The sequence below is a fragment of the Paenarthrobacter sp. NPDC056912 genome, from assembly GCF_042786555.1.
Classification (GTDB): domain Bacteria; phylum Actinomycetota; class Actinomycetes; order Actinomycetales; family Micrococcaceae; genus Arthrobacter.
The window spans coordinates 55216-111050 of the sequence record NZ_JBHUCD010000001.1 but is presented as its reverse complement, the minus strand read 5'-3'; the positions used below and the strand labels follow the sequence as shown (position 1 = coordinate 111050).

At 63.4% G+C, this 55835-nt stretch carries 55 protein-coding genes (2 of these 55 only partly in view); 26 read left to right on the top strand and 29 right to left on the bottom strand.

Features of this window, described 5'->3' with window-relative positions:
• The 3 genes in view from ACFRJ9_RS00565 to ACFRJ9_RS00555 are tightly spaced (each overlapping or abutting the next) and all read right to left on the bottom strand, a layout consistent with a single transcriptional unit that may run on beyond the window.
• A protein-coding gene (locus ACFRJ9_RS00565; protein WP_377663284.1) for a glycosyltransferase family 2 protein crosses the window boundary here: on the bottom strand, positions 1-659 show its 5' end (the start). Its footprint begins 1300 nt before the window's first position; only the first 659 of its 1959 coding nucleotides appear in the window; the start codon lies at positions 657-659; its stop codon lies off the left edge, out of view.
• Entirely contained in the window at positions 656-2350 is a 1695-nt protein-coding gene (locus ACFRJ9_RS00560) for an ArnT family glycosyltransferase (protein WP_377663283.1), read from the bottom strand. Before ACFRJ9_RS00560 ends, ACFRJ9_RS00565 begins: the two co-directional genes overlap by 4 nt.
• Positions 2340-4328 (bottom strand): cellulose biosynthesis cyclic di-GMP-binding regulatory protein BcsB, encoded by a 1989-nt coding sequence (locus tag ACFRJ9_RS00555; protein WP_377663282.1) that lies wholly within the window; start codon positions 4326-4328, stop codon positions 2340-2342. Before ACFRJ9_RS00555 ends, ACFRJ9_RS00560 begins: the two co-directional genes overlap by 11 nt.
• A 163-nt stretch (positions 4329-4491) precedes the next feature.
• On the opposite strand from ACFRJ9_RS00555, the gene ACFRJ9_RS00550 reads away from it, so the two are divergent.
• Positions 4492-4785, top strand: a complete 294-nt coding sequence (locus tag ACFRJ9_RS00550) for a DUF503 domain-containing protein (RefSeq protein ID WP_377663281.1) — start codon at positions 4492-4494, stop codon at positions 4783-4785.
• On the opposite strand, the gene ACFRJ9_RS00545 is transcribed toward ACFRJ9_RS00550, so the two are convergent.
• Positions 4782-5423 carry a GntR family transcriptional regulator gene (locus ACFRJ9_RS00545; protein ID WP_377663280.1) on the bottom strand — a complete coding sequence of 214 codons (642 nt, stop codon included), beginning with the start codon at positions 5421-5423 and terminating at the stop codon, positions 4782-4784. The two genes, ACFRJ9_RS00550 and ACFRJ9_RS00545, sit on opposite strands and share 4 nt — an antisense overlap.
• 221 nt (positions 5424-5644) lie before the next feature.
• Here ACFRJ9_RS00545 and ACFRJ9_RS00540 point away from each other — a divergent pair, with 221 nt between their 5' ends.
• Genes ACFRJ9_RS00540 through ACFRJ9_RS00515 form a run of 6 tightly spaced genes read left to right on the top strand, consistent with a single transcriptional unit; the run spans position 5645 to position 10866 of the window.
• Positions 5645-6997 (top strand): MFS transporter, encoded by a 1353-nt coding sequence (locus ACFRJ9_RS00540; protein WP_377663279.1) that lies wholly within the window; start codon positions 5645-5647, stop codon positions 6995-6997.
• 9 nt (positions 6998-7006) lie between these two features.
• A complete protein-coding gene (locus ACFRJ9_RS00535) occupies positions 7007-7801 on the top strand; it encodes a carbon-nitrogen family hydrolase (protein WP_377663278.1) in 795 nt (264 codons plus the stop codon).
• Positions 7802-7810: 9 nt separating this feature from the next.
• Positions 7811-8497: a DUF2848 family protein gene (locus ACFRJ9_RS00530; protein WP_377663277.1), complete on the top strand. Its 687-nt coding sequence runs from the start codon at positions 7811-7813 to the stop codon at positions 8495-8497.
• The gene (locus ACFRJ9_RS00525) at positions 8494-9966 is read left to right on the top strand and encodes a 4-hydroxyphenylacetate 3-hydroxylase family protein (RefSeq protein ID WP_377663276.1); all 1473 of its coding nucleotides are present in this window, start codon (positions 8494-8496) and stop codon (positions 9964-9966) included. The genes ACFRJ9_RS00530 and ACFRJ9_RS00525 overlap by 4 nt, the downstream gene beginning before the upstream one ends.
• Before the next feature lie 2 nt (positions 9967-9968).
• Positions 9969-10340 carry a cupin domain-containing protein gene (locus ACFRJ9_RS00520; protein WP_377663275.1) on the top strand — a complete coding sequence of 124 codons (372 nt, stop codon included), beginning with the start codon at positions 9969-9971 and terminating at the stop codon, positions 10338-10340.
• Between the two features lies 1 nt (position 10341).
• The gene (locus ACFRJ9_RS00515; RefSeq protein WP_377663274.1) at positions 10342-10866 is read left to right on the top strand and encodes a flavin reductase family protein; all 525 of its coding nucleotides are present in this window, start codon (positions 10342-10344) and stop codon (positions 10864-10866) included.
• 75 nt (positions 10867-10941) lie between these two features.
• Here the strand turns inward: ACFRJ9_RS00515 and ACFRJ9_RS00510 are convergent, their stop codons facing one another.
• From ACFRJ9_RS00510 to ACFRJ9_RS00475, 8 genes are all read right to left on the bottom strand, one after another.
• The gene (locus ACFRJ9_RS00510) at positions 10942-11262 is read right to left on the bottom strand and encodes a putative quinol monooxygenase (protein WP_377663273.1); all 321 of its coding nucleotides are present in this window, start codon (positions 11260-11262) and stop codon (positions 10942-10944) included.
• A gap of 133 nt (positions 11263-11395) precedes the next feature.
• The gene (locus tag ACFRJ9_RS00505) at positions 11396-12289 is read right to left on the bottom strand and encodes a carbohydrate ABC transporter permease (protein WP_377663272.1); all 894 of its coding nucleotides are present in this window, start codon (positions 12287-12289) and stop codon (positions 11396-11398) included.
• The gene (locus ACFRJ9_RS00500; protein ID WP_377663271.1) at positions 12289-13314 is read right to left on the bottom strand and encodes a carbohydrate ABC transporter permease; all 1026 of its coding nucleotides are present in this window, start codon (positions 13312-13314) and stop codon (positions 12289-12291) included. The genes ACFRJ9_RS00505 and ACFRJ9_RS00500 overlap by 1 nt, the downstream gene beginning before the upstream one ends.
• Positions 13311-14720: an N-acetylglucosamine/diacetylchitobiose ABC transporter substrate-binding protein gene (gene ngcE / locus ACFRJ9_RS00495; RefSeq protein ID WP_377663270.1), complete on the bottom strand. Its 1410-nt coding sequence runs from the start codon at positions 14718-14720 to the stop codon at positions 13311-13313. Before ngcE ends, ACFRJ9_RS00500 begins: the two co-directional genes overlap by 4 nt.
• Positions 14721-14897: 177 nt before the next feature.
• Complete coding sequence (locus tag ACFRJ9_RS00490) at positions 14898-15524, bottom strand: hypothetical protein (RefSeq protein WP_377663269.1); 627 nt, start codon at positions 15522-15524, stop codon at positions 14898-14900.
• Between the two features lie 97 nt (positions 15525-15621).
• Positions 15622-16032, bottom strand: a complete 411-nt coding sequence (locus tag ACFRJ9_RS00485; protein ID WP_377663268.1) for an MmcQ/YjbR family DNA-binding protein — start codon at positions 16030-16032, stop codon at positions 15622-15624.
• A 23-nt stretch (positions 16033-16055) separates the two neighbouring features.
• The gene (locus tag ACFRJ9_RS00480; RefSeq protein WP_377663267.1) at positions 16056-16952 is read right to left on the bottom strand and encodes a polysaccharide deacetylase family protein; all 897 of its coding nucleotides are present in this window, start codon (positions 16950-16952) and stop codon (positions 16056-16058) included.
• 63 nt (positions 16953-17015) lie between these two features.
• Positions 17016-17441, bottom strand: a complete 426-nt coding sequence (locus ACFRJ9_RS00475; RefSeq protein WP_377663266.1) for a CoA-binding protein — start codon at positions 17439-17441, stop codon at positions 17016-17018.
• 220 nt (positions 17442-17661) lie between these two features.
• On the opposite strand from ACFRJ9_RS00475, the gene acs reads away from it, so the two are divergent.
• From acs to ACFRJ9_RS00455, 4 genes are read left to right on the top strand one after another with little or no spacing between them, the layout of a single operon-like run.
• The gene (acs, locus tag ACFRJ9_RS00470) at positions 17662-19782 is read left to right on the top strand and encodes an acetate--CoA ligase (RefSeq protein ID WP_377663265.1); all 2121 of its coding nucleotides are present in this window, start codon (positions 17662-17664) and stop codon (positions 19780-19782) included.
• Entirely contained in the window at positions 19779-20969 is a 1191-nt protein-coding gene (gene sfnG / locus ACFRJ9_RS00465; protein WP_377663264.1) for a dimethylsulfone monooxygenase SfnG, read from the top strand. Before acs ends, sfnG begins: the two co-directional genes overlap by 4 nt.
• Complete coding sequence (locus tag ACFRJ9_RS00460; protein WP_377663263.1) at positions 20969-22324, top strand: O-acetylhomoserine aminocarboxypropyltransferase/cysteine synthase family protein; 1356 nt, start codon at positions 20969-20971, stop codon at positions 22322-22324. Before sfnG ends, ACFRJ9_RS00460 begins: the two co-directional genes overlap by 1 nt.
• Entirely contained in the window at positions 22321-22815 is a 495-nt protein-coding gene (locus ACFRJ9_RS00455; RefSeq protein ID WP_377663262.1) for a CoA-binding protein, read from the top strand. The genes ACFRJ9_RS00460 and ACFRJ9_RS00455 overlap by 4 nt, the downstream gene beginning before the upstream one ends.
• Here ACFRJ9_RS00455 and ACFRJ9_RS00450 read toward each other — a convergent pair.
• The 4 genes from ACFRJ9_RS00450 to ACFRJ9_RS00435 form a co-directional block, all read right to left on the bottom strand.
• Positions 22812-23681, bottom strand: coding sequence for a hypothetical protein (locus tag ACFRJ9_RS00450; RefSeq protein WP_377663261.1), 870 nt, complete (start codon positions 23679-23681; stop codon positions 22812-22814). The two genes, ACFRJ9_RS00455 and ACFRJ9_RS00450, sit on opposite strands and share 4 nt — an antisense overlap.
• The gene (locus ACFRJ9_RS00445; protein WP_377663260.1) at positions 23678-24232 is read right to left on the bottom strand and encodes an RNA polymerase sigma factor; all 555 of its coding nucleotides are present in this window, start codon (positions 24230-24232) and stop codon (positions 23678-23680) included. The genes ACFRJ9_RS00450 and ACFRJ9_RS00445 overlap by 4 nt, the downstream gene beginning before the upstream one ends.
• Before the next feature lie 318 nt (positions 24233-24550).
• Entirely contained in the window at positions 24551-26035 is a 1485-nt protein-coding gene (locus tag ACFRJ9_RS00440; protein ID WP_377663259.1) for an HNH endonuclease, read from the bottom strand.
• A 103-nt stretch (positions 26036-26138) separates the two neighbouring features.
• Complete coding sequence (locus tag ACFRJ9_RS00435) at positions 26139-27395, bottom strand: alpha-L-fucosidase (RefSeq protein WP_377663258.1); 1257 nt, start codon at positions 27393-27395, stop codon at positions 26139-26141.
• A gap of 112 nt (positions 27396-27507) precedes the next feature.
• Here ACFRJ9_RS00435 and ACFRJ9_RS00430 point away from each other — a divergent pair, with 112 nt between their 5' ends.
• Positions 27508-27918 carry a hypothetical protein gene (locus ACFRJ9_RS00430; RefSeq protein ID WP_377663257.1) on the top strand — a complete coding sequence of 137 codons (411 nt, stop codon included), beginning with the start codon at positions 27508-27510 and terminating at the stop codon, positions 27916-27918.
• A 20-nt stretch (positions 27919-27938) separates the two neighbouring features.
• On the opposite strand, the gene ACFRJ9_RS00425 is transcribed toward ACFRJ9_RS00430, so the two are convergent.
• Entirely contained in the window at positions 27939-29657 is a 1719-nt protein-coding gene (locus tag ACFRJ9_RS00425) for a cation:proton antiporter (RefSeq protein WP_377663256.1), read from the bottom strand.
• Between the two features lie 126 nt (positions 29658-29783).
• Between ACFRJ9_RS00425 and ACFRJ9_RS00420 the strand changes: the two genes are divergently transcribed.
• Positions 29784-29972, top strand: a complete 189-nt coding sequence (locus tag ACFRJ9_RS00420) for a hypothetical protein (protein ID WP_377663255.1) — start codon at positions 29784-29786, stop codon at positions 29970-29972.
• 140 nt (positions 29973-30112) lie between these two features.
• Here the strand turns inward: ACFRJ9_RS00420 and ACFRJ9_RS00415 are convergent, their stop codons facing one another.
• Entirely contained in the window at positions 30113-30568 is a 456-nt protein-coding gene (locus ACFRJ9_RS00415) for an iron chaperone (RefSeq protein ID WP_377663254.1), read from the bottom strand.
• 263 nt (positions 30569-30831) lie between these two features.
• Here ACFRJ9_RS00415 and ACFRJ9_RS00410 point away from each other — a divergent pair, with 263 nt between their 5' ends.
• Together ACFRJ9_RS00410 and ACFRJ9_RS00405 are read left to right on the top strand one after the other, a co-directional pair.
• On the top strand, positions 30832-31437 hold the full coding sequence (locus tag ACFRJ9_RS00410; RefSeq protein WP_377663253.1) for a TasA family protein: 606 nt from the start codon (positions 30832-30834) through the stop codon (positions 31435-31437).
• A 106-nt stretch (positions 31438-31543) separates the two neighbouring features.
• Positions 31544-31978, top strand: coding sequence for a SipW-dependent-type signal peptide-containing protein (locus tag ACFRJ9_RS00405; RefSeq protein ID WP_377663252.1), 435 nt, complete (start codon positions 31544-31546; stop codon positions 31976-31978).
• Here the strand turns inward: ACFRJ9_RS00405 and ACFRJ9_RS00400 are convergent.
• The 3 genes from ACFRJ9_RS00400 to ACFRJ9_RS00390 are packed head-to-tail and all read right to left on the bottom strand — an operon-like array spanning position 31975 to position 33937.
• Positions 31975-32580, bottom strand: a complete 606-nt coding sequence (locus tag ACFRJ9_RS00400; RefSeq protein ID WP_377663251.1) for a TetR family transcriptional regulator — start codon at positions 32578-32580, stop codon at positions 31975-31977. The genes ACFRJ9_RS00405 and ACFRJ9_RS00400 overlap by 4 nt on opposite strands.
• A complete protein-coding gene (locus tag ACFRJ9_RS00395; protein WP_377663250.1) occupies positions 32577-33623 on the bottom strand; it encodes a saccharopine dehydrogenase family protein in 1047 nt (348 codons plus the stop codon). The genes ACFRJ9_RS00400 and ACFRJ9_RS00395 overlap by 4 nt, the downstream gene beginning before the upstream one ends.
• Positions 33624-33664: 41 nt before the next feature.
• Complete coding sequence (locus ACFRJ9_RS00390; RefSeq protein WP_377663249.1) at positions 33665-33937, bottom strand: hypothetical protein; 273 nt, start codon at positions 33935-33937, stop codon at positions 33665-33667.
• Between the two features lie 41 nt (positions 33938-33978).
• Between ACFRJ9_RS00390 and ACFRJ9_RS00385 the strand changes: the two genes are divergently transcribed.
• The 3 genes from ACFRJ9_RS00385 to ACFRJ9_RS00375 all read left to right on the top strand — a co-directional run bounded on the left by ACFRJ9_RS00385 (position 33979) and on the right by ACFRJ9_RS00375 (position 37800).
• On the top strand, positions 33979-34770 hold the full coding sequence (locus ACFRJ9_RS00385) for a CPBP family intramembrane glutamic endopeptidase (RefSeq protein WP_377663248.1): 792 nt from the start codon (positions 33979-33981) through the stop codon (positions 34768-34770).
• A 113-nt stretch (positions 34771-34883) separates the two neighbouring features.
• A complete protein-coding gene (locus tag ACFRJ9_RS00380; protein WP_377663247.1) occupies positions 34884-35924 on the top strand; it encodes a metallophosphoesterase family protein in 1041 nt (346 codons plus the stop codon).
• Positions 35925-36078: 154 nt separating this feature from the next.
• On the top strand, positions 36079-37800 hold the full coding sequence (locus ACFRJ9_RS00375) for a PHP domain-containing protein (RefSeq protein ID WP_377663246.1): 1722 nt from the start codon (positions 36079-36081) through the stop codon (positions 37798-37800).
• Between the two features lie 7 nt (positions 37801-37807).
• On the opposite strand, the gene ACFRJ9_RS00370 is transcribed toward ACFRJ9_RS00375, so the two are convergent.
• Complete coding sequence (locus tag ACFRJ9_RS00370) at positions 37808-38965, bottom strand: App1 family protein (protein ID WP_377663245.1); 1158 nt, start codon at positions 38963-38965, stop codon at positions 37808-37810.
• Positions 38966-39355: 390 nt separating this feature from the next.
• Positions 39356-39931, bottom strand: a complete 576-nt coding sequence (locus tag ACFRJ9_RS00365) for a TetR/AcrR family transcriptional regulator (RefSeq protein WP_377663244.1) — start codon at positions 39929-39931, stop codon at positions 39356-39358.
• Positions 39932-40027: 96 nt separating this feature from the next.
• Between ACFRJ9_RS00365 and ACFRJ9_RS00360 the strand changes: the two genes are divergently transcribed.
• Positions 40028-40861, top strand: a complete 834-nt coding sequence (locus ACFRJ9_RS00360) for an alpha/beta fold hydrolase (protein ID WP_377663243.1) — start codon at positions 40028-40030, stop codon at positions 40859-40861.
• Between the two features lie 238 nt (positions 40862-41099).
• On the top strand, positions 41100-42449 hold the full coding sequence (locus tag ACFRJ9_RS00355) for an MFS transporter (protein WP_377663242.1): 1350 nt from the start codon (positions 41100-41102) through the stop codon (positions 42447-42449).
• A 76-nt stretch (positions 42450-42525) separates the two neighbouring features.
• On the opposite strand, the gene ACFRJ9_RS00350 is transcribed toward ACFRJ9_RS00355, so the two are convergent.
• The 3 genes from ACFRJ9_RS00350 to ACFRJ9_RS00340 form a co-directional block, all read right to left on the bottom strand.
• The gene (locus tag ACFRJ9_RS00350; protein WP_377663241.1) at positions 42526-44031 is read right to left on the bottom strand and encodes an APC family permease; all 1506 of its coding nucleotides are present in this window, start codon (positions 44029-44031) and stop codon (positions 42526-42528) included.
• 142 nt (positions 44032-44173) lie between these two features.
• A complete protein-coding gene (locus ACFRJ9_RS00345; protein WP_377663240.1) occupies positions 44174-45670 on the bottom strand; it encodes an aldehyde dehydrogenase family protein in 1497 nt (498 codons plus the stop codon).
• Between the two features lie 29 nt (positions 45671-45699).
• A complete protein-coding gene (locus ACFRJ9_RS00340; protein ID WP_377663239.1) occupies positions 45700-46206 on the bottom strand; it encodes a hypothetical protein in 507 nt (168 codons plus the stop codon).
• A gap of 120 nt (positions 46207-46326) precedes the next feature.
• On the opposite strand from ACFRJ9_RS00340, the gene ACFRJ9_RS00335 reads away from it, so the two are divergent.
• Together ACFRJ9_RS00335 and ACFRJ9_RS00330 are read left to right on the top strand one after the other, a co-directional pair.
• Complete coding sequence (locus tag ACFRJ9_RS00335; protein ID WP_377663238.1) at positions 46327-48303, top strand: primary-amine oxidase; 1977 nt, start codon at positions 46327-46329, stop codon at positions 48301-48303.
• A 98-nt stretch (positions 48304-48401) separates the two neighbouring features.
• Positions 48402-49007 (top strand): TetR/AcrR family transcriptional regulator, encoded by a 606-nt coding sequence (locus ACFRJ9_RS00330; RefSeq protein ID WP_377663237.1) that lies wholly within the window; start codon positions 48402-48404, stop codon positions 49005-49007.
• A gap of 47 nt (positions 49008-49054) precedes the next feature.
• Here ACFRJ9_RS00330 and ACFRJ9_RS00325 read toward each other — a convergent pair whose 3' ends face one another.
• On the bottom strand, positions 49055-50437 hold the full coding sequence (locus ACFRJ9_RS00325) for an MFS transporter (protein WP_377663236.1): 1383 nt from the start codon (positions 50435-50437) through the stop codon (positions 49055-49057).
• A 204-nt stretch (positions 50438-50641) separates the two neighbouring features.
• Positions 50642-51556 (bottom strand): LysR substrate-binding domain-containing protein, encoded by a 915-nt coding sequence (locus ACFRJ9_RS00320; protein ID WP_377663235.1) that lies wholly within the window; start codon positions 51554-51556, stop codon positions 50642-50644.
• A gap of 135 nt (positions 51557-51691) precedes the next feature.
• Here ACFRJ9_RS00320 and ACFRJ9_RS00315 point away from each other — a divergent pair, with 135 nt between their 5' ends.
• The 4 genes from ACFRJ9_RS00315 to ACFRJ9_RS00300 are packed head-to-tail and all read left to right on the top strand — an operon-like array spanning position 51692 to position 55377.
• Positions 51692-52114: a RidA family protein gene (locus ACFRJ9_RS00315; protein WP_377663234.1), complete on the top strand. Its 423-nt coding sequence runs from the start codon at positions 51692-51694 to the stop codon at positions 52112-52114.
• Positions 52111-52782: a DUF1028 domain-containing protein gene (locus ACFRJ9_RS00310; protein WP_377663233.1), complete on the top strand. Its 672-nt coding sequence runs from the start codon at positions 52111-52113 to the stop codon at positions 52780-52782. Before ACFRJ9_RS00315 ends, ACFRJ9_RS00310 begins: the two co-directional genes overlap by 4 nt.
• Positions 52772-53929 carry a M20 family metallopeptidase gene (locus ACFRJ9_RS00305; protein ID WP_377663232.1) on the top strand — a complete coding sequence of 386 codons (1158 nt, stop codon included), beginning with the start codon at positions 52772-52774 and terminating at the stop codon, positions 53927-53929. Before ACFRJ9_RS00310 ends, ACFRJ9_RS00305 begins: the two co-directional genes overlap by 11 nt.
• 23 nt (positions 53930-53952) lie before the next feature.
• Positions 53953-55377 carry an aspartate ammonia-lyase gene (locus tag ACFRJ9_RS00300; RefSeq protein WP_377663231.1) on the top strand — a complete coding sequence of 475 codons (1425 nt, stop codon included), beginning with the start codon at positions 53953-53955 and terminating at the stop codon, positions 55375-55377.
• Positions 55378-55531: 154 nt separating this feature from the next.
• Here ACFRJ9_RS00300 and ACFRJ9_RS00295 read toward each other — a convergent pair whose 3' ends face one another.
• Positions 55532-55835, bottom strand: the final stretch of a protein-coding gene (locus tag ACFRJ9_RS00295; RefSeq protein ID WP_377663230.1) for a flavin-containing monooxygenase. 974 nt of this gene lie beyond the right edge of the window; 304 of the gene's 1278 nt are visible here — the last part of the coding sequence; its start codon lies off the right edge, out of view; it ends in the stop codon at positions 55532-55534.

The following is a 55835-nucleotide window of genomic DNA, read 5'->3' as shown; positions in this document are numbered from 1 at the left end:
CCGATGCTCACCAGGAACACGATGTTTGCTGCGGCCAGCAGCACAATGATCGCCGTCAGCGGTGAGAGCACGAAGGCGGCCGCAATTCCCAGGACCAGGACCACCGGAAGATAACGCTGCCACTGCGTCAGGGCGGTGCGGGCAGACTCCCCCGGCCGCTCCTCGGCCAGGCGTTCGGCGGATTCGTACAGGAGGTGCCGGCGGAAGGAACGTTGGATGGACTGGTTGATGTCCCAGTCCGTGGTGGTGCGGAAGACGACGTCGCTGGCTCCGAACGTCAGTGCGGCTTCATGCGCAATGGCCGCTGACGGAGCCACCGCCGTAGCCACAGTCAGGACGTCGCCGTCCATCCGCCATGGCAGCCAGCGAGGCTCTCCCAGCTCGCTGTAACCGAGCAGCTCCATCAGCCGGTCGTCCACCGGTTCGGCAACCAGGTCAACCAGCGGTGCTTCCCAATGCTGCGCCAGGACCTCATAAATCCGACGCCGGTCCAGGCCGGCTTCCAGCATGAGGTGCCGGCCCAGCAGTCCGCCCTCGCTCGCGGCACGGTCCAAGGCGCGCTGGAGCTGTTCGGGCGTGACCAGTCCGGCGGCAAGAAGCGTCTGGCCGATGGACTGCCGGTTCAGCTGCGGTTCCGCAGTCAGGGAGGTGGGCGTCATGAGTCGGAGGACCTTTCATAGATCCGGTGGGTTTGCGTGGAGAAAGCCAAGGAATAGCGGACGTTGAAGGAACGGTTCTTCACCATGGCCTGGTACACGAGGTCCGTGGGTCCGGAGTCCTTTGCCCCCGTTCCGGCTTCAACGTTGACGAACACCCATTTGGCGTACTTTGCGGGGTCTTCCAGCGCGGGGTCGAAGTAGTCGCCGGAGGCACGGTTGTAGATCTCCCTAAGCGGGATTCCCATGACTGCGAGCACTGCGTTTCCGCGGGCGCTCTCGTCCATCAGGATTCCGCCTGACTGGTAGTGCTCATTGAGCCAGCGGGCGGCCGCGGTGGAGTTCGTGGTGGATTCGGCGGACATCCGTCCTTCGGCCAGCACGGCGAGGCGGCCAGTCGGGTCTTCATTCCACCAGGCGTTTTGCACCAGCAATGCCGCCAGCAGGGTTCCGATCAGCCAAGGCCGGAGCCGCGCGGGCCGGGTGATTTCCTGGACGAATACTGCCACCAGAATGGCAACCAGGGGCAGGGCGGTCAGGGCGAAGCGGTTGTTCCACCACGTCGTGGGCAGCGAATGGTCGTTGTTGATGGCGGTTTGGCCCAGGAACAGGCTCAGCAGCGCGAACGCATAGGCGCTGCCGGTCACCGCTACGAGCAACGTCGTGTTGGCGAAGCCTCGCCGGAAGACCAGCACGACGGCGCCGCAAGCCGCCAGGGCGAGGACCACCGCGCCGGCGGTCTCCAGTAGCGACCAATGGAAAGTAGACAGCGTGAGCCCGAGGTTTCCCTTGGTAGGCAAGAGGCCGCCGTCGGTGATGTTTTTCTGCTGCGCGTAGGCGGAGTATTGCCCGAACATGAATTCCAGCGGGTTGCCGTAGAGGGCCCAGTTGTAGGAAATCCACCACAGCACCGCTGCAGCCGGGACCATCACGTAGCCACCGGCCATGATCGAGGCTTCGCGCCATTCACCGGTGCGGCGCTTGGCGACGATCAGCACGAACAACGTCCCGGTCATCACCAGGGCCCAGCCCTCGTAGCGGGAGAGCACAGCGGCAGCGGACGGAATGCCCGCAAAGACCGCCAACTCCCCCGCGCTCATTCGACGACGACTGGTGGCCCAGTGCGCCAGTCCTGCCATTCCGCCCACGATGCACATGATGAGCACCGGCTCGGTGAGGGCCGTGGTGTACACGTACAGCACCGCGGGATTGGCCAGGACCACCAACGTGGTGGCGAGGCGCCCGGCCCTGCCCAACCCCAGGCGGGCTGCGATCAGGTAGAGGCCGGTGGCAGTCGCGGACAACGCAAGGATGCCCAACAACCCGGCCGCCCAGCCGGTGCTGAACAACCACATGTCGAGCACGAACGGCGCCAGCAGCAGGTGCGGCATGGGCAGCCATACCGTGCCCAGCTGCTCGAAGCCGGGGGCCTTGCTGTCGAAGATACGGCGGGCAATGGTCAGGTGGCTTTGGGCGTCGGAGTAGTCCAGGTTGGTGCCGTGGCCGATCGTGTACAGGCAAGCGATGTATCCCACCACTGCGGCCAGAACAGCAACGATCCTGGTGCCGGGAACCTTCCGCCCAACCACCGGCGCGCCGAGGCTCTTCCAGCCACGTTTCACGAGGCTAAGGGCCACGGGCCGCGCCGACCTACGGTGGACGGCCCGGTGGCGCGTTGCGACGCTAGTTGCCATGACCCTGATCTGCGGGTTCTGTCGCCATTTCCTCGGCATCCACATACGTCTGTGCTTCCTTGGCACGCCGCCTCATGATCCACGTGCGCAACCCGAAGGCGAGGCCCAGCGCCACCACGGCTGCGGCGATCCACCAAGCGTAAGGACGGTAGTCGTCTGTCACGGCCTTCTGCGGCACCACAGTGTTGCTTTCCAGCAGCACTGGCGTTCCGGAGGGCTGCGTGACCAAGAGGTTCCGGGACAGCGACGCCCACCCTCCCTCGGCACCACTGACGTGCGCGGCCAGCGAGGCCTGAAGAGCAGAGGCCGCGGCCGTGTCGCTTTCGGGGGCCCAGGCGCCGAGAAGCAGCAAGTCCCGGCCGCCCTGTTCGAAGGCCTCCAGCACGCCGTACGGCGCCGAGGTGCCCACCCCGTATTCGACGGCGTCCGGCGAGATAGTACGGAACTCCGCCAACCGAAGGGGAGCTGAAAGCTTGTTGGCGACTTCAGTGGTGGCACCCACCACCAGCCCGGAGTCAGTGGAAACAGCCAGCGAGTCAAGGCCCACCAGTCGGGTATCCAGTAACGTTGCACTGTCGTGCTGCAGGGAGGCAACCAGCGTGGCAGCGTTCACGGTGTTTGCCTGGGCATTGCCGTCACCGAAGGCAACGGGCAGGCTCTGGCCCAATGCTTGGGGGAAGCGCGCGAAGCCGGCTTTGGTGGAGCCGCCTCGAACGGCCGAGATGGTGCTGCCGGCGGTGTCCAGCGTTACTTCCATGGGCATGACGCCGGCCGGTCCGGAGCAGTCGCCGCCGGCCGGGAGTGCAGCCAGGCGGATCCGCAGGCCGTTCCTTGCCTGAAGCTGGCCGGCTGGAACTTCCGCGTCAACGGTGAAGGTGTCGCCGCCGTCGAGGTTCTTGGAGCTGAGCAGGTAGTCGTTCCAGAAGACGGAAAGCTGGGCCTGGGCGTTCTCGGGGACGGCCGTGTGAGTGCCCTTGAGCTGGACCTTCACCGACGAAACCGGGCCGCCGAACTGCGACTGGGTGACGCCGACGAACGATTCCGGGGTGCCGTAGCCCGAGAGCTTGAGGGTGGTGTTGCCCAGGTCTTTGAGGCTCTGCGTCAGCCCGGGTGCCGCAGGCAGGGACGAGGTCAGGCCGGTGACGGACGAGGTGACGGCGAGCGCGGTCTTGTCGCTGGCCAGCGCCCTGGCTGCGGTGCGGAGTTGCTCGTCGTGGCCGCTGACGATGAGTTGCGGTAGTCCGGCTGCGGTGGCGAGCGCGGTGCTGGTGTCGCCTTGGTCCTGGACCACGCTGAGGACGCGGCTGCCGGCGGGAAGCGTGGCCGCCCGCGCCGGCAGTTCGGTCTCCGGAACCACGCTGACTGTGGCGTCGGGATAACGCTGAGACATGGCGGCGGCAGCGGCCATGATGGCTGCTGAAACGTCCGAGCCGGGATCAGCGGGGACGGGGAGCACGACGGCGGGCACGGCCGCCGGGAAGAACTCGCCTACGGTGGTGGGTGCTTTGGCGGTTCCGCTGAACTCGACTGCCAGGTTGTTCAGGGTGGCCGTCGTGCCGGCGACGACGCACATTGTTTGGGTTGGCGGGATGAACTGCAGCCCTACAGTCAGTTGCTGGCCCGCCACGTCCGCGCCCGTGACTGCCGCGTCCAGGGGAATACTGGCGGCCGCAGGGGCTTCGAGGATGACGCGCCCGTTGATGGTTGCCCGGACTGTGCCTTCCGTTTTCCCGGACACCGTGATGGCCCCTTTTATCCTTGTGGGTTCCAGACCGGCAGTGACCGGCACAACCAGCGTCTGCTCGGTCTGGCCGGCGATCGCCGAGACACTGGAGGAGGTTTGGAGGGCGGATCCCTGCGTGGGTGCGGCGTGGGCCCCGGGAGCAGTGACTGCGGAGAATGCCAGGGTTGCGGCACAGGCGAGGAGGATGCCCGCGGCAAGGGGTCGGGAGCGGGTTCGGGCAGGGGTGTGGTGCAAGATGTCTGTCCTGAGTAACTAGCAGCGAATGAGTCTGTCAGCCACTGTGGGCCAACCTTCATAGACATTGCCGGGCCGAACTCAAGACGGCTTGTTGAGTTGGGTCAAGATTCGATCAAGACCATGGCGCTTCCAAGGCCTTGACCTGCGGTGATAATGAACCATGTGGATTGGTTGGATTGAATTCGACGTCCTTTTGGGCGACGTCCATAGCCTGAAGGAGAAGCGCTCTCTCGTGCGGCCGTTGGTGGCTGAGCTCAAGAGGCGCTTTGATGTTTCTGCCGCCGAGACCGGGCTGCAGGACCAGCACCGCCGCGCCTTGTTGGGTGCGGCGCTGGTGGCGCCGGATCACGCCCACCTTCAGCAAGTGCTCGACGCCGTTGAACGGTTCGTGGCTGCACGGCCGGAGTTTGAGCTGCTGAGCGCCCGGCAACGGGAACTGCACAGCGAGGATTAGTAGCCGATCACGGCCAGCCGGGTGGAGTCCAGGTGGGCATCGATTGCCTGGTGCGCGGCCTCGAGGCTGCGGCTGCGGAGCGCGTCCACGATCAACTGGTGCTCGCGTAGGACGTCCCCTGCACGGTCCGTCCCCTGGGTTACTGCACGGACGCCGATCCTGAGTTGCCGTTGGCGCAGCGAGGCGTAGAAATCGGCCAGGATAGGGTTCCCTCCTCCGCGGACCATGAGGGTGTGGAACTCTGTGTCGAGTTCGATGAACCGGGCGGGATCGTCCTTGGCTTCCTCTTGCTGGCGGATGACGTTTTGGAAGGCGTCGATCTGGGCGTCGAGCATGGTCTCTACCGTTGAGACAGCCCACTTCTCCACTACGGCGCGGGCTTGGAGGATGGCCCGGACGTCCGGGTCTGAAATCGGCGGAACGTAGGCCCCTTTGTGGGGAATCCGCTTGACGAAGCCCTCTGCTTCCAGCCGGAGGAGGGCCTCGCGCACGGGGGTGCGGGACGTGCCGGTGGTCTTGGCCAGGACGGCCTCGTTGAGGAAGGTTTCCTCGTCCCGCGGCAGGGCTGCGATGTAGCTTTTCATCCACTGGTAGGCCACTTCAGGCTGTGACTGGGCGGTGGGATTCATCTGGATCATGGAGAGCCTTTCTCGCGCTAGCCCAGTATACGAGTTGCATTCAGGATGTCCCGGATGCTTCCAGGAAACCTTCTGTTCAAATGTAGACAGGTTGTATACAACCAGTCTACAGTGTTGTTCAGTGACTCCGCTCACGCATTGGAACCCCTCAATTTCTTGGGAGACCGGCCACCTGACCCGTCAGAAGCGCCGAGTGTCCCAATCGCAAAAGGATCCCCACAATGACCGATTTGAAGAAAGCCGAACTGAGGCAGCAGAAACACTCCAGCCTGCCCGTGGTCGCTGCTTCGAGCCTCGCCGGCACCGCCGTCGAATGGTACGACTTCTTTCTCTACGGCACGGCCGCTGCGCTGGTTTTCAACAAGCTCTACTTCCCCACGGATGATCCGATGGTGGGCACGATGCTGGCGCTGGGCACCTTTGCTGCCGGCTTCCTGGCACGCCCGCTCGGCGCAATCGTCCTGGGACACCTTGGCGACAAGCATGGCCGCCGAGCCACGCTGGTTGCCAGCCTCATGCTCATGGGAGTCGCAACCGCCCTGATCGCGTTCATCCCCGGTTACGCGGCAATCGGCATCGCAGCACCGTTGCTGCTCCTGCTGCTTCGCCTGATTCAGGGCTTTGCCTTGGGCGGTGAATGGGGAGGCGCCGTACTCCTTGTCTCCGAGCACAGCAACGACAGTTCACGCCGGGCCTTCTGGGCTTCCTGGCCCAACATGGGACCGCCCTTGGGCAACCTCATGGCAGCAGGTGTCCTCGCCATCCTGGCCGCCACCATGCCGGAGAGCGAATTCCTCGCCTGGGGCTGGCGGATCGCTTTCGGACTGTCCGCCTTGCTGGTAGTCATCGGCCTGGTCCTGCGCCTGTACGTCCAGGAGACCCCGCTGTTCAAGGAAGCACAGCGCAGGCGCGAAGCCGAAGATTCCCAGCAACAGAAGATGCCCCTGGCCATCCTGTTCCGCCGCAACTGGCGCGAAATCCTCATCGCCACCGGCAGCCGAATGGGCGAAAACGCCGGTTTCTACATCTACTCGCTGTTCATCATCACGTACGTCACCCAGATCATGGGACTGCAGCGGCAGACCGGCCTCACCGCCGTCATGATCGGACAAGGAGTAGCCGTCATCGCCATTCCCATCCTGGCGCTGTACGCAGACAGGGTCGGCCGGAAACCGATCATGATCGGAGCTTCTGTCGCCACCATCATCTGGGCCTTCGCGTTCTTCGCCCTGCTGAACACCGGGCAGACCTGGGGCATCATCGCAGCTGCCGTGGGCGGCCTGCTGATCTTCGCCGCCTACAGCTCCGTGATCGGCGCCTTCTTCTCCGAGCTTTTCCCCACCGACGTCCGCTACACGGGAACCTCCGTTGCCTACAACCTGGCCTCGCTCATTGCCGGTTCGCTGTCCCCCATCATCGCCCTGGCTCTCTACAGCGCATTCGGCACCGGCTACGCAATCGGCATCTACCTGGCAGGCATGGGCCTGATCTCCATGGTCTCGGTGATGTTCGCAAAGGAGACCAAGGGCCTGCGCCTTAGCGACCTGGACGAGCTACCCACCACCGAAAAGTAAGGAACAACCATGAAAGTCGCACTCGTCCAGGTGGCCAGCCCGGACTCCGAAACCCGCCAGGACCGCCTTGACCGCGTGGAAGCGATCCTGCGGGGAATCACCGGCGCCGAACTGATCGTCCTGCCCGAGCTGTGGAGCGCCGGCTACTTCCACTTCGATGAATACGAAGCCCTGGCGGAAACCCTCACCGGGCCCACCGTGTCCATGTGCTCACGGGTGGCTGCAGACCTGGGCGTCCACCTGCACCTGGGCAGCATCATCGAAGCCGGTGAGGACGGACAGCTCAGCAACACCTCCATCCTGCTGGGACCGGACGGCAGCGTGGTCCACACTTACCGGAAAATCCACGTCTTCGGTTACAAATCCAAGGAGGCCAGCCTCCTCACGGCAGGGTCTTCCTTGCCCGTGGTGCGCTTGCCGTTCGGGGCCCTGGCCGGCATCACCTGCTACGACCTCCGCTTCCCCGGACTGTGGATGGAACTGAGCACCCGCGGCGCCGAAATCGTGATCGTCCCTGCGGCCTGGCCTGCGGCGCGAAGGGAACACTGGCGGCTGCTGACCACCGCCCGCGCCCTGGAACACCAGATCTTCGTGATCGCCTGCAACGCGGCCGGCACCCAGGAAGGGGTGGAACTCGGCGGACACAGCAGGGTTGTGGACCCGGCCGGCAACGTACTTGCCGAAGCCGACGCCGGGGAATCCGTGCTCCTGGTGGACATCGATCCACTGCAAGTAAACGCAGTACGCACCGAATTCCCCGTCATCAATGACCGCCTCGCGGAATACAACACTTTGACCGTCTAAGGAGACCCAATGCTGACACAAAGGCAAGACCCGCTGACCTTCACGGTAGTGGGCACGGACAAGACCATAGTGGTCTCGGACTTCCACGGGGTGGTGGCCGGCTATACAGGCCGGGATCCGAAGGCGGTCCAGCACCACATCGATGAGCTCGCGGCCATCGGAGTGGCACCACCACCGGAAGTTCCCATGTTCTACCGGATGGACTCGGAGCTGTTCCAGACCAGCGGCGAACACGACGCCACCGAGAACCTGACCTCCGGAGAGATCGAGCCCTTGTACATCCGCCACGACGGCAAGTACTACCTGGGCATTGGCTCCGACCATACGGACCGGGATCTTGAAGCCCAAGACATCGGCGATTCCAAGCGGGCCTGCCCCAAGCCCGTCTCCAATGAGGTCATCGCTGTCGAATCCCTGGACGAGCTGAGCCTCGATGAGTGCACCGCGCGCTCCTGGGTGGACGGAGAGCTGTACCAGGAAGGTTCGCTGAGCGGCCTGCGCACCCCGGCCGACGTCGTCGGGCGTCTCTTGGCGCGAACGGACATCGGTGACGCCGACTTCATGTGCCTCGGCGGCACCCTGCCGCTGCTGAACGGGAAGTTCGTGGACGGAAGTACCTGGAAGTTGGAGCTCTCCTTCCCGAATGGGACCACAATCGAACATAACTACAAAATCAAGAAAGGCTCACTTCGATGAGAACCGGTAAGCAGTATTTGAAGTCCCTGAACGACGGCCGGACGGTGATCCTCGATGGCGAGGTGGTCGGCAACGTCCTGGAACACCCGGCTTTCGCCAAGGTTGCCCAGACCATGTCCGAGCTGTTCGACATCGCAGCCGATCCCGGCAATGGCATGCAGTTCCACTCGGAAGAGATCGACGGGCCCGCCAACCGCACCTTCGCCGCGCCCCGCACGCAGGAGGAACTCGTCCTCCGCCGCCAGGCAATCGAAACCTGGGCGAAGCACACCCACGGCTGGGTGGGCCGCAGCCCTGACCACGTGGGAACGTTCTTTGCCGCGTTCGGATCGCACGCGGACGTCTTCAAGAACGACGAGCGGGACTTTGCCGGCAACGTGGAGCGGTACTACAAGAAGATCCTGTCCGAGAACCTGTACCTTTCCTACGCGATCATTCCCCCGCAGGTATCCCGCGCAACCACAGCGTCAGGGTGGGAAGGCGAATACCTGCAGGTCGGCGTCGTGCGTGAAACCGAGGAGGGCATCATTGTCCGCGGCTCGCAGATGCTCGCCACCGGTGCCGCAATCGCCGACGAAGTCTTCGTCACCTGCATCAAACCGCTGGGACCGGACGATGTTGACTTCGCCATCAGCTTCGCAATCCCGGTGGCCACCGACGGCCTGAAGCTCTACTGCCGCCGTCCCTTCGCACCCGCCGCCACCAGCGACTTCGACTACCCGCTCACCAGTCACTACGACGAGCCGGACGCCTTGGTGGTGTTCGACGACGTCCTCATTCCGTGGGACCGCGTGTTCATCAACCGGAACATCGACACCCTGCGCCGCCAGTTCTTCGACACCGGCGCCCACGCCCTGGGCAACTGGCAGGCCCAGATCCGGTTCTCCACCAAGCTGAAGTTCATCGCCTCCGTTGCCCGCAAGGTCACCCTGGTGAACGGCACGGACAAGATCCCGGGAGTCCAGGAGAAGCTCGGCGAGCTGGCCGCGATCGTCCAGTCCGTTGAATCGGCCGTCCTCGCTGCCGAATACACGGCAACAACGGACGACGCCGGCATGGTGGTTCCCGGGAAGAGCGCACTTTACGGGGCTATGGGCCTGCAGTCGGAGACCTACCCGCGCGTGATTTCCATCCTCCGCGACCTGGTGGGAGGCGGCGTTCTGCAGTTGCCCTCCAGCATCGCCGACATGACCAGCAGCGTGACCCGGCCGGACATGGAACGCTACGTCCAGTCCCCCGGCGTCGCCAGCGAGGAACGGGTGAAGCTGTTCAAGTTGGCCTGGGACATCATCGGTTCCGAGTTCGCCGGCCGCCACCAGCAATACGAAATGTTCTACGCGGGCGCCCCTTTCGTGGTCCGCGGGGCCTACACCTACAGGAACTACGGCTACGACGCCCTGGTGGCGGAGCTGGACACCTTCCTGGGCTCGTACAGCATCAACAGCAGCACTGAATCGGAGGGAATCTGACCATGGCAAAGCCCGAATTCGAGTTCACGCCGGCCTCGTCGGTGGACTTCGCACCCTGCAACCCGCACATCGAGGGCCTGTCCGAGGCCATTCTCGCCCGGGATTCGGACAACGACAGCGTCACGCGCATCCTCAATTTCGAGCCCGGCACCGACACCTCCCCCAACGGTGTCCTGACGCACGATTTCTGGGAAGAGGTCTTCATCTTCGAGGGCTCGTTCGTGGACCAGCGCCTGGGCCGGACGTTCAAAGCCGGCGACTGGGCAACCCGCCCTCCCGGCATGGAACACGGTCCGTGGGTTTCCGAGAACGGTGCCAAGATGTTCGAGGTCCGGTACTACACGCGTCCGGTACCAGCTGAGCGGAGCAACTGACATGAGCCTCGCACCGCTATTCACCGTCCCCGATGCCATGGGCATGCGCCGGGCCATGGGCCGCTTCCTCACCGGAGTGGCCGTGGTGACCACCCAGCACGAGGACGAGCAGTACGGGATGACCATCAGCTCGCTGACCTCCATCAGCCTGGAGCCGCCCATCCTCATGATCTCGCTGAACTTCGGCACCCGGACCGGTGAGGCCCTGATGGAGAGCGGCAAGTTCGCTGTGTCCATCCTGGGCGCGAAGCAGGAATCGGTGGCACGGCGGTTCGCGGTGCGAGGCGGCGACCGCTTCGGTGACGGCGATTTCGACGTCACCGAGAACGGCCTCCCCGTCATCAAGGGCGCCTTGGCCCAGGCGGACTGCACCGTTGTGCAGCAGTACGACGTCGGAGATCACCAGGTCTTCTTCGGCCAGGTCACCACGTGCCGGGACCGGGACGGCGAGGTGCTCGCCTTCAAGGCGGGCCGCTTCGGCTCGTTCTCCGACTTCGGCCACGCGGAAATCCCTTGGATGTTCTGAGCAGGACTTAAAAAGGTGGTGCCCGGCTCATTTGAGCCGGGGCCCACCATTTTACATATGGCTGGCTTGTTACCCCTAGTCGAGGGGGAGTTGGCCCAAGAGGTCCCCCCCGCAGCCATAGAAAAGGCGGCTGATGATGCGGGGAGTCTCCACCAGCGCCTGCGGCATGTCCGCCATGGCCTTCTTGAAGTGCTCGCTGTTGACGTGGGCCTCAGCAGCATCGTCCTGGAAAGCTTCCACCAGGACGAACTCGTTGGCGTTGTCCACGCTGCGGGACCAGTCGAACCACAGGTTGCCCGGCTCCGCACGGGTTGCCTCGGTGAAGTCGGCAACCAGGTCCAGCCACCGCTCGGACCAGTCGGGCTTGACGTTGAACTTGACCACAATAAAGATCACGGGCTGTTGCCTTTCGTTGCACTACAGATCCGTTCCATCCTTGCAGAGTTAACGTTCGACGGCGGCCCCACCGTCAGGTGCGGACCGCCGTCGAACGCTGTTTTAGCTCGGTTGTACTACTTGCCCGGCTGTATTACTTAGAGGTGCCCTGCGACACCGAACCCTGCAGCTGGCGCTGGAAGATGATGTACACGATCAACACAGGAACCACGGTTACGGTGACCGCGGCAAACAGCGCGCCGAAGTCCACGGCATAGCCCATCTGGCCGGCGAAGGCCGCGAGGCCTTGGGACAGGACGCGGGGTCCTGCGGCGTTGATGGACACGGGAATCAGGAACTGGTTCCAGAGACCCAGGAAGTTGAAGATGGCAACCGAGGCGAGTCCCGGCTTGGCCATCGGCAACATGACCTGGAAGAACGTCCGCCACTCCCCTGCACCGTCAAGGGCTGCTGCTTCAGTTATTTCGTGGGGCAGCGACTTAAAGAAGGAGAAGAGGAAAAACACCGTGAACGGAAGGGCGAAGCCGACGTACACCATGATCAACCCCGGCAAGGTGTTCAGGAGGCCGAGGTTCTTCATGATGAAGAACAGCGGCACCATAGCCAGGAAGATCGGGAAAGTGAGACCGGCGAGCATGAGGTAGTAAATCGCTTTGCTACCCGGGAAGGTGTAGCGCGCCAGGATGTAGGCACACATGGCACCGAGCACCATGACGATCACCAACGCCGCACCTACAACGATCACAGAGTTGATGAAGTACGTACCGATACCGGCCTCGGACCACGCCTTGACGTAGTTATCGAAACGCCATTGCGAAGGCAACGAGAACGGCGAGGCGAAAATCTCGCTGGACGTCTTGAACGAGGACATAAACGTCCAGAGGAGCGGCAGGATCACAATGAGTGACCAGATGGTCAACGCTGTGTGCGATATAGCGCCCACCACTTTGTCTCCAGCCGTGGTGGCAGGAGTGCGGGGTTGGAAGTGCAGGGACTTCCTTTCCGGGGTTGCGACTTTAGTCGTCATTAGATACTCACATCCTTGTCGCCGCCAGTGAGCCGGTTAACCACGAACACCAAGCCGGAGAAGATCAGTGTGGTAACTGCCAGCACCACGCCCATGGCGCTTGCCAAGCCAAACTGACCCTTGCTGAAGGCTGTGAAGAACAGTTGCTGTGCCATCACGAGGGTTGAGTTATCCGGACCGCCGCCTGAGTTCAGCGCCGCCATGTAGACGAACGCATCGAGCGCCAGGATACCCATGTAGATGTAGGCGGTCTGGATGTTGTCCCGGATCAGCGGGATGGTGATGGACACTGCGGTCCGGAAGCGACCCGCGCCGTCGATCCTGGCGGCTTCGAAAAGCTCGGCGGGAATGCCCTTGATACCCGCCACGAAGAGGACCATGTAGAAGCCTACGAATCCCCACACGATCACGAACATGGTGGCGATCATGGCCGTGTCCTTATTACCGAGCCACGCGAAGTCCTTGAACTGGTCAAATCCCAAGCCGGTCAGGATGCCGTTGAGCAAGCCTCCCGAGGGATCGTAGATCTGGCCCCACATGATGCCGATGGCAATGGCCGGGATGGTGTACGGAAAGAACGAAACCACGCGGTAGAAGCTGGAATTCCGGAGGCCCTTGATCTGGCCCTTGCTGCTTCCGCCCACTGTCACCAACGTGGCGAGCACCAGACTCAGAATGATGGTGATGATAGGCAGGAAGATCACCAGGATGATGTTGTTTCCCATGGCCTTCATGAAAATATCGTCCGTGAAGATCTTTTGGTAGTTCTCGAACCCCGTGAAGTTCATGGTGGGCGAGAAGCCTGACCAGTCAGTCATGGAGTAATAGAACGCCTGCGCGAACGGCGAAATCACAAAAATAAGGTAAATCGCCAGCGGCAGTCCGAGGAATACCGCGAAGAAACTGACCTTGTCCCAGGTCAACGGCTTACGCCGCCGCTTTACCACTTGCTGTGGAGCCATTGCCGGAACGACGGCGGCCAGGCCGTCGTCGTTCCGGCTCTGCTGAGTTTTCACTGAGGTCACTTCACTTCGATCTTCTTGACCGAGCTGTCGTTACGGACCTTGTCGGTGATGTTCTGCAGGGCGGAGGTCAGGGTTGCGACGTCCGACTTGCCATCAAGGAAGGTATTCCAGACCACCAGCTGGTCCTTGTTGGTGCCGTACAGGTCAATGAAGTTCCAGGTGAAGATGTCCTCGCCGGCATCGGCCAGAAGCTTGGTCTGCGAAACCAACGCGGTGGAACCGAAGCCATCAGCCGGAACGGTGTCCTTGACGATGGTGGGAGCCAGCTTGGTCTTGGCGAAGTTGGTTGCAGCTTCCTTGGACAGCATGATGCGCAGCAGTTCCTTGCCGCCAGCGGCGTTCTTGCCCTGCGATGGGACGATGAACGGCTCGCCTGCAGCGCTGTGGAGCGCGGTGTACGGCATCTTGGGGCTGGCAGTTGCCGTGGGCACCGGAGCACCCATCATGTTGAAGCCCGCCTTGGTCTGGTCCTTCATTTCGTTTTCGATCCACGAACCGGACGGGTAGAACACAGCCTCCTGGGCGTTGGTCCACTGCGCCTGTGCAGCGGTGAACTGTGTGCCCGATCCACCCGGCTTGAAGAAGCCGGCTTTCACGATCTTGTCCAGGGCGGTGAAGACGGACTGGATGGCCGGGTGGGACCAAGAGTCGGCCTTGAGGTTTTCCAACCCGAGGCGTACTTCGTCGCCGCCTTCCTTGATAGCGGAGGCGATCGCCATTTCCTGGTAGTACGTGGCGGCTTCCTTGCCCCAGACAAACAGGTACTTGCCCTTAGCTTTGGCCTGCTCGCCCAGCGCGTACATCTCATCCCAGGTCTTGGGCAGGGTCCAGCCGTTTTCCTTGAGCAGGGAATCCGAGTACCACATGGCGTAGACGGTCAGCACGTAGTTCAGGGCGGCAAGCTTGCCGTCGAACGTACCTGGAGCAAGGACGCCGGTGTAGAGGGTGTCCTTGATGACCTTGCCCTCAAGGTTCTTGGCCTCCACAAGCGGGGTGAGGTCCTCAAGCTGGGCAAGAATGGTGCTGAAGCCGATTGCCTTGGCGCCGGAGTTGTCGATCAGGTCCGGCGGGTTGCCACCGACGAAGCGCGGCTGGAGCTCCTGGGCGATGTCCGTGGACGGCGAAATCTTGGCAGTGGAGCCTTCGTGGTTCTTTTCGAAGATCTTGCCCGCGAACTCGACGTAGTCGATGCCGTAGCCACCCTTGAAGATCACGGCGTCGAGGGTGGCCTTGTCCGCCATACCGAACGGGTTGGCGTCGGAGACGGTGCCCGTGGGACCGGCGGTAGTGGTGCCGCCGCCCGCGGCGCAGGATGCAATGGTTCCCCCCATGGGCACGAGTACTGCTGCAGCGAGTGCTCCACGCAGGAATCCACGGCGACCAACGGACTGGTGCTGAACGTTCATTTCTAAACCCTCCAGTGACTCGTAGTGTCGACTGTTTCGGCAAATCAGCCGTTCAGTCAGACAGTCTGGGTTGGCGCTCTGGCAGCACCAACCTTCGTGTGACATACTTCACCACGAATGATCGAAAATCAATATTTCGTGGCAGTTTCGATCAACATTTGTCAAAGCGTGATCTTTCTACGGACCCTCCGCAAGCGCCTTTCCGCACTCCGTGATGGCTTCCCTGGCCAGGGCCCTTTGCCGCTCAGTTCCCAGTCGTTCCGCCCATTGTTCGGCTAATTGGAACTCAACCATGGCCTCCGTGAGCCGCTTTTTACCCTGCAGAAACGAGCCGAGGCTTGCGTGCAAAGCAATCATCCAACGCCTGGTTCGCTCATCATGGGCCGTGGACGCATATTCCAGGGCGCTGCGCGTCCACACTTCGGCATTCGCGGCATCCGCGATCGAGAGCATGTGCAGTGAGTCCACGGCCAGGAATTCCTCACCAAGATGGTCCGCCAACTCGGCCGCCTGCTCCAGCAAAGGCACCGCCATCGCGGCCCGCCCGCCTGCGTTCAAAACCCTCCCGCGCTCCAGGAGGATGCGGACGCCCACGGTGGGTTCGTCGTCGTCGATTCCGTCGAGGAGCGCATCGGCTTCCTCGAAGCGGCCCTGCAAACCGATGGCCCGCCCCACTTGGGTTGCCAGCTCAGCCCGCTCGTCGGCGTCGTAAGTGTCCTCGATCATCGCGGCACGGAAGGCGGCCTCCGAAGCTGCCGGATCGCGGAAGTTCCATAGATGGTCCAGTGTCTTCTGATCCAGCATCAAACCGCTCCTGACCAGCCGGTAGCTGTGGTCTTTTAGGTATGCAGTATCAATCTAGTCCCATGTCAGCGGCGTGGGGAGGGTGTTCGCAGGCGTGTCAGCTGCCCTTTGGCTGCGCCAGCCTGGCCCAGCCGAGTTGCTCTTGTTGTTTCCGGCTGAGCGTGGCCACCACCAGGTCGTACGAGTCCTCCACCATGTCCCGGATCATGCCATCCGGGAGGGCGCCATCAAGGCGAACGCCGTTCCAATGCGTCTTGTTCATATGCCAGGCGCCCGTGATCTCAGGATGGGCATTCCGGAGTTGCTCGGCCAAGGCAGGCTCGCACTTCAGGCTCACCGACCAGTTGTCCGGGTCCATGGCGGAAAGCGCGAACATCTTGGCCTCGTGGCGGGCACCACCAGCGACGGCGGCACGGACCTTGAAGACGGACGTCTCGGGTCCGAACGGGAAATCCTCGAAGGTGCCGGGAAAGCCGAGGCAAATCTTGCGCAGTTGGGAAACGTCCATGGAGCGAGCCTAGTGCTCTCGGCCTACGCCACGCCCAGGAAGTCTTCCAACAGCACCACTTCGAGCCCGGCGGCCAACTGTGCCGCCCGGAAAGCCGCGAGGTCCGCGGCGAACTCGGCACGGAAATGCATCAGCACGATGTCTCCTGGACGCAAGGAATTTCCCACCTGGTAGTCCATCTTCCCGGCGTTCGCCTTGGCTTCCCAAGTGACGATTGCCTTCATGCCGGCCGCGGCAACAGCCTGGCGCATCGCATTGGAATAAGCGCCACCCGGCGGGCGGAACAGCGTGGGCCGCCGGCCATAATGCTGGAAGGCGAACTCCTGCATGCCCACCATGTCGTTCAACTGCTGCTGGTATCCCCATTGCCGCACCATGTTGATGTTGTGCGTAACCGTGTGGTTCTCCACCAGGCTGCCCTGGGCATGGAATGCCTTGAAGAACGCAGGGTTGTCCGCGATGGTGTCCTTGGTCAGGAACAGGGACGCCGGGTAGTCGTACTCCTCCATGAGCTTGACCGATTCGGGTGTCTTGATGTTTCCGTCATCAATTGTCAGGAAGACCACGGGGTGCTGGGTGGGGATCTTGGTGATCACTGGCGCGAGCCCACCGACGATCGGCGGCAACTGATAGTCAGGGATGAAGGTCCGCCGGATGCGCTTGGTGGCGGTGGGCGAGGGGCTCGCCGTGGCGGCGGACGACGGCGGGACCTCGCCTCCCACGGCCAACGAACCGTTCGATCCCGGAACCCCCGGCGACTCTGCCGCGGAACCGGGCGTCAGCTCCGGCGTCGAGCGTTCCGGAGTAGTTTCAGGAGCCGCGCAGGCGGTCAGCCCGGCAAAAACTGAAGCGCCGAGGACGCCGAAGACGGCCCGTCTGCTGGGTGCGGAAAAAGACGCTGCAGAATGGTCGCCGCACATGGCTGTCCCCCAAGACTCAAACAATGATTCAGCTGAAATCTAGCAGAGGATTCAGCCGCGAAATCACAAGCCGTAATGCCAGCCCTCGCGCGCGGGGCAAGCATTCACCACGACGTCGAGCCCCGCGTCCTTGGCCCGCTGCGCGGCGGCGTCATCGAATACGCCAAGTTGCAGCCAGACGGCCTTGGCGCCGATCGCAATTGCTTGGTCTATGACGGCGCCCACCCGCTGGGAGTTGACGAAGCAGTCCACCACGTCAATGGGGTGCTTGGCCTCGGGGATGTCCGCCAGGGTTTTGTAGCCCTTCTCACCGTGCACGTCCTCGCCTTTGAGGTTCACGGGAATGATCTCCATGCCCATCTTGTCCCGGACATAGAGCGAGACGTCATACGCGGAACGCCATTCATTGGTGCTGAGCCCCACCACGGCCCACGTGCCTTTTGTTCGCATCAACCGCTCCACGACGGCCGGATCGTTGACATGCATCATGACCCAAGCCTACTCCCACGCCCCTTGGCACCCATTGGCCGAATATTCTGCAGATTTACCGCTCGAATCCGACTAACAGCGAATATTACGCATGACGACCGCCTGATTTTGAGTCAAATGAACGGTCCGCTTTAGTTGGTAGCGACCATCCCAGCGATACAAAGGGCGACCATCCCTCTGTCCGCACTGCGCCTGTAATTTCCAGGCATGGAGATTCTGTATGCCATCTGCCGTACCCGCACCACAAATTTCACACACCACTTCGGACGCGACGGCCTCTGAAGCAGGGCTGCTTGACGCGCCCGGCTCCCTTCAGGGCTCTTCGGGATGGTCCTCGATCGAGCCCACGGACAGCGCTGTGCACGGCGCTGATTTCAGCGAGCGGGCGCGTCACAGCGGTTTTGATGAGAACGGCTCAGCCGTTGGCTTTTGGGAACAGCAAGCCCGCCGCCTGCACTGGGCCGAGCCGTGGCACACAGCCCACAGCTGGACACCCACCGATGTGGAAGCGGGCCGCGGGCCGGACATTAGATGGTTCGACGGCGGCAAGCTGAACGTTGCGTACAACTGCGTGGACCGGCATGTGCTTGCCGGAAGGGGTGACAAAGTGGCCCTGTATTTCGAAGGTGAGCCCGGTGACCGCCGCGCGATCAGCTACGCAGAATTGCAGCGCGAAGTCTCCAAAGCTGCCAACGCGCTGCTTTCACTGGGTATCACCAAGGGCGACCGCGTGGTCATCTATCTTCCAGTCATTCCCGAGACCGTCATTGTCACGCTTGCTGTGGCCCGCATCGGCGCGATCCACTCGCTGGTTTTCGGAGGGTTCTCCGCCGAAGCGTTGCGTTTCAGGGTGGAAGATACCCAAGCGAAACTCCTGGTCACCACGGACGGACAGTTCCGTCGCGGGGCAGCTGTGCCCGTCAAGGAGAACGCGGACGCCGCCGTCTCGGGTGACAACGCCATCGAGCGAGTACTGGTGATCAACCGGACCACTCCCGCCGAGGACCTTGCTGCCGTCCCCATGAAGGAAGGCCGCGACGTCTGGTGGCACGATGTGGTGGAAACTGCCTCGGACGTACACCATCCGGAGGCCTTCGACGCCGAGACTCCCCTGTTCATCATGTACACCTCCGGGACCACTGGTAAGCCGAAGGGGCTGGTCCACACCACGGGCGGCTACCTCACGCAAGCTTCGTGGAGTTTCGAGTACCTGTTCAGTAACCCGGACCCGTCGTTGCGGGAATCAGACGTTCACTGGTGCACCGCTGACCTCGCCTGGGTCACCGCCCACACCTACGAGATCTACGGACCGCTCTCCAACGGCGTCACGCAGGTGATCTTCGAGGGCACACCCAACACCCCGCATCCGGGCCGGCACTTCGAGATCATCGAGCGCTACAAGGTCACCCAGTACTACACCGCACCCACGTTGGTCCGCTCCCTCATGGGCTGGTTCCCCGACGGCGTTCCGGACAGCTACGACTTTTCCTCCATCCGTCTTTTGGGCACAGTGGGCGAAGCCGTGAACCCCGAAGCCTGGCGCTGGCTGCGCGAGAACCTCGGCGGCGGCACCGCTCCGGTGGTGGATACATGGTGGCAGTCTGAAACCGGCGCCACCATCATGTCGCCCGCTCCGACCGATACCGAGTTCAAGCCAGGTTGCGCCGCACGGCCGCTCCCCGGCGTGAGCACGCGTGTGGTGGACGAGTCCGGCGCTCTTTCGGAACCCGGTGTGCAGGGCTTCATCGTTGTGGACCGGCCCGGACCGGCCATTGCCCGCACCGTGTGGGGCAACCCGCGCCGTTACTTCGACTCCTATTGGAGCCAGTACGCCGAGCAGGGCTGGTTCCTTGCCGGTGACGGCGCCAAATACGATTCCGACGGCGACATCTGGATCCTTGGGCGGGTGGACGACACCCTCAATGTCTCAGGCCATTTGCTGTCCACCATCGAGATCGAGTCCGCCCTGGTCTCCCATCCGGACGTGGTGGAGGCCGGAGTCTGTCCCGTGGCCGATCCCACCACCGGGCACGCCGTGGTCGCGTTCGTCGTCCTTCGCGGTGACACGGGTGGTGCCGCGAAGGGCGACACTCCCACGCAAGTGACCAACAACCTGCGCAACCACGTTGCCAAGGAGATCGGCCCCATCGCCAAGCCGCGCGACGTCGTCGTAGTGGCTGACGTACCCAAGACCCGCAGTGGCAAGATCATGCGCCGGCTGCTGACCCAACTTTTTGAGGGAACCGCCCTGGGCGACACCACCTCACTCCAAAACGAACCGGCAATTGCCGGCATCCAGGACGTCCTGCGCGAGCGGGCCTTAGTAAAGGAACATTCATGACCGAGATCAGCAACGTCGCACGGCTCTCCGAACCGCTCAAGTTTGCCTATTGGGTGCCCAACGTCTCCGGCGGCCTGGTGGTGTCCACCATCGAGCAGCGCACCGGCTGGGATTTCGACTACAACAAGAAGCTCGCGCAGATCGCGGAAAACTCCGGCTTCGAATACGCACTCACCCAGACCCGCTACGCCGCCTCCTACGGCGCGGACAAGCAGCACGAGGCAACGTCCTTCAGCCTCGCGCTCCTTGCTGCCACCGAGCGCCTCAAGGTCATCGCCGCCGTCCACCCGGGCATGTGGCACCCTGGCGTGTTGGCGAAGTACATCATCACGGCAGACCACATCTCCAACGGCCGCGCCGCGGTCAACATCGTCTCCGGCTGGCTCAAGAGCGAGTTCACCAACTTCGGCCTCGAATGGCTGGAGCACGACGAACGCTACGTCCGCACCGAGGAATTCATCAAGGTGCTCCGCGGCCTGTGGACCGAGCAGGGTTACAGCCAGGACGGCAAGTACTACAACATCACCGACTTCACGCTGAACCCGGCGCCCGTTGACGTGCCCGGCCGCCCGCATCCGGAAATCTTCTTCGGTGGAAACTCGACGGCGGCACAGGCCACCGCTGGCCGCGTGGCCGACTGGTACTTCTCCAACGGCAAGGACCTTGAGGGCTTCAAGGAGAACATCGCCGGGGTTGTTGCTGCGTCCGGCGAAACGAACCGCGGCACTGAAGGCGCACTTGCTGCCCCGCGCTTTGGGCTGAACGGCTTCGTCATTGCCCGCGACTCCGAGAAGGAAGCCCGCGATACCCTGCGCGAAATCGTCGAGAAGGCACACAAGCCCGCCGTCCAGGGCTTCCGCGACGCCGTGCAGGAAGCCGGACCGTCCACCAAGGACGGCAAGGGCATGTGGGCCGACTCCACGTTCGAGGACCTGATCCAGTACAACGACGGTTTCAAGACCCAGCTGATTGGAACTCCGGAGCAGATCGCCGAGCGCATCGTGGAGTACAAGAAGATCGGCGTGAACCTGTTCCTCACCGGCTACCTGCACTTCCAGGAAGAAGTCGCCGCGTTCGGCCAGGACATCCTCCCGATCGTCCGCGAACTCGAGGCAGACCTGGCCCGCAAGAACGGCACCGAGCTGGACCTCTCCTCCACACCTGTTGCCGAGTCGGTGGCCGTCTAATGGCTGATCGCACTTTCGGTTTCCGCACCCGCGCCTTGCACGCCGGCGGCACCCCCGACGCCGAGCATGGCGCCCGTGCGGTGCCGATCTACCAGACCACATCCTTCGTGTTCAAAGACACCAACGACGCCGCCAACCTCTTCGCACTGCAGAAGTACGGCAACATCTACTCCCGCATCGGCAACCCCACAGTCGCGGCATTCGAGGAACGCATCGCGTCCCTCGAAGGCGGCATCGGGGCGGTAGCGACGTCGTCGGGCATGGCCGCCGAGTTCATCACATTCGCCGCGCTGACCCAGTCCGGTGACCACATCGTGGCGGCGTCCCAGCTTTACGGCGGCACGGTCACGCAGCTGGATGTCTCGCTGCGCCGCTTCGGCGTGGACACCACCTTCGTGCCCGGAACCGACCCGGCCGACTACGCCGCAGCCATCCAGGAGAACACCAAGGCGCTGTTCGTCGAGGTGGTGGCCAACCCGTCGTCGGAAGTCCAGGATCTCGCGGGGCTGGCTGCGGTAGCCCACGACGCCGGTATCCCCCTGGTGGTCGATGCCACCCTGAGCACGCCTTACCTGGTGCGGCCGTTCGAGCACGGCGCCGACATCGTGATCCACTCAGCCACCAAGTTCCTCGGCGGCCATGGCACCACCCTTGGCGGCGTGATCGTGGAGAGCGGCCGGTTCAACTGGGGCAACGGCAAGTTCCCCATGATGACCGAACCCGTCCCCTCCTACGGGAACGTGTCCTGGTGGGGCAACTTTGGCGAGTACGGCTTCCTTACCAAGCTGCGCTGTGAACACCTGCGCGACATCGGTCCGGCACTCTCTCCGCTGTCCGCTTTCCAGCTGCTGCAGGGTGTTGAGACACTCCCCCAGCGCCTGGATGAGCACCTGAAGAACGCACAGGCCGTGGCGGAATGGCTCGACGCCGATCCCCGCGTTGCGTACGTGAACTACTCCGGTTTGCCGTCCCACCCGCACTTCGAACGCGCACGGAAGTACCTGTCCAAGGGGCCGGGTTCGGTGTTCTCGTTTGGAGTAGCCGGCGGGCGTGCAGCTGGGCAGAAGTTCATCGAGTCGCTGCAGCTGGCGTCCCATCTGGCCAATGTGGGTGATTCGCGGACCCTCGTCATTCACCCGGGTTCCACCACACATCAGCAGCTCAGCGCCTCACAGCTTGAGTCGGCCGGCGTGCCGGAGGACCTGGTCCGCATTTCCGTAGGCCTGGAAGACCTGGAGGACATCCTCTGGGACCTCGACCAGGCGCTGACGGAGGCACAGTCCGCCGTGTTGCTCGAAGGAGAACCGGTGGAAGCCTGCACTGTGGGCGCTCCGGCAGCAGGAGGACGAGCATGAGCACCGCAGAACGCACGTGGGAAGGCCCAACGGCACCCGAACGCCTCGCTCTCCTACGCCAGGCAAAGTCCATCGCAATCGTTGGCGCCTCGGACAAGCCGTCCCGCGCCAGCTACTTCGTGGCCACATACCTGCAGTCGTCCACTCGCTACAAGGTGTACTTCGTGAACCCCGTGGTCAAGGAAATCCTGGGCCAGCCAACCTACGCTTCGCTGGCGGATTTGCCCGAGTCCCCGGACATCGTGGACGTCTTCCGCAAGCACGACGACCTCCCCGGAGTCCTGGATGAAGCCGTTGCTTCCGGTGCCAAAACACTGTGGCTGCAGCTTGGTTCGTGGCATGAAGAGGTTGCCCGGGACGCTGAGACCGCGGGCCTCAACGTGGTGATGGACCGATGCGTGAAGATCGAGCACGCCCGTTTCCACGGCGGACTCCATCTCGCCGGCTTCGACACCGGCGTGATTTCCTCCAAGCGGCAAGTCCTCGCCTAGCGGTCCCCGCGCTTCATCCACTGCTTGAGCCTGTCCAGGAAAGACTGCAGTTCCTTCTCGGACTTCTTCTCTGCCAAGGAGGGGAAGGTCTGGCCAGGCTTCTTGATGTCGGCGCCAGGCTTTGAATCTGCTGCAGGTGCGGTGGGCTCCGGCTTTGGCTTGACCGTTGCAGGGCGCTCCGGAGTGGGATTGGCTGGCTTGCCCTGGGCAGCACCATTCGAGGCGCCGTTAGGGGCTGCTGCAGGAGGAACAACCACCGCTTGCGGCGCAGCGTCCGGGCCGTTACCGGCAGCCGGAGATTTTCCGGCATCCGGGCCGTTTCCGGTGGCCGGAGCTTTCCCGGCATCCGGGGCCGCCGCGGGTGCTGAATCCTGAGCGGGAGCCCCAGGTAGGACGGGTGTTGTGGCCTCTTCGCTCGCAAGCGGCTGGGCTGTAGGCGGAACTGCGGCGGGGTCAACCACTGGTGCCGGTTCGGTGCTGATTTTCGGGGCGTCCGGCGCGGGCAACACCGGAGGGGCCGCGGACCATTGGGGAGCGAAATTACCCAGCAGTTCATCGATGAAAGTCGGCGTGCGGGTGAACCCGGAACTCGCTGCAGCAACGCCGCTCACACCCAGGCCCATAGCTGCCACAACAGCCACGCTGACTACCGCAGTGCGGTGCTTGTGCCGCCAGCGGCGCTTGGTGACCTCATCGTGCGGGCCGGCCAGCATGGCCGCCAATTCTGCGTTCGGGGCAGGCGCAGTCATGTGCGCGTAGGAACCCAATGAGAGGAGCGTCTGCCGGACGTCGGGCGCGCTGAGGAGATCGGCGTCGAGCAAAAGCTCGTCCACGATCGCTTCGCGTTCACTATCCCTGCATGTCATGGCGACACATATTCCTTTACTGCCGAATGCTCACGGAGCGTCATTAGGGCCCGCCGTTGCAGCTGCTTCACCGCACCGGCGCTTTTCCCCATAATGCTGGCCACCTGTTCCACCGTCAGGCCCGCGACGATCCTGAGTGTCAGGACCTCCCTCTGGTCATCACCCAGATAGTCCAGAAGCTTCATGACTTCATGTGGCGCCAGGAGCCCCATTGCCTCCGACTCGGCAGACCCCGACTCGCGGGTATCGCGATCAGGCTCGAACTCGTGGTGTTCGGGTGTCCGGCTCTGTTTCCGATGCTCATCCACCATGCGGGCATGCGCCACCGAGAACACGAACGTCCGGAGGCCGCTGACCCCGCCGCTGATGGTCTCCAGCCGAGGCAGGACAGCGAGGAACACGTCCTGGGTGATGGCCTCCGGATCTGACACACCTTTGGCCGCCAAGTAGCCGAGAACCGGGCCAGCGTACGCCTGGTACACGGCGCTGAACAGATCGGCGTTATTGCCCTTGAGTGCGTGGAGCGCTTCATCGGTCAATGCGTCGGTCACAGAAGAGACTTTCGATCGGCAGCAGGTCCGGGGCTTGAACCAGGTCATCCGCCTTTGCTCGACGGGCAACCCACCTAGGGTATCTGCTCTGCCGTGTCGTCCCAAGGACAGCCTGGCATGTCAGTTCAAAAACTCATCAGGACAAAAAGGAAGAGCCGAGCTGGAACATGATGGGGGACAAATTCCAGCTCGGCCCTTTCAAAGAGGTAATCGTCGGAGGACGCCAAAGGGTTACGCGGGGTACAAACTTTTTTGAGAATTTTTTGAAGGTCACCGTCCCGGGCGTGATTCAGCGTCGCATGACTGTGTTCTGGAGGGCTATGTTCTGGAGGGCCGATGCCCCGGCAGTAGCGGCGATTTCGATTGGTAGCTGTGTCCGGTGGGTGTGCTGATTTCGAGGGTATGGACGTCCGCGGGCGTGGTTTTGGCGGTCCAGCCGGGCTTTTCTTTGGTGTGGTTGCAGGCTTCGCAGAGTCCGGCGCCGTTGGCCACCGTGGTGGTTCCGCCTGCGTGCCAGGGCACGACGTGGTCGATGTGCCTGATCGGCGCGTCGCAGTAAGGCGTGCGGCAGGTATCGTCCCGGGTTTCGATGAAACGTCTGAGCCGTGGTGGGAAGAGCCTTGCTTTGGAGTCCATGGTCAACAGCTCACCGGTGGCCGGTGCGGTGTAGAGGCGGCGGAGCCACACTTTGAACTGATCATCCTGCTCTAGGGTGGGACCTTTGCCTGTTGCGGACGGGTGGGTAGCGCTGGGGGCATGCCTGGTCATGGTCTGAGGGCCGCTATCGGGTTTCTGCCGTTTGGTGCGGGCCTCGTTCGAGGCAGTTCTTCCCGTGCCAACAAGGGTCCTGGCCCATTCCGACGGGACGATTCCGTAGCCTTTGAGGCGGGCTGGTTCGCTGTCGCCCTGGAACAGGGTTCGGTCGGTCATGACCAGGTCGAGGTTGATCCCGCTGACACCGCCCGGGGTTCCGGCGAGTCGCTCCACCAGGGTGTCGGCCATGACCTGGCCTCGGGTCCGAGAATCCCCGCTGGAACGGGCGGAGTCTGCGGCCCGGGTAAGGGCGGCGTAGGCGGCCACACCCTGGGCGACGGGCAGCAGGGCGGTCAGATAGGTCATGGTGTCAGGGGCCGGGCGCAGGCTCACCGTCCGCTCGCCCGCGGCGTGACTGGCACGCTGGGCCACCGAGCGCGGATCCCGGCGATACGCCGCAGCTTTCGCGGCGGCGATGATGGCCCGGTCACCCTTCCCCTCGAACGTCCCGGTATCGGCGGCGAGTTCCTCGTCCACGGCAGACCGGTCTTCCACAGACAGGCAGGCGGTCTCTTTCACCAGTAGGGTGGCGCGCCACTCATTGAGCTGGCCCGACTCCAACGCGGCCATGGTGCGCGGCATCTCCGTCACCAACGCCTTCGCGAGTCCAAGCAACCGTGATCCCCGGTTCGGGGACTCCCGCCGGGCCAACGCCACCTGCGCCCCGACACCCTGGCCCTGCTCAGAAGCGGGCACACCGGCCGCCTCCTGCTCGCCGCGCTGCGCCAGTTCGAAGGCCACCGCGGCACGCGCCTGCAACCCGGTGATGGCGGACTTCAAGTCTTCCAGCCCACGGATCTGATCGATCAGCTCGCCGCTCCCGGCACCAAGACGGACGGCGCCCAAGAGTGCGAGGAGATCAGACACCCGGGGCGCCGAGCCACCGGAGAGGGCCACGGAGCCACCCGACCGAGCCGCGGAGCCACGAGCACGCGTGGCGACTGCCGGCGCAACCACTGCGCCCGTCTGCCCGCCTCGAATCTGCTCCATGACTCAACTCTTCCAGCCAGCACGCAGCAGCATCAGCCCGCAACCGCCCTATGTGGAAAAAGACCGTATGTGAAAACCGGGAGAGCCCGCAGGGCCTGAAGAACTAGTCAGGCGCGTCCGTCGGCGCTTCGTAGCCCGCGGGAATAACCGGCACACTGGCTTCCAGCGCCCCGGTAAAGACGCGGGCAGAACTCAACCTGCCGCCGATGCCGGATAGTTTCACGTGCAACCTCTTGGCGGTGACAACGGGGAATTGGTGGAGTCGCCTGTTGCCCACCGTCATGCCCTCAACGAGGGCCCCCTCATCAGTGGAGACGGCGTAGCGCGTAATCCGCTGCCCCGAACTCAAGTCCTCCACAAGTTCCAGGTGATTGAACGTGACCTCAGCCGGGAAGGTCAAGGTGGCTCCGCCGTCGTGATGTTCGACCCTGGCCTCCATCTCGCCCGAAAGCCGGGCGTCCAACTCGGCCTTCCATTCAAGGAGGATCGCTTGGTCTTCATCGGGAATGAGGCCCCTGGTGTCCGGCGGAAGATTCAGGAGGAGGTTGGCGCCCATTCCGACCGAGCGATAGTAGATGGCCAGCAGATGTTCTGTGGTCTTCGGCTGGTCGTCCGGATGCCAGAACCAGCCGCGGCGAAGGGAAACATCGCACTCAGGCGGCAGGTATCCCGCGTACCCGAGCTGCGAGTTCGAATCGGTGTATTGGGTGTCGGCTGTCCGGTCCACCACGTAGTTAACGGGATCCGAGGCCAGTCCGTTCTCGTTGCCCACCCAGCGGATGGTGGGCTGGCCCATGTTGAAGATCATGGCGTCGGGCTGGTGTTCCCTGACCACGGCGATGATCCGGTCCCAGTTGTATTCGCGGCCCACTGAGCCAGCGCCGTCGAACCACAGTTCCATGAGCGGCCCATAGCCAGTGCAGAGCTCAGTGAGTTGCTGAACATAGAAGTCGTCGTAGGCAACAGGGTCGCTGTAGCACTCTGCATTCCGGTCCCAGGGTGACAGGTAGAGCCCCAGGCCGATCCCCTGTTCCTGGCAGGCTTCCGCCACTTCCCGCACCACGTCCCCTTGACCGCCGCGCCATGGCGAGGAGGCCACTGAGTACCCAGTGGTGGCCGTGGGCCACAGACAGAAGCCGTCGTGATGCTTGGCGGTGAGGACCAAGTACCTGGCACCCGCGTCCTTGGCCACGCGGACCCAGCTGCCGGCGTCGAGCTCTGTCGGATTGAAACCGGCAGCCGGAAGCGTTCCATCGCTCCATTCCTTGCCCGCGAAAGTGTTGATGCCAAAGTGGATGAACACGCCGAACTCGAGCTGCTGCCAGCGGAGCTGGGCGGCGGTAGGGACAAGGTGGGTCACAGCGGCACTCCTGGCGGTTGGGCGTGATCGGTTGGGCGTGATGGGCTCGGGTGTTGAAACATCAGATGTATCTGGCTTCGGAGTCATGCTATCCGGAAGCCATACTTAGCTCGTGACTAACTCAGGCAAAATGACGCCGGCCGTGTCCCACAGTGATGGCGTCTGGCGCCTGCGGGACTCGGTTCTTGCGGCAGTGAACGGGACGATGGCCGCACTCGCCGGGGTTGGCGGTGTCATTTCAGCCATGGAGGTTATTGCCGGGGCAGACGCGGAAGGACGGGCGGCCGCGGGCTACTTTGCAGTGCGTGCCGTGGTCATCGCCCTGGCCGTGCTGATCTTGGCGATCAAGGCAATCGCCTCCCGCAGGCCTGGTCCGCTGCCGGTTGTGTTGCTGGGCGCTGCGGCGGTCCAATTCGCCGATGTGCCGATCAGCATCCTGGCAGGAAATTCGGCAGTAGCCATCGCTGCCTTCGTGCTGGGCGCCGTTCACCTGACCACCGCCTGGCTGCTTCGACGTCGTTGAGCCATCGAAAGTAGCGCGGCCTACCCGACGATGCCCCGCTGCGCCATCCGTGCGGCGTCAGCGTCGATGACCATCTGGCCAAGTTCGAGCGTGTGCGAGGAGTACCGGCCGCTGGCGCGCGCATCCAGCAGCGCGGCTTGCTCAGCATCGATCATGATGCGGAACAGGGCCCCGCGCTGTAGTTGTTCTTCGTTCTGCACGGCGGCGAACTGCGCGGTGTAGGCATCCGCAAGTCGCCGCCGATTGCTGGTGGTTTCGGCAATCAACTTGGCCGAGTATGGCTTCCCCTCCGGGGTTGTCAGTTCAGGCGAGGAAAGCTGCTGGGCGCCCGCTGCGACGATCTGTTCCACGAGTTCACTGATTTCGACTTGGAGTGCGTCGCGATCGTCGGCGCGCACCCCGAGCAGCCTGATCACCAGCGGCAGCGTCATCCCGTGCAGCAGCAGGGTGACAACGGCAACGGTGAAGGCGATCAGGATCAGCTCTGATCGGAACGGCACATCCAACGGCAACGACTGGGCGGCGGCAAGCGTGACTACGCCTCGCATGCCGGACCACGTGAGGACAGCACCGCCCCGCCAGCCAAGGCCGTCCCGGGACAGCATCTGCCAGTCGGCACGTCGCTTGTCGAGGTGGCGCCGGGCGAGGTCCGTGCGCCGGGCGTCTGCGTTTCCGCTCTTTTCAACTTCCTCGATCCGGATGAGGGCGTCATCCGCGCGGGCAATCATCCGGGTAGCCCTGCGTTGCTGCCGTCGGAGGGAGAAGATCAACGGCACCATGAACACCCCGCGGATGACCAGCAATGCCACCACGACGAGTAGCCCGACGCCCACAGCACCCCACACGCTGAGGTGGTCCTTTTCGACCCCCTCGATAACCCGGGTCATCTGGTACCCCATCACCAGGAAAACGCCGTTCTCCAGCAGGAGTTGGATGGTGCGCCAGTTCATCCTCTCGCTGATCCGGTCCTGGGCGGTGAGGTGCCGGGCCGATTTGAAGCCGGTGACCAGTCCCGCCACGACAACTGCCAGGACACCGGACGCATGCACAGCTTCCGCCGGGAGGAACGCCAAGAACGGGACAACGAAGGAGATCGCTGTGGTCAGGGTGGGCTGGCCGATGCGTCCGCGCGCCCAGACCGTCGCAACGCCCACTACCAACCCAATGCCGACGCCGAGTGCCACCGCCAGGACGAATCCGCCGGCAACGCTTCCCAACGTGACGGTTCCGCCTATTGCCGCAATGGCGGCGCGCATGATGACAAGGGCTGTTGCATCGTTGAGCAGCCCCTCTCCCTCCAGCACTGTGACCAGCCGGGACGGAAGACCCAGGCGTTTACCGATGGAGGTGGCGGCAACCGCGTCAGGTGGTGAGACAACAGCGCCCAGTGCTATGCCGGCAGCGAGGGGCAGGCCTGGGATCAGCCACGTGAGCAGGAATCCAACCGCGACGGCGGACAGCGCCACCAGCGTGACTGACAGCCCGCTGATAGCCCGGAAATTGCGCTTGAAGTCGGTGATCGGAACGTTGACCGCCGCGGCATAGAGGATGGGTGGCAGGACCACCGCGAGGATCCACTCCGGCTCGATCTCCAGGGGCTCTTGGCCGGGAATGATGCTGCAGCCGATCCCCACCAGAACAAGGATGATCGGCGCCGCAACTCCGATGCGCGGGGCGATCCAGCTGCCGCCAATAACCAGCAGCACGCCAATGACGAACAGGAGCGCGATGGATTCCATTTCTGCAGGGTAATACGGATGGCTCCCAAGCGGAGGTGCTGTCCTCTGTAGCCCGCCCGGAGCGGGGAGTAGGCTGCAAACTACCAGCCTTTGGATTCATAGATCTCTGTTCATAAAGGAGAGACGATGACCCTTCCTCCACACCACGAACCTGAGCCGTTTCCACCAGAACCCGGTCCCGTCCAGCCACCGCCGGACCCCACAACGCCGTTCCCGCCGAGTCCCATTCCGGACCCGAATCCGGCGCCTGGCCCCTTGCCGGTTCCCGATCCCGGACCGGTGCCTCCGCACCCGAACCCTGACCCCACGTACTGACGTCTTTGAATGGATAACGACGGCGGCTGGTCGCCTGGGTGGGCGACCCCTCCCCCCCTGTATTTAGTTTTTTATTTTTATACGCGGGGGGGGGGGGGGGGGGGGGGGCCCCCCCCCCGCCGTCGTGTGTTCCGGGGGCTTCAGGCGACGGCGCGCTTGATGAGTTCCACGATCCTCGCTTCAATCTCAGGCGTGATTTCGGTGAGGGCGAAGGACGTGGGCCACATGGCACCGTCGTCGAGGTTGGCGTTCTCCTCGAAGCCGAGCGTGGCGTAGCGGGCCTTGAACTTGTGTGAGCTCTGGAAGAAAACGATGTTCTTCCCATTCCTGGCGTAGGCCGGCATTCCGTACCAGGTCTTGGGGGTGAGGTCCGGCGCGTGCTCCTTGACGATCGCGTGGAGCCGCTGGGCCATGACCTTGTCCGTTTCAGGCATTTCGGCGATCTTGGCCAGTACGTCGGCTTCGCCGTCCTCCTTGGACGCCTTCTTGCGGGGTGCCTTCTTCAACTCCTGCGCGCGTTCCTTCATTGCGGCGCGTTCTTCTTCGGTGAACCCGTCGTAGGACTTGGTTTTGTCAGTTGTTCCGGTGTCAGCCATGGCAGGCCCCTCTTCTCTGCTGGATTTCTTGCGTATATCCCCACGCTACGGGTCAATGGCAGCGTGAGCTTCTCCGAAACTGCTCGGTTTGGAACAGGTACTTGGCCACTGCGGGAGTCTTGAGGTTTTCCTGAGGAACTGTTGCGGGTTTGCATGATTTGTTCTTGATTCTGGCCCGGCAGAGTAGTCCTCATCAGCCAGACAGGCTGGAAAGAGCAACGGCCGGCCCGGACGGGTGGCCCACTGAAAGGACACTGATTCCCATGGCCATCAGCCTCAAGACCACCTCCGGCAAGATCCTCGCTTCCGTCGCACTGGTCGGCACCGCAGCCGCCGTCGCCGGGATGGGCACCTACGGCGCCTTCACCTCCTCGACCTCCGCCTCCCAAGCCGTCACCGCAGGCACCGTCACCATCGCCCTGGGCACCGGAGCGAACAACACCCTCAACGTCCCGGTCGCGGGCCTGCTGCCCGGAGACAAAGTCGAAAAGCTCGTCACCCTGGCCAACAGCGGCAACTCGGACCTGAACAACGTCACCCTGACCACCTCCGCCGGCGCCACCGGATCCCTGCTCACCACCGACACCACCAACGGCCTGCAACTGACCATCGAAAACTGCAGTGTTGCCTGGACCGGAGCCGCAGCCCCCTACACCTGCGCGGGAACCAAAACCACCGTCATGGCCGCAGCCCCGGTCATCACCGCGAACAAAGTCCTGAACAACCTGACCTCCCTGACCTCGGCCAAAACCGACAACCTCAAAGTCACCACCGCGTTCCCCACCACCGCCGGCGACACCTTCCAAGGCGCCACCTCCACCATCGCCTTCTCCTTCACCGGCACCCAGCGCACCGAAACCGTCAAGTAACACCAAAAGCTTCGCCGGGCCTGATCGGATTCACTACCCCAGCCCGATCAGTCCCGGCGAAAGACCCCATTCCAACAAACCAGGACAAGACAAGGAGATGATCACCATGACAAAGCCGAACAGCTTCCTACGCACCTTGGTGATCGTCGCCGTCGTCGTTCTTGGCCTGATAGCAGCACCAACAGCGGCATTCGCCGCCTTCACCGACACCGAGCGGGCCACGCCGCAGTTCTCGGCCGCGAGCCTCGCGGCACCTGCCGCTGCAAACGTCACCATGAGCTGCCAGTTCGGCATCCGCGCCACCGTCACGGTGAATACCTTCAGCACCGTGGCCAACGCCAACTACCACGAGGTCAAGATCTTTGACCGGTCCGGCAACCTCGAATTCACCGGCGATCTCAGTAAAGCGGCCGGAAAGAGCTACACCTCGGGCTATGAGGTCATCGGAACCTGGAGCTACGAAATCCGCGGGTACTACAAGGTTCCCGGCTCCAACAACGCCTGGACCGGCAAAGTCCTTAAAGGCTCGCTGAGCTGCTAGGAGCTATCGTGGATCAGCCATTGGGCCGTGCGGATCAGCGCCCGGTCCGCGTCGTCCGTCCGGAGCCCGGCGATGTCCGAGCGCATCACGGCTGCGCCTTCAAAGAGGCTCACGATCGCGTTGGCGATGCCGGCCTGTTGCGATCCGCCCAATTCCGGCCTGGCACGGCGCACGAGGTCACGGACATGCTCCGCGTACAGTACGTAGAAGGCCCTCAGGGCAACGGCCGCCTGTTCATCGCTTGACGCCAGCGCCCAGATCTCAAGGTGCATATTGATGCCGGCCGGATCAGAGTGCTCTTGGAGCAGGGCGGAGAAAACACGCGCCGATTCCTCCCGCGCGAGCCGCTCCCCCGCGCCGGGTCCGACGTCGATTCCGGACATTTCGCTGAGCCGCGCCAATGAGCGGTCCAGGGTACGTTCGAGGACGGCACGGATGAGGTCAGCTCTGGTGGGGAAATAGTGCTGAAGGTGCCCGATCCGGACACCCGCCGCGGCGGCGAAATCCCGCATTGCGGCGTTGGCGTTGCCCCGGGTGACCAGCACTTCTTCAGCGGCGTCAAGGAGCGCAGCCTTTCTCAGGGCGCCCTTGCTTTCGGTCATGAGGTCAATATTGTCACACCGTTCCGGGCCAAATTCCCCAATGCTTCCGAAGGTTCCGGCATGGTCTCCGGGAAAGTTACACCGGCCCGGGCGGCGGGATTCAGGACAGCCTGAAGGCCTATGAATCCTCCCAGGGCGGTGAGGTGGGCCTGGCCTTGCGGGTCCGATATGACAGCAGTCCGCTCACCATTCCGGCCCTTGACGTCTACCCTGATGTGCGCCGTTCCGCCTTCGCCCGGAGAGTAGAGCAAAGATCGCCTCGCGGCCGTCCACCGCTCGCCACTACCCCAGCGAAACAGTCCGATGGCCTTCGCGGCGAGCAACGCCGTCGTGGACGTATTTGAACTGAAGCCGATGCGCGTGGCCACCGTCTCCGCGCCGAGGGTCAGCGGAAGCGTGAACTGTTCGGGCGTGTCCAGGCGCGCGACCCTTGTACGGTGGCCGGCGATGTCCACCCAGCGGGTGTCGCTTAGAGGACTCACGACCACGGGACGCCCGCCTTTGCGGGCTTCGAAATCCAGGCCGAGCCTGTCGACGAAATCAACGGAGTCCACACCGGCTTGGTCGTTGACGTCGTAGCGGATCGCAACATCGATCTCACGCGCACCACCGACTTCCTTGGCAAGTGCCGCCGCCACAAGATTGGTGACGCCACCCATCCATCCGGAACTCAGGAGTACGGGCGCGCTCGGGTTGAGGAGGCTCGCCAGCGCAACAGCGCGGGTGAGGCGGGTAGTCCATCGCGTGACGTCCACGTAGGGAATTCCGGCAGTGACCGCGGCCCGGAGGACGCGGTCCTCGGGATCGTTGACCACGCTGATCACAGCCCTGACTTTGGCAGTGAACGGAGCCGGATCATTCAGGTCCCATGTGCGGACGACTACGTTTTCACTGCCGAGGTGGCTGCCACGTTCAGGGTTCCGGCCCGTCAACACCAGGGGCCACAGGGGAGCGGCAAGCCGTGTCAAAGCGGTGCCCACGGTTCCATACCCGCCGACGATGAGCACGGGGCCGGCTATCTCATGTTCCAGATGATCGATCATGAACTTGATAATAGGTCATTTGACCTAAAATCGTGAACGGGTCACGTTGGTCGAAGTGTTTCCTTCCCCCGTGGACGAGTCCTTTTCTCCGGATCGGGAGCGAACCTCAAGGTCGCGATACTGCCGTTCGGCCAACGCCGCTTCACGTAAAGGAAGACGAGCGCGACGACCAGGACGCGCGACAGCATGCCGAGAAGGCCGCCCTCGGGGCCGTACGCGCCGACGTTGAGGATCTCCGCTCCGGACGACGTGGCAGTGAACCAGCCGGGGACGATGTGTCCGCTGATGGGAAACCCGAAAAGGTCTTGGGCCATAATTTAGCTATTGCTTGGCTCAGCGTTTAAGGGGAATTCGCGTGGACGATTCAATAAGTGTGCCGACCGTGGACGACCGCAAGAAGCGGTTCGGACGCCTCATCGAGCGGGATGACGGCCGTGACGTGCCATTCTACGACGGGCACCCGGTGGAGGTGGCCGCGTGGAAATGGGTCCTCATCATCGCTGCGTGCGCTGTTGGCTTCGCAGCCCTGATCTTGATTCCCCAGACCTCGAACGTGACAGCCCTCCTCCCACGATTCCTGTTCGTCGCCATTCCCATGGCTGTTTTCATCTGGCTCACGGGCCCTTTCTGGAAATCGATTTTCCGTAAACCAACCGGCGCGGATTACCTCGCCATGGTGGTCTTCTGGCTCCTCAACCTGGCCGTGAGTTTCATAGTGGGCATCATCGTTGCATCCATCTTCGGAGCCAATGCCAACAAGGCCACCGAAGGAATCCTGGAAGGCGGCCCGGGTGAGATAGTGGCCTTCTACGTGGGAACCGGCATTCAATTGCTCGGCGAGGAAGTCTTCACCATCCTGCCGTTCCTCGCAGTCATGTACTTCCTCTACACCAAGGCGAAGCTGAACCGCACCACGTCAATGCTGCTCGCATGGTTGATCACGGCCCTGTGGTTTGGCGCGGCGCACCTTCCAACGTACGGGTGGAATGTGGCCCAAGCTCTCCTCATCATCGGCACCGCCCGAATCGTGCTGACGCTGGCCTTCATTCGCACCAAGAACATCCTTGTCTCTACAGGAGCCCACATCCTCAACGACTGGGCTTCATTCACCCTTGTGCTGGTGGCAGCCGCGGCTTCGGCCTCCTGATCAACTAACGGCCAACTTGTCATGACAAGTTGGCCACGGAGCATTTGCCGGCGATTCATCTGATGTCTCTACATTCTGAGGGTCAACACACCCTTTGAGTGAAAGGTTCCATCATGAGTTCCCCCAGCCGCCGCTCGGCGATCGCAGCGTCAATCGCGGGATTGGCAACCATCGGCGCCACCGCCGTCGCCGCGTCCCCTGCACAAGCAACCGGGCATGGGCACGGCAGCAACCGCCCCTCCGGCAAGGCCACTGTCTTCACAGTCATCAGCGACATCCAAGGCGACCTCGGCGATTTCGACCTTGCCCTCAAGGACATCGAAAAGACCAACCCCGGCAAGCGGAGTGCCGGCCTGGTAGTCAACGGCGACATCACTCCGCGCGGCTACGACTTTGAGTACCAGGCCGTACGCAAGGTCCTGGATGCAAACCCACACGCCCGAAACGTCCACTGGGGCATCGGCAACCACGAGTTCTACGTCCCCAAATACTCCGACCCCAACACCCTTGCCCAAGCCACCTGGCCCAACGGCACCACCGAGGCCTCTCTTTTCCAGAGCTTCTACACGTTCGCCGGGCGCGACAAGGTGTACACCGAAATCGACCTTGGCGGTGTTCCCGGGCTGATCCTGGGCACTGAGAAGTACATGCACTACCACGACACCAAGCTCTGGGACGAGGTCTGGCTCAGCGAGGAACAGATCACGTGGTTGGAGCGGCGATTGGCATACTGGGACGATCGCGGCCAGCCCGTCATGGTCTTTACCCACCACCCGTTTCCGGACACCGTCTCCGGCACCCGCAACAACCTCTACAAGAAGGACTACCTGCAGGTTGACCGGCTACTGGGAATCCTGGGCAAGTACCAGAATGTCTTTGTCTTCACGGCCCACACGCACTGGGCACTACAACTGGCCGACTGGGAAGTGCGCCGCACCGTCCCCGGCACCGGCAACCTTCAGGGCTTCCAAGTCATCAACACCGGCGCGGTCCAGACCCTCTGGGAAGACAATGGCACTGGCGGCGAGCGCGCCCTGGATGGCCACGAGGCCAGCGGGCTCCAAGTAGAGGTCTACAAGGACTGCGTAGTGGTCAAGGCCCGTGACTACCGTCGTGGCGAGTGGATCAAGGAAGTCCAAATCCCACTGTTCTAACCCGTTGCGGGGCCCGCTTTGCGTTCCTGGAACGCTGCATCGAGCGCATAGCGGGCCTCACACCACCCACCGTTCCCACGCAGTTAACCTCCTTGCCATGGCGCTTCCCTAGTGTGATTCCGCCGAGGACCCGGCACCAACAACAGGAGACGCGATGTGTACCACGGACGAAAACAGGACTACCCACAGCCGCAGTGTGGAACTGGCCGACGCTGAGCTGAAAGCCATGGGCTTGAGCCGCCGGCGCATTCTGCAGTCGGCAGGTATTCTGGCGGCCGGTACCGCAGCCTCGGCAGCGGTGGCACAGCCGGCGATGGCCAACCCGGGTGGCAACGACCCCCAGCTGAAATGGCTCGTGGGAGACCACCACGTGCACACCCAGTTCAGCCACGATGCGAAGTACATGATCAAGCAGCAGCTGGACGCGGCCCGGTCCTACGGCGTGGACTGGCTGGCCCTGACAGAGCACAGCAACTTCGGCCACGCCAACAATGGGGGTGCCGTCAACGCCAACAAGGAAATCCGGACGCAGCGTGCTGCACGCCCTGACTTGCTGATTTTCCAGGGCTTGGAGTGGTACATCCCTGGCGCCGAGCACGCCGCGATACTCGTTGCCCCGGGCCCTAACGAAGTGAACCTTCTGCGGACCTTCGAGCTCGTGTGGGACGGCAAGCTGAACCAGTGGGAGAAACCGGTCCCCGGGACAGCCCAAGTGGAGACTTTCGAACGCAAAGCAGTGGAAGCCATCGCTTGGCTGGCCAAACAGCGGCACTCCGGCTACATCGACGACGTCGTCGCCTTCGCCAACCACCCCATGCGGCTGGGCATCGACTCCCCTCACGAACTCCGGGCGTGGCGCGATGCCGCCCGCGAGATCATGATCGGAATGGAAGGTGCCCCGGGCGCCCAAGGCTCAGGAGTCAGCCAGTTCGCAAGTGCTGGCGACCAGCGCGGCGAATACAACAACAACCCCACACAGTTCAGCTTCCCTGGCTACCCGGCGGATGCCTTCCGTCCCTACGGCGGTTTCGACTGGGCCACTGCCACTGTGGGCGGCCTGTGGGATTCGATGCTTGCCGAAGGTTTGCCGTTCTGGATCACGTCCAACTCCGATAACCACCTCACCATCAAGGACACGTGGAAAACCGGCCCCTACCCGGCGGAGGAACCTTACCTGAGCCTGCCCAACGAATTTGATCGCTGGTCTGTCACCGGCAAGCGGCCCGACCCGATCGAGACCGGTGAGAAGCAGGGTGGCAGCGACTACTGGCCAGGACAGTTCAGCCGACTCCACACCGGCGTCACCAAGCGCTCTTACTCGGGAGTGCTGGACGCCATGCGGAATGGCCGTATGTGGGTTGACCACGGGCACCTGCTCCAGGGCTTGGACGTCCGGGTTCGCGAGGCGCGCGGCAACGGCAACGGCCGCAACGGCCGCAACGGCGTTACGTTGGGTTCACGCCTGAGCGTGAGGCGAGGTGCCGACGTCGAAATTTCCATCACCATTACGACGACGGGCTACCGCAACTTCGCCGGTATCCTGCCAAAGCTTGCCCATGTGGACGTGATCGGCGGTTCCATTAGCGGGGCAGCGGGCGATCGCGACACGATGAAGGCACCGGGAACCAGCGTCTGGAAACAGATCGATGTATCAGGGCGTACTGGCACGTTCACCATCAAACACGTCATCATGGACGTCCAGAAGTCCTGCTACTTCCGCCTCCGCGGCAGCGACGGCAACCGCCACGGCGCTGGCTACTATGGCGCGACAGTGGATCCCGCGGGTCCCATTCGCCACGGCAACAATCTTGGCGACGCCGATCCTTGGTCAGACACGTGGTTCTACGCGAACCCCGTCTTTATCGACGTGGTGTGACCGCTCTTCAGCCGCTTTCCTTGGTCTCGTCAGCTTCTTCCGGCGAATCCGAGGACCGCACGTTGCCGTGGATGATCCCCAGCTGCTCCAGCTGATCCGACATCCCTGCGCCGTCCGGGGCATAGACCCAGGGGATGCCCGGAGTGGGCTGCTCCCCTGACTTGGACCGCCCGCCGGCGAGCACTGCTTCGCCGGGCGAGAGTTGACGGATGGCGATGGCCTTGACGTTCTGCGGGTGGCGCTGCGCGAAGTCGGAGTAGATGGCTTCGTCGTGCTGTCCGTCGTCTCCCACCAGCAGCCACTTGATGCCCGGGAACTCCTCCGCGAGGCGTTCCAAGGAGCTTCTCTTGTGCTCCTGGCCGCTGCGGAACCAGCGGTCCGGGGTTGGCCCCCAGTCGGTCAGGAGCTTGGGGCCGGCGGGATACAAATTGCGGGAGAGGAACCGCGACAGCGTGGGCGCCACGTTCCAGGCTCCGGTAGACAGATACAGCACGGGTGCCTTGGGCGCCGTCCTCACGATCCGTTCGTACAACACGGCCATGCCCGGCGTCGGGGTCCTTGCATGCTCGTTCAGTACAAAGGTGTTCCAGGCGGCAAGGAATGGACGCGGCAGGGCTGTGACCATGACGGTGTCGTCAATGTCGGAGACCACGCCAAAGTCGGTGTCGTCCGCGACGATCTCCACGGGAGCTTCTACCGTCCCGGATTCCCCTGATTGGAGGGTGATGGTGTGCCAGCCTGCGTGGAGGGCCACCGGGATCCGCGCATCCACCACACCGCCACGGTCCGCCTCGACGTCGTGGACGGTCCCCGCGATAGTCACCTGCACGGCGGCGTGGGCTACTGGCGCGCTGGTGAAGTTGCGCCAGCCACGCATGCTCTCCTGTAACGGTTTTAGGTTCCCCGCGCGGGAACCCTTCCCGCTATCGCGCGGATCGCTGCGGACAACCCGGGCCAGCACCCGGACCCAGGAGGTGGTCCCGTAACCGGCGTAGGGGATGACAGTCACTACCCGGCCACGGCGGATGGCGAGGCGTGTCTGGAACCTGAGCCACGCGTCGTCGAGCCTTAACGCGAAATGGCGGCCCGGAGACTTGGCCGGCGTCTGCCCGCCGCTCTCATGGTTGACGGACAGGGCACGCGGCTTCACGGGACGGGGACACATGCGTCCAGTCTGGCACGGGAGAACACGGACGAGTTCCGCCGGTCCCCGTTGTGAAGCGAGCCGGAGTTCTCCTATGCCTGGCTGATGTCTATGCCTGTGACGGGCGCGCCGGCACACTCACAAACGAGCGCGATACGACAAATTTCGGCAGGGCGTTGAGCGTCATTGCCATCGAATCGTCCTCGCCCCGGGTGGGCCAGAATCCGGAGAAGATGTCGCACGTTTGCGTCCCAGAAGCAAGGCGTCCATCCGATTGATGCCCGCGACGATCACGGCACCTGTCTCTTCGTCCGAATACGCTGCCTGCCAACCGCCGAACTCAAAGCCGCCACCGCGGTCACCCTAGCGACGAGCGCGCGGCCGGTCGAGGGGTCGCGGGCCGGAGCCTTCCTAGGGCTGCGGGGCCACGTTGCCCAACGCTGCGTCGATCAGGACCTGGGCAGCGTGCCGGGCCTGTCCGGCAGCATCCGCGGTTCCCGAGATCGCGGCCGTGGTTTGCGCGCCCTCGGCGAGGATCGCAAGCTGCGGCGCAAGGAAAGCCGGCGCACCTGCCTCTTCTGAAAGCTTGCCGACGTATTCCTGGAACGATTCCTTGTGCTTGCGGGCGTACTCGGCAACTTCGGGGCTGATGGCACCGAGTTCGGCGAAGCTGTTGATGAACCCGCATCCCCGGAACGAGTCCTGGCAGAACCAGCCTGCGAGGTAGTCGAAGATCGCCAGCAGCCTTTCACGCGGCGCTGCGGCCTGGCGGACTGTTGCGTCCAAACCTTGGGTCCAGGAGTCGTGCCGCCGCTCCAGCACCGCCATCACGATGGCGCTCTTGGACGGGAACTCCTGGTACAGCTTCTTGAGCGAAACTCCTGCCGCCGCGCGCAGTTCGTCCATGCCAACGGCTTGGATTCCCTTGGCGTTGTACAGCTCATCGGCGGTCTCGACGATGCGCGTACGGGGCTCGGAAATATTCATTCTCCAATAGTACTTGAAAGAAGAACGATCGTTCTCTACTATTGAAACCACGAGAGAGAACGAACGTTCTCCCACTCAAGACAAGGAACAGACCCCATGGGCTTCATCAAAGTTGGAACCGAGAACAGCACGGACATCGAGCTCTACTACGAGGACCACGGCACCGGTCAGCCCGTTGTCCTGATCCACGGCTACCCCTTGGATGGCGGGTCGTGGGAGAAGCAGTCGGCGGCCCTTTTGAACGCCGGCTACCGCGTCATCACCTATGACCGCCGCGGATTCGGCAAGTCCAGCAAGCCCACTACGGGCTACGACTACGACACCTTCGCGGCAGACCTCAACACGGTCCTGGAAACGCTGGATCTGCAAAACACCGTGCTGGTCGGCTTCTCGATGGGCACGGGAGAGGTGGGGCGCTACATCGGCACGTACGGCGAAGCCCGCGTGGCCAAGGCGGCCTTCCTCGCATCCCTGGAACCGTTCCTCCTGCAGACCGACGACAACCCCACCGGCGTTCCATCCTCGGTCTTCGACGGCATCCGCAACGCCGCCATCGAGGACCGCTACGCCTGGTTCACCAACTTCTACAACGACTTCTTCAACACGGACAACTTCCTCGGGAACCGACTCAGCGAGGAAGCCCTGCGCAACGCCTGGAACGTGGCCTCCGGCTCATCCTGGTGCGCATCCTTCGCAGTGGTGGACTCCTGGCTCACGGACTTCCGCTCCGACATCGAAAAGGTGACCGTCCCCGCCCTGATTGTCCACGGAACAGGTGACCGCATCTTGCCCATCGACGCAACCGGACGCGAGTTCACCAAGCGCCTGCCCTCCGCCGAGTATGTCGAGATCGAGGACGCTCCGCACGGCATGCTCTGGACGCACGGCACCGAAATCAACGACATCCTGCTGCGCTTCCTGGCGAAGTAGGCCGCCGGCCCGGCTGCCACCGACACAGAAGACGTACGACGGCGGCAGGTCGCCTCACGGTTCCAACGGAACCCAGGGCGACCTGTCGTCGTCGCACGTTGACGTAGCGCAGGTCACGCCCTATGCTTTATGAATCGATTCAAGAAGTAACCTTCCTCACGCTGAATGACCACCAGTTCAGTCCTGGATGGGAAGAGCTCTTGTTCCTTGCCAAAGACGACATAGGAGTTCAGACGCAATGACGGTTATGCATGGGAGGGATGTCCCCTCCACCCACCACGACGCCGCCGGCCGCAAAGATCCGAAGAAAGCCGCGATGAGCGGCTGGATCGGCAGCGCACTGGAGTACTACGACTTCGCTTTGTACTCGCTGGCGGCAACGCTTCTCTTTCCCACCATCTTCTTCCCCACCGAGAATCCGACAGTGGGCATCATCGCCTCGCTGGCGACGTACGCCGTCGGCTACGTTTCCCGTCCGCTCGGCGCCGTAGTCCTGGGCGCTTACGGCGACCGGCACGGACGCAAGAAGGTGCTCGTCTTCGCGATGCTGCTCATGGGCTTCGCTACCTTTGCCGTCGGGCTGTTGCCCACGTACGGGCAGGTCGGACTTCTTGCTCCCGTACTCCTGGTGATCCTCCGTTTGATCCAGGGTTTCGCGGTGGCGGGCGAACTTGGTGGTGCGAGCGCAATGATCGTGGAGCACTCCCCCGATGCAAAACGCGGCTTCTTCGCGAGCTTCAGCCTGCAGGGCACGCAGGTTGGCTCCATCCTCGCCACCGCCGTGCTGATTCCGCTCGCCGCACTCCTCCCCGATGAAGAATTCCACTCATGGGGCTGGCGACTGCCGTTCCTGCTCAGCGCCGTGGTGATTATCGCCGGGTACGTCATCCGCCGCCGTGTGGAGGAGCCGCCCGCCTACCTGGCGCAGGCCGAAGAAGCCGGCGCCAAACGCCGCTTCCCGCTGGTAGACCTCCTCCGCACCCACCCCTGGGTTTTGGTCCGATGCATCGCAATGACCTTCACCAACGTCATCGGCATGGCCACACTCATCTTCGGCGTATCCTTCGCGACCCAAAAGGGCTACGGCATCGGGTTCTCCAGCAGCGAGTTCCTTTGGGTAACCATGGCAGCCAATGTGGCTGCGGTTGTGACCATTCCGATCTTCGGCGCTCTGTCCGACCGGATCGGCCGCAGGGCACTCATGGTGGCCGGTGGGGTCACCGGTGGATTGCTGACCATGGGTTACCTGTGGGCGATCCAACAGGGAAGCCTGCCCCTGGTGTTCATCTGCGTGGTGATAGTGCAAGGCATCCTCTTCCAGATGTGGAACGCCACCTTTGCCACGTTCTTCCAGGAGCAGTTCCCCATGCGCATGCGGGTGACGGGCTTCGCTGTCTCACAAAACATCGGGCTCATGATCGCTTCCTTCTTCCCGAGCCTGTTCACCGCGATTGCCCCGCCCGGATCAGCCAACATCCCCCTGGTCATCGGCCTGACCACCCTCGGTATCTGCTTGGTCTCGGCCGTCGCCACCCTCCTGTCCCCGGACACCAGGGGCAAGTCGCTGGACGACCTCGAAACACGCTAGATCGTCGAAATCGCCGGAAAGGCTCCAGTTCGCTGGTCCTTTCCGGCGATTTCGCACGTCTCCGGCGATCTCGGAGTCAGTCGCTGACCAGTTCAGCTGCCTGACTGACAGGAGCCACGGCCTCCCGCACCTTCTTACCGCGGACATAACCCACCAGGCCCAAAGCCAGGATGCAGCCGAGAGTACCCAGGGCGAAGGCCTCAAAGGTGAACTGCGAAACGCCCCAGGTTGCTTCGAAGTCGTATTCCAGGCCGAAAAGGATCTCCAGTGTTCCCGGGAAGATAGCCACCCACGAGCCCACCAGTATCCAAAGGAAGCAGATGGCACCGAGGACGCGGAAGCCGAGGTCGGAAACCGGAACCTTGAAGGGGCGCTCCGTCAGCGGATACTTGCTCCTCAGCCTGACGGCAGCGGGGATGGCGAGCAGGTAGCTGAGCAGGAACGTGGAGATGGCGATCGCCAGGACCACCCCGAACAGGGCACTGCTGGTGCCGCTGAGTTGCATGGCGGCGAGCATGAACAGTGTCGCCACTACTCCGGAGAGCGTATTCACACGGATGGGGGTACCGAGCTTGGGATGGAAGCGGCCAAAGAAGCCGCCAAAGAACGAGCCATCGGCGGCGGCCATGGCCTGCATGCGGTCGCTGATGATCATCCACGCCGCGCCTTGGGACACCAGGACAAAACAGAACACGACGGCGGAGACGGCCAGCATGGCGTCGGCGGCGGGTCCGAACACGGCATAGACCGTGGACACTGCGCCGAAGAGTCCACCGATGCCGGTGATCTGGTCAAGAGGCACCACCAGCAGGATGGCCAGGATCGGCAGGAGGTAGCTCGCCGCGGCGATCATGGAGGACCTGGCAACCGAGATCGGCACGTCCTTGGCCGGGTTCTTCATTTCCCCCGCTGCGCTGTTGCCGGATTCGAAGCCAAGGAATGAGAACAGCAGCAACGGGGTGACGCCGAGGAAGCCGGCCAGCGTGGGTGAGAAGAAGCCCAGATCCAGTCCGTTGAAGCCGTGCTGCAGCCCGTAGATCAAGGTGACGATGATGAAGAAGGTCAGGAATGCGACCTTCAGGATGGCGCCGAGCGATGGCAGCCACTTTCCGTGCTTCAAGCTGATGATGGCCGAGGTCACCGTGATCCAAATGAAGACCAGCTTGAAAATGTAGTCGCTGACGCCGCCTGCTTCCACGTGGCCTACATACTCGGACCACGTTTCCACAGCCACGAACGCCATGGCCCCACCCACCCAGACAGGCTGCGTCACCCAGGTGAAGAGGGAAGTGATGGCTGCGACCACCCGGCCGAAGGCCATCTTGGTCCAGACGTAAACGCCGCCCTCCTCCGTGAACGCGCCGCCGGTCTCAGCGAAGATCAGGCCATACGGGACCATGAACGTGACGGCGAGGATGAGGGTCCAGGTGAAGGTTTCTCCGCCGAAGCCGGAGACCTGGCCCAGGACCTCCACGGAGATGACGGCTGCGACCACCAACAAGAGGATGTCGAAACGGCCCAGGGATTTCTGCAGATGGTTGCTTTGCTCTTGGGCTAATTGGGTTTGGGCTGGCTGATCCATGATCGGTCCTTTGCTACTGCTTAAGTTTGCTACTGCGCAAGAAGGGTGGGAAGGGGAGATGAGCATCAGCGTAGGCTCGTGATTCGCATCACGTAAACAAGGGAACTACGATCCACATCATCGATTTTTTAGATGAATCGGATCAGCCGAATTGGATCCAGGTGGTCTTTGGCGCCGTGTAGTTGTCGAACGCATGCAGCGACAAATCACGCCCAAATCCGGACTGCTTGAAGCCCCCGAAAGGCGTGGTGTTACCCAAGGCGTCCACCGTGTTCACGGACACTGTTCCGGCCAGCAGGTCACCCGCCACTCGATGCGCCCGGGACAAGTCCGACGTCCACACGGACGCGGCCAAACCATAGTCCGTGGCATTCGCCATGGACACGGCCTCGTCCTCCGTATCGAAGGCGTGCAGCACGGCAACGGGGCCAAAAATCTCCTCGCGGTGCACGTCATGGTCAGCCGGGAGGCCGCCCAGCAGTGTGGGCTCCAGGTAGGCGTCAGAACCGCGGATCACCCGCCGCTCACCGCCGAAAAGCACCTCACCGTCGGTTCGGCCACGCACGATCCAGCCTTCGACGTCGTCGGTATGGGCGCTGCTGATCAGCGCACCGTTGCCGTCCAGGCCCGCGAGCGGATCCGCAGGACCGTAACCGGCGGCGGCGAGGGCGAACAATGCTGCGAATTCGTCGTGGATCCCGCGCTGGACCAGGATGCGGGAGTTGGCCGAACACACTTGGCCTTGGTTGTAGAAGGCGCCGAACGCCGCCTTCGCCGCAGCCGTAGCAAGATCAGCGGTGTCCGAGAAAATGATGTTCGAACTCTTGCCCCCTGCCTCGAGGCCCAGCCTCTTGAGGTTGCTGCGGCCGGAGGCTTCAAGCAGCGTGCGGGAGACGGCAGTGGAGCCCGTAAACGCCAACGCATCCACGTCCATGTGGTGCGCCAACGCAGCGCCTACTTCCCGGCCCGTGCCGGTAATGACGTTCAACACGCCATCCGGCAGCCCGGCCTCCGCGGCCAGTTCGGCCAGCAGCAGGACGCTCAAGGACGTCTGCTCCGCAGGCTTCAACACCACCGTATTGCCTGAAGCGAGCGCCGGGGCCAGCTTCCACACGGCGATCTCCAGGGGGAAATTCCACGGCACGATCGCGGCAACAACACCCAACGGTTCGCGCGTCACAAGGGCCGTTGCCCCCTGCGGAACCGCCGGAAGTTCGCCGCTCTGCTTGTCCGCAGCCTCCGCGTACCAGCGCAGCGTGGAGATGGCCCCCGGCACATCCACGGTGGTGGTCTGCAGAATGGGCTTGCCGCTATCAAGGGTTTCCAGAAGCGCCAGCTGGTCAGCATGCCGCTCCATCAGGGCGGCCAGCGCCAGCAGCAAACCCTTCCGTTTTTCAGCTCCCAGGCGGGACCACGACGGAAAGGCTTGCCGCGCCGCTGCCACCGCGACGTCCACGTCGCCTGGACCACAGGCGGCCAGCTCAGCCAGGACCCTGCCGTCAATGGGGCTGCTGGTGGGGCGGATTCGATTGCCAAGGCCGGTTGCGCGGCGGCCGTCCACGAACGCCCGTCCGTCGATGGCCAAGGCATCCGCCCGGGCCTGCCAGTCGGTGGAAATCATGGTTGAGGTGCTGTTCATTGTGGCTCCTGGGTTGGGTTTTCGGTGACTCAGTAAGTTAGTGCTCGACGGCGGTGCGGGCCGCGGCGTGCGAGGCGCAGGGCGGCCGAAGCGCCCATGAGGCAGACCAGTTCAACGGCGATAAGGGTCAGCATGGTGACATCGTGGGCCGGAGAGGATGCCGATTCCGTCCCGCCGTGGTGGCCGCCGGCGCCGTGCGTTACCAGCAGCCCAGGCGTCACCAGCAGGACCATGTGGACAAGGATCATGACCGCGCTCATGGCCGCCAAGTGCCCGGCGGCCCGCTGAGCCGGCATCCTGGCGTGGCCGTCATGGCCCGCCCTCCTGCCGCAAAGCCTCCCCCGCATCAGGGGCGCGATGCAGGCAAGGCAGGCTATGCCCATGGCGCCCATCCACCACGCCATTACTCCTACCGGACCGGTTACGGCAGCCAGCACGTGTGCTGTAGCGCTGCCCGCAGCGGCTGTACCGACGAGGCCCGCCGGAACGGGGGCAACGGGAAAGCTCCGCCAGGGTGGTCGGGGTTGCTGGTCCATGGTTCTCCTGGCTGGCCGGCGTGGTTTGGGTCTAGGACTTTACGCCGGGCTTGTGAGGTGGGTAACATCAAAGCGTTGGTTGAACAGTTGTACCATCAAAATTCGACTTCAGGAAGTGCCATGACCCTTCAAACCACCCCTCTGGCCGCAACGACGCAGGCTCCCCTGGGGCACCATCCGCTTGAGCAGCTCTCGGCACAGGAAATCCACCAGGCCCGCCGGATTCTGGCAGGGGCCGGCCTCGTCGCAGAGACCACCCGTTTCGCCTACGTGGGCCTGATCGAACCGCCCAAAGCCGCCTTCCTGGGAGACGCCGCAGCTGCCCCTCGCCTGGTCCGGGCCATGCTCTGGGATGCCGCGCAGTCACGCTCGCTGGATATTCGCCTTTCGCTGACTACTGGCTTGGTCCTGGACCAGCGGGAACTCAACCCGGAAATCGACGGCCAGCTTCCGGTCCTCTTGGAGGAATTCGGGATCATCGAGGACATCCTGGCCGAAGACCCGCAGTGGAAGGCAGCCCTCGAAGCCCGCGGCCTGAGCCCGGCCCAGGTCCGTGTCGCTCCCCTGTCGGCAGGCGTCTTCGAGTACGGCAACGAGGAGGGCAAGCGGCTGCTGCGAGGCCTCGGATTCCGCCAGGACCACCCCGCAGACCACCCCTGGGCACACCCGATCGACGGCCTGGTGGCGTTTGTGGACGTGGAGAACCGCCGGGTCAACCATCTGATCGACGACGGCCCGGTTCCCGTCCCGGAGGTCAACGGCAACTACACCGACCCCGCGATCCACGGCGAGCTTCGCACCGACCTGAAGCCGATCGAGATCACCCAGCCCGAGGGCCCCAGCTTCACCTTGGAAGGCAACCACCTGTTTTGGGCCGGCTGGGACCTGCGCGTGGGATTCGATGCCCGCGAAGGATTGGTGCTCCACCAGCTCCACCACTCGCTCAAGGGACGCCGGCGCCCGGTGGTCCATCGCGCGTCCATCTCCGAAATGGTGGTTCCCTACGGCGACCCCTCCCCTTACCGGAGCTGGCAGAACTACTTCGATTCCGGCGAATACCTGGTGGGCCGGGACGCGAACTCCCTCAAGCTTGGGTGCGACTGCCTGGGCGACATCACGTACATGTCCCCCGTGGTGGCGGATGACTTCGGCAACCCCAGAGCCATTGAGAACGGCATCTGCATCCACGAAGAAGACGCCGGGATACTCTGGAAGCACACGGACGAGTGGGCCGGCTCCAACGAGGTCCGCCGAAATCGCCGGCTTGTGATTTCGTTCTTCACCACGGTGGGCAACTACGACTACGGCTTCTACTGGTACCTCTACCTGGACGGCACCATCGAATTCGAGGCGAAAGCCACGGGCATAGTCTTCACCGCCGCACTGCCGGACAAGGACTACGCCTACGCCTCGGAGATCGCTCCCGGCCTTGGCGCGCCCTATCACCAGCACCTCTTCAGCGCCCGCCTGGACATGATGATCGACGGCGCCACGAACCGTGTTGAGGAACTGGACCTCGTGCGCCTCCCGAAAGGACCCGGAAACCCGCACGGCAACGCCTTCACCCAGAAGCGCACGGTGCTTGCCCGCGAATCGGAAGCAATCCGCGACGCCGACGGCGCCAAGGGACGGGTGTGGCACATCAGCAACCCCGAGTCCCTGAACCACCTGGGCCACGCTGTGGGCTACACGCTCTATCCCGAGGGCAACCCCACCCTGGCCATGGCGGACGATTCCTCCATCGCCTCACGGGCAGCCTTCGCCCGCCACCACCTCTGGGTCACGCAGCACGCCGACCACGAGCTGTACGCAGCCGGCGACTTCGTCAACCAGCACCCGGGCGGCGCGGGGCTTCCCGCGTATGTGGCACAGGACCGCGACCTCGATGGCCAGGACCTCGTGGTGTGGCACTCGTTCGGGTTGACGCACTTCCCGCGCCCGGAGGACTGGCCCATCATGCCCGTGGACACCACCGGCTTCACCTTGAAGCCGCACGGTTTCTTCGACGAGAACCCCACCCTCAATGTTCCGTCGTCGGCCACCAACCACTGCGGCACCGCCGTCGGGCAGGCCGAGCCCGGCCACTGCGGGCACTGAAGCCCACCGCACTCACCACCGCGGGCGCGCAGGCGCGCTCCCGCGGTGGTAGGGTGCTCACGGTCCCAGCCATGAACCGCCGCGAATGAAGGAGCAGCATGCCCCGCTTGGTCGATCACCAGGAACGGCGCCGTTCCATCATCGAGACCACGTGGCGGTTGATCGCGGACCAAGGCATCGAAAACGCCAGCATGCGGGACATAGCGCGGGAATGCGGCTATGCGGCGCCCGGCGTGCTGGCCCATTACTTCCCCAACAAGGACGCCCTGCTGCTGGCCTCCTACGAGCTGATTTGCGAGCGGACCAACGAACGCATCGCCGCTGGCACCACCGGCCGCCGTGGTCTGTCCGCGCTGCGCAGCCTTTGCCTGGAGATCATTCCCGCGGATCCGCTCACCGTGGTGGAAGCCCGCGTAGCGGTCTCCTTCTGGCAGCGCGCCCAGACGGAAGACGCGTTGCGCGCCGTCGGCCGGGACGCTTTGCTGCACTGGCGCGGACTGGTGATGGGCTTCCTGGCCCAAGCACAGCACGACGGCGACTGCGAACCGTTAGCGGACCCGGATGCGGTTGCCGATGAACTGCTGAACATCATGATGGGCCTGCATGTCACGTCAATGCTGGATCCCGATGCCGTCACTGGTTCCCGGCAGCGGCATCTGGTGGAGCGGGCGCTGGCGCGGCTCTCGGCGCAGAAACTGCCGTAGCCCGGGCTTGGATTCAAGCCCGGGCTACGGTGTGAACGGCCACTGTGTCAGCTGCGGACCTTTGGTGCTGCAGGTGTCTTCACGGCTGCAGGTGTCTTCACGGCTGCAGGCCGGGCCGATGTGATGTCCTCTTCGCCAAGAAGGTCCTTGCCTTTGCTTTCCTTCATGCTCAGAACGGCGGCCAGTCCTACCAAGCCGACCAGGATGAGGTAGAACGCAGGCATCATCTCGTTGCCGGTCCGGGCGATGAGCCAGGTCAGGACGTAGGGCACGGTGCCGGCGAAAATGGCTGCGGTGACGCTGTAGGCGATGGAAAGACCGGTCTGCCGTGTCCGGGTGGGGAACAGTTCAGCGGCAGCCGCGGCATGGACGCCGAGGATGAGGGCCAAGATAACGCCCAGGCCGATGGTGCTGACGATGCCGGCCCAGGGCGTGCCGGAGTGCATGATCAGGAACAGCGGGTAGGCCAGCACCACCAGTGAAACAGCGGCGGCGATCAGCAGCGGCCTTCTGCCGATCCTGTCCGAAAGCGCACCCACCAAGGGCACCAGGATCAGGCCCGCCACGGAAGCTGCGGTGGAGAGCAGGGCTGCGGTCCCGGCGTCGAATCCCAGGATCTTCTCCTGGTACGTCAACAGGTAGACAAGGACCACGTAGAAGGTCACGTGCATCATGATTTCCAGGCCACTCATCTGCAGGAGCTGCTTCCAGTGGCGGGTGAAGACTTCCTTGACCGGGCTCTGCGGAACATTGCCCAGTTGCTCCACGGAACGGAATTCCGGAGTGTCCTCGATCTTGGACCGGATGTAGAAGCCGACGATTCCCATCGGAACGGCGATCAAGAACGGAATCCGCCAACCGCCGTCGGCAATTGTTTGGGCGTCCATGACGCTGGTCAGCACGAACACCACCAGCGAGGCCGCCAGGAAGCCAAGGAGGCTTCCGAACTCAAGCCAGCTGACGCCGAAGCCACGGTGCTTGCGGGGTGAGTATTCTGCGAGGAACGCCGCCGCGCTGCCGAACTCGCCGCCGGCCGCGAGTCCCTGAACCACGCGGGCAGAGACGAGCAGGATGGGTGCCCACAGGCCGATGGCGTCATAGGTGGGCAGCAGTCCCACCACCAGCGTCGCCGCACTCATGGAGAGGATGACGATGGAGAGCGTCTTCTTGCGGCCGATCTTGTCGCCGAGTGTTCCGAAGACCAAGGCGCCCAAGGGGCGGACGCCGAAGCTGATGGCGAAGACGGCGAAGACGGACAGCAAGGCCGCGGTGCTGTCCTGCTGGGGGAAGAAGACGACGGCGATGGTGGAGGCGAGGTAGGCGTAGATGGCCCACTCGAACCAGTGGACAAAGACGCCGATGGAACCGGCAGCGACGCTGGTGCGCAAGCCCTTCCGGCCGATCTGCCCCTCGTTGTTATTGGTGTTCACAGTTCCTCCTGGAGGAAAAGATCCGATGCTGGATGGGGAGAGCGAGCCTGGGGCGGTCGACGTTGACCGACCGGGGGCTGCGCCACCAGAACACGTGACTTGGGTCACGCCCGTTTGCTGGTATAACCATTTTCGGACGCGACTACTCGATCTGTCGAATAGATTTTTAACACTAAGTGCATCTATTCAGCAGATGTACTTGAATCAGGCGCGTGCCGCGCGCGCAGCGACGATCTGATGCCTGACAGCCTGCGCCACGGCCCGCACCCGGGCGGTAGGGCGGTGCGATTTCAGGTGGGCCAGGACCGTCTTCAGCTCCGGCACTTCGTCGCGGATTTCCACGGTAGCCAGCTGGCCGCCGTCGTACGTCAACTGGTGCTGCGGGCGCTGGTGAAGAATCGAATACCCGAGTCCCCGGGCCACGAAAGTACGGACCGTTTCATAGCTTCCCGAGCGGAAACGAACGTCCGGCTCCCGGCCGCCCAACCTCGCAATGGACAGCATGAGGTCGCGGGTATGCGGCAAATCCAGCAGCACGAAAGCCTCACCGGCCAGTGCCGACAACTGCACGTTCGCCGCCCCGGCGAGCTTATGGTCGGGCGGAAGGGCCACATAGGGGCGGACCGTATCCACCACGGAACTAGCGATTGCGTCCGGCAGGTCCAGGTCATAGCACAGGGCCACATCCGCCTGACCGCTGAGCAACGCATTGATGCAGCCGGGGGTGTCGGTTTCGATGACCTCTGTTTCGAGGGCAGGGTGGTCCTCCCTGAGCTTGGTCAGGACTCCCGGGAGCAGGAACGGCGCCAAGGTGCTGAAGCAGGCAATGCGGATGCGCCCGGCAACGCTCTGGTGTTCACCACGTGCATGGTCGATGCTCTCCTCGACCTGGGCCAGGATGGCCTGCGCGTCGCGCACAAAAAGCTCTCCCGCGGGCGTGAGGACCAAGCCCTTGGAGCGCTGCCTGATGAAGAACTGGGTGCCGACATGCCGCTCCAACTGCGCAATGGCGGCCGACACCGCGGACTGCGCCACATTCAGGCGGAGGGCCGCGCCGGTCATGGAGAGCTGCGCCGCCGCTTCGACGAAGTAGCGCAGTTGCGTCAGGGTTACGTCCATTCGACGAGAATACACCTTTCATCTGAAATGCCGATGCAATCGTTCTAAAAGAACTGTTGGACAGATTCAGGCCGCCCACGGAAGCTGAAGGTTACAAGCATCCGCTACAAACCCCGACCGAAAGGCAGCTGCCAAGTGAAGCACCAGCGTATCCGCACGTTTAATACGAAGGACACCTACCCCGAGCAGAACCTGGACAACGATCTCTGCCAGGCCGTGGTGGCCAATGGCGTTGTGTATCTTCGGGGCCAGATCGGACAAGACCTCGACACCCGGGAATCAGTGGGCATCGGCGACGTCGAGGCACAGACGGAAAAGGCCATGGCCAACATCGACATGCTGCTCAAAGAGGCCGGCAGCAGCCTCGAAGACATCGTCAAGGTGACGGTCTACCTCATCGATCCGCGCTACCGCGAAACCGTCTACCGCACCATGGGGCGCTGGCTCAAGGGCGTTTTCCCGGTGTCCACCGGAATCGTTGTCCAAGCACTTGCCCGCCCGGAATGGCTCGTGGAAATTGATGCCACAGCAGTGCTCTCCACGGAGGGACAGCAGTGACGTTCAGCGTTGCCGCCACGGACGGCCACGGCAGGTTTGGCATAGCCGTCTCCTCATCTTCGCCCGCGGTTGCCGCACGCTGCGCGCACCTTCGCGACGGCGTCGGCGCCGTCAGTTCGCAGAACATCACCGATCCGAGGCTTGGCTCCGCGCTGCTTGACCGGCTCCAAGCGGGCTATTCCGCGCAAGAGGCGATTGACGCCGTCGTGCAGGAATCGCCCGCGGTGGACTACCGGCAACTGGTGGTCCTGGACGCAACCGGCGGGTCCGCTGTGTTTAGCGGGGCGCATACATTGGGCGTGTTCGGCGAAGGCCGCGGTCCCCAAAGCGTGGCGGCAGGCAATATGCTGGCTCATCCAGGTGTCGCGCAGGCCCTCTGCGACGCCTTTGAGTCAGAAGCAGGCGAGCTCGAAGTGCGCCTCATGGCCGCCCTCCAAGCGGCCGAAGCTGCCGGCGGCGAGGCCGGGCCAGTGCGCTCGGCCGGCATCTCCGTGGTTTCCGGCCATGGATGGAGGGACACGGACCTGCGTGTGGACTGGCATGAGGACCCCATCGCAGAACTCGGTCAATTGCTGAACGTGTGGCTTCCGCAGCGGCAGGACTATGTGATTCGCGGGCTCGACCCCGCAGCTTCCGTCGGTTACGGGGTGGCCGGCGATGAGCGCTGAGCAGGCAACCACCACCAGCCCGGCGGTTCAACGTGCGCGGGTTCTGGAGGCCGTGACGTCCCGGCAGGCCTCCCTGATCGGCCTCTCGGAAACTCTCCACGCCAACCCGGAACTCGGGTGGCAGGAGCACCGCGCCGCAGCATGGACCGCCGACTACCTGGCCGGCCACGGCTTCAAGGTGGAACGTGAATACCTGGGCTTTCCCACGGCCATCCGTGCCGTGTTCGGAACAGGCACGCGGCGCGTTGGGCTCATGGCCGAGTACGACGCACTGCCGGGCTTGGGCCACGCTTGCGGCCACAACATCATCACCGCAGTCTCCTGCGGCGCGGCGGTTGCCCTGGCTGAATTTGCCGCCGAGCGTGACCTGACCGTGGAACTCTACGGAACGCCGGCCGAGGAAGGCGGCGGCGGAAAGATCGAGCTGCTCAAAAAGGGCGCGTTCCTGGGGCTGGACCTTGCCATGATGGTCCACCCCAGCCCGGTCGATTCCGCAGAAGCCCGCCCCTACGCCGTGGCCCACAACCACGTGGAGTACCGGGGCAAATCTGCCCATGCTGCGGCTTATCCGGACCAGGGCGTGAACGCCAACGATGCATTCATTGTTGCCCAGGTGGCCTTGGGACTTCTCCGTCAGCAGCTCCCCCCCGGCACCCGCGTCCACGGCATCCAAACCCGCGGCGGCGAAGCACCCAATGCCATCCCGGAGAAGACAGAAGGCCGCTGGTACGTCCGCGCCGAGTCGCTCGCCCAGTTGGGCAAGCTCGAAGAACGTGTCCACCGCTGCTTTGAAGCCGGTGCTGTGGCGTCGGGCTGCGAGTTGTCAGTAACCCCGGAATCAGAGCCATACTCGGAGTTCCGCACGGACCTGCGAGCACTGGAGCTTTACGTGGGCCATGCAGAATCGCTCGGCAGGGACTTCAACGCACCGCCGGAGCAGGCCACCATGAACCGGGCCTCCACCGACATGGGCAATGTTTCCCAGCTGGTTCCGGCCATTCATCCCTATATAGGGCTCGGCTGCTTCCCTGCAGCCAACCACCAGCCGGAGTTCGCCGCGCATTGCGTTGGCGAGGCAGCCAACCTGGCGATTCACGACGGCGCAGCCGCCTTGGCGCTTACGGCGCTGGATTACCTGGCGGAGTAGCCGGACTTCTACGGAACAGGACCATGACAGATCAACCTTCCGCTCCCGCCCCCATCCCCGGATCGCGGCGCGAGCACGACAGCCTCGGGGACGCCGATGTCCCGGAGGCTTCCTATTGGGGCATCAGCACGCTGCGGGCAGTAGACAATTTCCCGGTCAGCGGACGAACCATCGGCACCCTGCGTTCCCTGGTTTGGGGACTGGGTGCCGTGAAGTGCGCGGCGGCCCGCGCCAATGAGGGCCTGGGCCTCCTGGACCCGGGGAAGTCCGCTGCCATCCAACAGGCTTCCCTGGAAGTCATGGACGGGCTCCTTGACGAGCAGTTCGTCGTGGACACCATCCAAGGCGGAGCCGGGACCAGTACCAACATGAACGCCAACGAGGTCATAGCCAACCGTGCCCTTGAACTCATGGGTCACGCCAGGGGCGCCTACGCCGCACTGCATCCCATTGACGATGTGAACCGCAGCCAGTCCACCAACGACGTCTACCCGACGGCCATCAAGATCGCCCTGCAGCGGGAAATCTCGGAGTTCTGCGCCGAACACGGCAGGCTTATCCGGGCCTTCGATGCCAAAGCTGCCGAGTTCGCCGGCATCATCAAGGTGGGCCGCACCCAACTCCAGGACGCTGTCCCCATGTCCATGGGACAGGAGTTCGGGGCGTTCGCGGAGACCCTGCGTGAGGATGGGAACCGGCTTTTGGAACTCTTGCCGCACCTGCGCGAATCCAACCTGGGAGCCACGGCCATCGGGACAGGCATCACGGCTCCCCCGGCGTACCGTGCAGCTGTCATCAGCGAGCTCAGTTCAGTGACCGGCTTGGAACTCATCTCGGCGACCAACCTCGTGGAGGCCACCAGCGACACCGGCGTGTTCATGCTCGTTTCCGGTGTGCTCAAGAGGGCGGCAGTGAAGCTGTCCAAGATCTGCAACGATCTCCGGCTGCTGTCCTCGGGCCCGCAGACGGGCTTCGCGGAGATCTTCCTCCCGGCAGTCCAGGCGGGGTCATCCATCATGCCCGGCAAGGTCAACCCGGTCATCCCCGAGATGGTCAACCAGGTTGCCTTCCGCGTCATCGGCGCGGATGCGACCGTGACCATGGCTGTGGAGGCCGGGCAGCTCCAGCTCAATGCGTTCGAACCGGTCATCGCTGATTCCCTGCTGGAGTCGATTGCGTGGCTGACAGTGGCCTGCCGCCAGCTCCGGACCCACTGCGTGGACGGCATCACGGCGAACACCCAGGTGTTGCAGCAGCGCATGCTTGACTCGATCAGCGTCGTCACCGGCTTGGCGCCTTTGATCGGATACGCGGCTGCCGCCGAACTCGCCAAGGAAGCTCTCGCTTCACACCGCGGCATTGCAGAACTTGTGCTTGAGCGCGGGCTGCTTGACCCGCAAAGGATGGAGTCGGCTCTTTCAGCGAAGTCACTGGCAGGGCTGGACTGAGTCAACAACCCCGCAAGGCCCGACGGCGGCACTCACGCGAGTGCCGACGTCGGGCTTTTTTGTGCGGAACCACAGCCAAACGTCCCGCACAGCAAAAGGGACCATGCCGCTGTGGCATGGTCCCTTTTGCCGTGGAGGCTCAGAGCATGGAGGGTTAGACAGCGCCGCTCGTCACCAGTGCGTGCTGCTGGTTGTGGTCCAGGTAGCTCCGCTGGATGGTGATCTGGTCAGCGACGTACTTGGCGTCGTGCCAGACGCCCCAAATGAAGCTTGATCCACGGCGCGACTGCCACGGCAATCCGAGGAAATAGACCCCCGGCTCGGTGGACACTCCGCGTTGCTGCAGCGGCTTGCCTTTCTCATCGAAAGCATCCACCTGCAGCCAGCTGTAATCCACGGCGAATCCAGTGGCCCACACGATTGAGGCAACTCCGGCTCCGGCGAGGTCGAGCTCACGG

Bases quoted from the DNA above. Each gene is read 5' to 3' on its own strand.
- ACFRJ9_RS00550 (WP_377663281.1), top strand. From the start codon at position 4,492: ATGTGGATTGGTTGGATTGAATTCGACGTCCTTTTGGGCGACGTCCAT.
- ACFRJ9_RS00300 (WP_377663231.1), top strand. From the start codon at position 53,953: ATGACAGATCAACCTTCCGCTCCCGCCCCCATCCCCGGATCGCGGCGC.
- ACFRJ9_RS00505 (WP_377663272.1), bottom strand. From the start codon at position 12,289: ATGACGACTAAAGTCGCAACCCCGGAAAGGAAGTCCCTGCACTTCCAA.
- ACFRJ9_RS00450 (WP_377663261.1), bottom strand. From the start codon at position 23,681: ATGACATGCAGGGATAGTGAACGCGAAGCGATCGTGGACGAGCTTTTG.
- ACFRJ9_RS00350 (WP_377663241.1), bottom strand. From the start codon at position 44,031: ATGGATCAGCCAGCCCAAACCCAATTAGCCCAAGAGCAAAGCAACCAT.
- ACFRJ9_RS00330 (WP_377663237.1), top strand. From the start codon at position 48,402: ATGCCCCGCTTGGTCGATCACCAGGAACGGCGCCGTTCCATCATCGAG.
- ACFRJ9_RS00560 (WP_377663283.1), bottom strand. From the start codon at position 2,350: ATGGCAACTAGCGTCGCAACGCGCCACCGGGCCGTCCACCGTAGGTCG.
- ACFRJ9_RS00395 (WP_377663250.1), bottom strand. From the start codon at position 33,623: ATGATCGATCATCTGGAACATGAGATAGCCGGCCCCGTGCTCATCGTC.
- ACFRJ9_RS00420 (WP_377663255.1), top strand. From the start codon at position 29,784: ATGACCCTTCCTCCACACCACGAACCTGAGCCGTTTCCACCAGAACCC.
- ACFRJ9_RS00540 (WP_377663279.1), top strand. From the start codon at position 5,645: ATGACCGATTTGAAGAAAGCCGAACTGAGGCAGCAGAAACACTCCAGC.
- ACFRJ9_RS00415 (WP_377663254.1), bottom strand. From the start codon at position 30,568: ATGGCTGACACCGGAACAACTGACAAAACCAAGTCCTACGACGGGTTC.
- ACFRJ9_RS00360 (WP_377663243.1), top strand. From the start codon at position 40,028: ATGGGCTTCATCAAAGTTGGAACCGAGAACAGCACGGACATCGAGCTC.
- ACFRJ9_RS00440 (WP_377663259.1), bottom strand. From the start codon at position 26,035: ATGGAGCAGATTCGAGGCGGGCAGACGGGCGCAGTGGTTGCGCCGGCA.
- ACFRJ9_RS00425 (WP_377663256.1), bottom strand. From the start codon at position 29,657: ATGGAATCCATCGCGCTCCTGTTCGTCATTGGCGTGCTGCTGGTTATT.
- ACFRJ9_RS00490 (WP_377663269.1), bottom strand. From the start codon at position 15,524: ATGCTGGATCAGAAGACACTGGACCATCTATGGAACTTCCGCGATCCG.
- ACFRJ9_RS00335 (WP_377663238.1), top strand. From the start codon at position 46,327: ATGACCCTTCAAACCACCCCTCTGGCCGCAACGACGCAGGCTCCCCTG.
- ACFRJ9_RS00460 (WP_377663263.1), top strand. From the start codon at position 20,969: ATGGCTGATCGCACTTTCGGTTTCCGCACCCGCGCCTTGCACGCCGGC.
- ACFRJ9_RS00530 (WP_377663277.1), top strand. From the start codon at position 7,811: ATGCTGACACAAAGGCAAGACCCGCTGACCTTCACGGTAGTGGGCACG.
- ACFRJ9_RS00455 (WP_377663262.1), top strand. From the start codon at position 22,321: ATGAGCACCGCAGAACGCACGTGGGAAGGCCCAACGGCACCCGAACGC.
- ngcE (WP_377663270.1), bottom strand. From the start codon at position 14,720: ATGAACGTTCAGCACCAGTCCGTTGGTCGCCGTGGATTCCTGCGTGGA.
- ACFRJ9_RS00410 (WP_377663253.1), top strand. From the start codon at position 30,832: ATGGCCATCAGCCTCAAGACCACCTCCGGCAAGATCCTCGCTTCCGTC.
- ACFRJ9_RS00515 (WP_377663274.1), top strand. From the start codon at position 10,342: ATGAGCCTCGCACCGCTATTCACCGTCCCCGATGCCATGGGCATGCGC.
- ACFRJ9_RS00320 (WP_377663235.1), bottom strand. From the start codon at position 51,556: ATGGACGTAACCCTGACGCAACTGCGCTACTTCGTCGAAGCGGCGGCG.
- ACFRJ9_RS00535 (WP_377663278.1), top strand. From the start codon at position 7,007: ATGAAAGTCGCACTCGTCCAGGTGGCCAGCCCGGACTCCGAAACCCGC.
- ACFRJ9_RS00375 (WP_377663246.1), top strand. From the start codon at position 36,079: ATGTGTACCACGGACGAAAACAGGACTACCCACAGCCGCAGTGTGGAA.
- ACFRJ9_RS00345 (WP_377663240.1), bottom strand. From the start codon at position 45,670: ATGAACAGCACCTCAACCATGATTTCCACCGACTGGCAGGCCCGGGCG.
- ACFRJ9_RS00390 (WP_377663249.1), bottom strand. From the start codon at position 33,937: ATGGCCCAAGACCTTTTCGGGTTTCCCATCAGCGGACACATCGTCCCC.
- ACFRJ9_RS00520 (WP_377663275.1), top strand. From the start codon at position 9,969: ATGGCAAAGCCCGAATTCGAGTTCACGCCGGCCTCGTCGGTGGACTTC.
- ACFRJ9_RS00400 (WP_377663251.1), bottom strand. From the start codon at position 32,580: ATGACCGAAAGCAAGGGCGCCCTGAGAAAGGCTGCGCTCCTTGACGCC.
- acs (WP_377663265.1), top strand. From the start codon at position 17,662: ATGCCATCTGCCGTACCCGCACCACAAATTTCACACACCACTTCGGAC.
- ACFRJ9_RS00365 (WP_377663244.1), bottom strand. From the start codon at position 39,931: ATGAATATTTCCGAGCCCCGTACGCGCATCGTCGAGACCGCCGATGAG.
- ACFRJ9_RS00355 (WP_377663242.1), top strand. From the start codon at position 41,100: ATGACGGTTATGCATGGGAGGGATGTCCCCTCCACCCACCACGACGCC.
- ACFRJ9_RS00380 (WP_377663247.1), top strand. From the start codon at position 34,884: ATGAGTTCCCCCAGCCGCCGCTCGGCGATCGCAGCGTCAATCGCGGGA.
- ACFRJ9_RS00485 (WP_377663268.1), bottom strand. From the start codon at position 16,032: ATGGACGTTTCCCAACTGCGCAAGATTTGCCTCGGCTTTCCCGGCACC.
- ACFRJ9_RS00305 (WP_377663232.1), top strand. From the start codon at position 52,772: ATGAGCGCTGAGCAGGCAACCACCACCAGCCCGGCGGTTCAACGTGCG.
- ACFRJ9_RS00525 (WP_377663276.1), top strand. From the start codon at position 8,494: ATGAGAACCGGTAAGCAGTATTTGAAGTCCCTGAACGACGGCCGGACG.
- ACFRJ9_RS00405 (WP_377663252.1), top strand. From the start codon at position 31,544: ATGACAAAGCCGAACAGCTTCCTACGCACCTTGGTGATCGTCGCCGTC.
- ACFRJ9_RS00545 (WP_377663280.1), bottom strand. From the start codon at position 5,423: ATGATCCAGATGAATCCCACCGCCCAGTCACAGCCTGAAGTGGCCTAC.
- ACFRJ9_RS00475 (WP_377663266.1), bottom strand. From the start codon at position 17,441: ATGATGCATGTCAACGATCCGGCCGTCGTGGAGCGGTTGATGCGAACA.
- ACFRJ9_RS00480 (WP_377663267.1), bottom strand. From the start codon at position 16,952: ATGTGCGGCGACCATTCTGCAGCGTCTTTTTCCGCACCCAGCAGACGG.
- sfnG (WP_377663264.1), top strand. From the start codon at position 19,779: ATGACCGAGATCAGCAACGTCGCACGGCTCTCCGAACCGCTCAAGTTT.
- ACFRJ9_RS00340 (WP_377663239.1), bottom strand. From the start codon at position 46,206: ATGGACCAGCAACCCCGACCACCCTGGCGGAGCTTTCCCGTTGCCCCC.
- ACFRJ9_RS00370 (WP_377663245.1), bottom strand. From the start codon at position 38,965: ATGTGTCCCCGTCCCGTGAAGCCGCGTGCCCTGTCCGTCAACCATGAG.